This window comes from Aquitalea aquatica (assembly GCF_013911085.1).
Classification (GTDB): Bacteria; Pseudomonadota; Gammaproteobacteria; order Burkholderiales; family Chromobacteriaceae; genus Aquitalea; species Aquitalea aquatica.
In genome coordinates, this window is the sequence record NZ_JACERN010000046.1 from 56,406 (window position 1) to 113,620 (window position 57,215).

50 protein-coding genes (2 of these 50 cut by a window edge) are annotated in these 57,215 nt (G+C 60.7%); 19 read left to right on the forward strand and 31 right to left on the reverse strand.

From position 1 onward, the window contains the following. The 4 genes from murB to H2Z84_RS19895 all read right to left on the reverse strand — a co-directional run. Window positions 1–767, reverse strand: the 5' portion of a protein-coding gene (gene murB, locus H2Z84_RS19880) for a UDP-N-acetylmuramate dehydrogenase (RefSeq protein ID WP_181837526.1). It extends 259 nt beyond the left edge of the window; 767 of the gene's 1,026 nt are visible here — the first part of the coding sequence; the start codon lies at window positions 765–767; the stop codon falls past the left edge of the window. 11 nt (window positions 768–778) lie between these two features. Then, complete coding sequence (locus H2Z84_RS19885; protein ID WP_181837527.1) at window positions 779–2,167, reverse strand: MATE family efflux transporter; 1,389 nt, start codon at window positions 2,165–2,167, stop codon at window positions 779–781. A 136-nt stretch (window positions 2,168–2,303) separates the two neighbouring features. After that, complete coding sequence (locus H2Z84_RS19890) at window positions 2,304–2,603, reverse strand: hypothetical protein (protein ID WP_181837528.1); 300 nt, start codon at window positions 2,601–2,603, stop codon at window positions 2,304–2,306. 350 nt (window positions 2,604–2,953) lie between these two features. After that, window positions 2,954–3,691: a hypothetical protein gene (locus H2Z84_RS19895; protein WP_181837529.1), complete on the reverse strand. Its 738-nt coding sequence runs from the start codon at window positions 3,689–3,691 to the stop codon at window positions 2,954–2,956. Between the two features lie 207 nt (window positions 3,692–3,898). Between H2Z84_RS19895 and pcnB the strand changes: the two genes are divergently transcribed. The 7 genes from pcnB to H2Z84_RS19930 all read left to right on the forward strand — a co-directional run bounded on the left by pcnB (window position 3,899) and on the right by H2Z84_RS19930 (window position 9,104). Beyond that, a complete protein-coding gene (gene pcnB / locus H2Z84_RS19900; RefSeq protein ID WP_181837530.1) occupies window positions 3,899–5,263 on the forward strand; it encodes a polynucleotide adenylyltransferase PcnB in 1,365 nt (454 codons plus the stop codon). Further along, window positions 5,260–5,766, forward strand: coding sequence for a 2-amino-4-hydroxy-6-hydroxymethyldihydropteridine diphosphokinase (gene folK, locus H2Z84_RS19905; RefSeq protein ID WP_181837531.1), 507 nt, complete (start codon window positions 5,260–5,262; stop codon window positions 5,764–5,766). Before pcnB ends, folK begins: the two co-directional genes overlap by 4 nt. Then, window positions 5,763–6,404: a deoxynucleoside kinase gene (locus tag H2Z84_RS19910; RefSeq protein WP_181837532.1), complete on the forward strand. Its 642-nt coding sequence runs from the start codon at window positions 5,763–5,765 to the stop codon at window positions 6,402–6,404. The genes folK and H2Z84_RS19910 overlap by 4 nt, the downstream gene beginning before the upstream one ends. A 48-nt stretch (window positions 6,405–6,452) precedes the next feature. After that, entirely contained in the window at window positions 6,453–7,244 is a 792-nt protein-coding gene (gene panB, locus H2Z84_RS19915) for a 3-methyl-2-oxobutanoate hydroxymethyltransferase (protein WP_103522870.1), read from the forward strand. A 17-nt stretch (window positions 7,245–7,261) separates the two neighbouring features. Next, complete coding sequence (gene panC / locus H2Z84_RS19920) at window positions 7,262–8,095, forward strand: pantoate--beta-alanine ligase (RefSeq protein ID WP_181837533.1); 834 nt, start codon at window positions 7,262–7,264, stop codon at window positions 8,093–8,095. Window positions 8,096–8,119: 24 nt separating this feature from the next. After that, a complete protein-coding gene (gene panD / locus H2Z84_RS19925) occupies window positions 8,120–8,500 on the forward strand; it encodes an aspartate 1-decarboxylase (RefSeq protein ID WP_059286561.1) in 381 nt (126 codons plus the stop codon). Between the two features lie 196 nt (window positions 8,501–8,696). Beyond that, entirely contained in the window at window positions 8,697–9,104 is a 408-nt protein-coding gene (locus H2Z84_RS19930) for a GFA family protein (RefSeq protein WP_258869504.1), read from the forward strand. A 20-nt stretch (window positions 9,105–9,124) separates the two neighbouring features. Here H2Z84_RS19930 and rraA read toward each other — a convergent pair whose 3' ends face one another. The 9 genes from rraA to H2Z84_RS19975 all read right to left on the reverse strand — a co-directional run bounded on the left by rraA (window position 9,125) and on the right by H2Z84_RS19975 (window position 18,593). After that, window positions 9,125–9,604, reverse strand: a complete 480-nt coding sequence (gene rraA, locus H2Z84_RS19935; RefSeq protein WP_103522872.1) for a ribonuclease E activity regulator RraA — start codon at window positions 9,602–9,604, stop codon at window positions 9,125–9,127. A gap of 79 nt (window positions 9,605–9,683) precedes the next feature. Next, a complete protein-coding gene (locus H2Z84_RS19940) occupies window positions 9,684–11,162 on the reverse strand; it encodes a DegQ family serine endoprotease (RefSeq protein ID WP_181837534.1) in 1,479 nt (492 codons plus the stop codon). Window positions 11,163–11,264: 102 nt separating this feature from the next. Continuing rightward, window positions 11,265–11,897 (reverse strand): endonuclease III, encoded by a 633-nt coding sequence (gene nth / locus H2Z84_RS19945; RefSeq protein ID WP_181837535.1) that lies wholly within the window; start codon window positions 11,895–11,897, stop codon window positions 11,265–11,267. A gap of 117 nt (window positions 11,898–12,014) precedes the next feature. Continuing rightward, window positions 12,015–12,794, reverse strand: coding sequence for an RnfABCDGE type electron transport complex subunit D (locus tag H2Z84_RS19950; protein ID WP_181837536.1), 780 nt, complete (start codon window positions 12,792–12,794; stop codon window positions 12,015–12,017). Further along, window positions 12,794–14,617 carry an electron transport complex subunit RsxC gene (rsxC, locus tag H2Z84_RS19955; RefSeq protein WP_181837537.1) on the reverse strand — a complete coding sequence of 608 codons (1,824 nt, stop codon included), beginning with the start codon at window positions 14,615–14,617 and terminating at the stop codon, window positions 12,794–12,796. Before rsxC ends, H2Z84_RS19950 begins: the two co-directional genes overlap by 1 nt. Then, window positions 14,614–15,195, reverse strand: a complete 582-nt coding sequence (gene rsxB / locus H2Z84_RS19960; RefSeq protein WP_181837538.1) for an electron transport complex subunit RsxB — start codon at window positions 15,193–15,195, stop codon at window positions 14,614–14,616. The genes rsxC and rsxB overlap by 4 nt, the downstream gene beginning before the upstream one ends. Further along, a complete protein-coding gene (locus H2Z84_RS19965) occupies window positions 15,192–15,746 on the reverse strand; it encodes a hypothetical protein (protein ID WP_181837539.1) in 555 nt (184 codons plus the stop codon). The genes rsxB and H2Z84_RS19965 overlap by 4 nt, the downstream gene beginning before the upstream one ends. A 99-nt stretch (window positions 15,747–15,845) precedes the next feature. Continuing rightward, window positions 15,846–17,690 (reverse strand): DUF294 nucleotidyltransferase-like domain-containing protein, encoded by a 1,845-nt coding sequence (locus H2Z84_RS19970; RefSeq protein ID WP_181837540.1) that lies wholly within the window; start codon window positions 17,688–17,690, stop codon window positions 15,846–15,848. Window positions 17,691–17,813: 123 nt separating this feature from the next. Beyond that, window positions 17,814–18,593: a substrate-binding periplasmic protein gene (locus H2Z84_RS19975; protein ID WP_181837541.1), complete on the reverse strand. Its 780-nt coding sequence runs from the start codon at window positions 18,591–18,593 to the stop codon at window positions 17,814–17,816. Between the two features lie 91 nt (window positions 18,594–18,684). On the opposite strand from H2Z84_RS19975, the gene H2Z84_RS19980 reads away from it, so the two are divergent. Further along, window positions 18,685–19,602: a bestrophin family protein gene (locus H2Z84_RS19980; protein ID WP_181837542.1), complete on the forward strand. Its 918-nt coding sequence runs from the start codon at window positions 18,685–18,687 to the stop codon at window positions 19,600–19,602. A gap of 128 nt (window positions 19,603–19,730) precedes the next feature. On the opposite strand, the gene acs is transcribed toward H2Z84_RS19980, so the two are convergent. The 3 genes from acs to H2Z84_RS19995 all read right to left on the reverse strand — a co-directional run bounded on the left by acs (window position 19,731) and on the right by H2Z84_RS19995 (window position 23,751). Then, window positions 19,731–21,695, reverse strand: a complete 1,965-nt coding sequence (acs, locus tag H2Z84_RS19985; protein ID WP_181837543.1) for an acetate--CoA ligase — start codon at window positions 21,693–21,695, stop codon at window positions 19,731–19,733. Window positions 21,696–21,763: 68 nt separating this feature from the next. Next, a complete protein-coding gene (locus H2Z84_RS19990) occupies window positions 21,764–23,443 on the reverse strand; it encodes a cation acetate symporter (protein ID WP_181837544.1) in 1,680 nt (559 codons plus the stop codon). Next, on the reverse strand, window positions 23,440–23,751 hold the full coding sequence (locus H2Z84_RS19995) for a DUF485 domain-containing protein (protein ID WP_181837545.1): 312 nt from the start codon (window positions 23,749–23,751) through the stop codon (window positions 23,440–23,442). The genes H2Z84_RS19990 and H2Z84_RS19995 overlap by 4 nt, the downstream gene beginning before the upstream one ends. A gap of 315 nt (window positions 23,752–24,066) precedes the next feature. Between H2Z84_RS19995 and H2Z84_RS20000 the strand changes: the two genes are divergently transcribed. The 3 genes from H2Z84_RS20000 to H2Z84_RS20010 are packed head-to-tail and all read left to right on the forward strand — an operon-like array spanning window position 24,067 to window position 26,964. Further along, window positions 24,067–24,963 carry a LysR family transcriptional regulator gene (locus tag H2Z84_RS20000; RefSeq protein ID WP_181837546.1) on the forward strand — a complete coding sequence of 299 codons (897 nt, stop codon included), beginning with the start codon at window positions 24,067–24,069 and terminating at the stop codon, window positions 24,961–24,963. A 26-nt stretch (window positions 24,964–24,989) separates the two neighbouring features. Further along, window positions 24,990–25,457 carry a hypothetical protein gene (locus tag H2Z84_RS20005; protein ID WP_181837547.1) on the forward strand — a complete coding sequence of 156 codons (468 nt, stop codon included), beginning with the start codon at window positions 24,990–24,992 and terminating at the stop codon, window positions 25,455–25,457. A gap of 46 nt (window positions 25,458–25,503) precedes the next feature. Beyond that, window positions 25,504–26,964, forward strand: coding sequence for a protein adenylyltransferase SelO (locus H2Z84_RS20010; RefSeq protein WP_181837548.1), 1,461 nt, complete (start codon window positions 25,504–25,506; stop codon window positions 26,962–26,964). A gap of 142 nt (window positions 26,965–27,106) precedes the next feature. Here the strand turns inward: H2Z84_RS20010 and H2Z84_RS20015 are convergent, their stop codons facing one another. The 5 genes from H2Z84_RS20015 to ppk2 form a co-directional block, all read right to left on the reverse strand. Beyond that, window positions 27,107–28,771 (reverse strand): L-lactate permease, encoded by a 1,665-nt coding sequence (locus H2Z84_RS20015; RefSeq protein ID WP_220272927.1) that lies wholly within the window; start codon window positions 28,769–28,771, stop codon window positions 27,107–27,109. 363 nt (window positions 28,772–29,134) lie between these two features. Next, complete coding sequence (locus tag H2Z84_RS20020) at window positions 29,135–29,857, reverse strand: UDP-2,3-diacylglucosamine diphosphatase (protein ID WP_181837549.1); 723 nt, start codon at window positions 29,855–29,857, stop codon at window positions 29,135–29,137. 107 nt (window positions 29,858–29,964) lie between these two features. After that, window positions 29,965–30,456, reverse strand: coding sequence for a peptidylprolyl isomerase (locus H2Z84_RS20025; RefSeq protein WP_124643512.1), 492 nt, complete (start codon window positions 30,454–30,456; stop codon window positions 29,965–29,967). A gap of 82 nt (window positions 30,457–30,538) precedes the next feature. Then, window positions 30,539–31,096, reverse strand: a complete 558-nt coding sequence (locus H2Z84_RS20030; protein WP_181837550.1) for a peptidylprolyl isomerase — start codon at window positions 31,094–31,096, stop codon at window positions 30,539–30,541. Between the two features lie 117 nt (window positions 31,097–31,213). Further along, window positions 31,214–32,071 carry a polyphosphate kinase 2 gene (ppk2, locus tag H2Z84_RS20035; RefSeq protein ID WP_199730997.1) on the reverse strand — a complete coding sequence of 286 codons (858 nt, stop codon included), beginning with the start codon at window positions 32,069–32,071 and terminating at the stop codon, window positions 31,214–31,216. A 420-nt stretch (window positions 32,072–32,491) separates the two neighbouring features. Here ppk2 and H2Z84_RS20040 point away from each other — a divergent pair, with 420 nt between their 5' ends. Then, window positions 32,492–34,159, forward strand: a complete 1,668-nt coding sequence (locus H2Z84_RS20040; RefSeq protein WP_181837552.1) for a SulP family inorganic anion transporter — start codon at window positions 32,492–32,494, stop codon at window positions 34,157–34,159. Here the strand turns inward: H2Z84_RS20040 and H2Z84_RS20045 are convergent. Beyond that, entirely contained in the window at window positions 34,156–35,499 is a 1,344-nt protein-coding gene (locus H2Z84_RS20045) for an HD-GYP domain-containing protein (RefSeq protein ID WP_181837553.1), read from the reverse strand. The two genes, H2Z84_RS20040 and H2Z84_RS20045, sit on opposite strands and share 4 nt — an antisense overlap. Window positions 35,500–35,607: 108 nt before the next feature. Continuing rightward, the gene (locus H2Z84_RS20050) at window positions 35,608–37,896 is read right to left on the reverse strand and encodes a YgiQ family radical SAM protein (protein ID WP_181837554.1); all 2,289 of its coding nucleotides are present in this window, start codon (window positions 37,894–37,896) and stop codon (window positions 35,608–35,610) included. A gap of 295 nt (window positions 37,897–38,191) precedes the next feature. Between H2Z84_RS20050 and kdoO the strand changes: the two genes are divergently transcribed. From kdoO to H2Z84_RS20080, 6 genes are all read left to right on the forward strand, one after another. Then, window positions 38,192–39,046 carry a Kdo hydroxylase KdoO gene (kdoO, locus tag H2Z84_RS20055; RefSeq protein WP_181837555.1) on the forward strand — a complete coding sequence of 285 codons (855 nt, stop codon included), beginning with the start codon at window positions 38,192–38,194 and terminating at the stop codon, window positions 39,044–39,046. Window positions 39,047–39,152: 106 nt separating this feature from the next. Further along, window positions 39,153–40,838 carry a glutamine--tRNA ligase/YqeY domain fusion protein gene (locus tag H2Z84_RS20060; protein WP_181837556.1) on the forward strand — a complete coding sequence of 562 codons (1,686 nt, stop codon included), beginning with the start codon at window positions 39,153–39,155 and terminating at the stop codon, window positions 40,836–40,838. Window positions 40,839–41,045: 207 nt separating this feature from the next. Then, entirely contained in the window at window positions 41,046–42,263 is a 1,218-nt protein-coding gene (locus H2Z84_RS20065) for a 6-phosphofructokinase (RefSeq protein WP_181837557.1), read from the forward strand. Window positions 42,264–42,417: 154 nt separating this feature from the next. Continuing rightward, entirely contained in the window at window positions 42,418–43,791 is a 1,374-nt protein-coding gene (cysS, locus tag H2Z84_RS20070) for a cysteine--tRNA ligase (protein ID WP_181837558.1), read from the forward strand. Between the two features lie 202 nt (window positions 43,792–43,993). Next, on the forward strand, window positions 43,994–44,209 hold the full coding sequence (gene rpmE / locus H2Z84_RS20075) for a 50S ribosomal protein L31 (protein WP_124641169.1): 216 nt from the start codon (window positions 43,994–43,996) through the stop codon (window positions 44,207–44,209). Window positions 44,210–44,319: 110 nt separating this feature from the next. Continuing rightward, window positions 44,320–45,975 (forward strand): ArnT family glycosyltransferase, encoded by a 1,656-nt coding sequence (locus H2Z84_RS20080; RefSeq protein ID WP_181837559.1) that lies wholly within the window; start codon window positions 44,320–44,322, stop codon window positions 45,973–45,975. A gap of 52 nt (window positions 45,976–46,027) precedes the next feature. On the opposite strand, the gene H2Z84_RS20085 is transcribed toward H2Z84_RS20080, so the two are convergent. The 8 genes from H2Z84_RS20085 to H2Z84_RS20120 form a co-directional block, all read right to left on the reverse strand. Further along, window positions 46,028–46,441 carry a hemerythrin domain-containing protein gene (locus H2Z84_RS20085; protein WP_181837560.1) on the reverse strand — a complete coding sequence of 138 codons (414 nt, stop codon included), beginning with the start codon at window positions 46,439–46,441 and terminating at the stop codon, window positions 46,028–46,030. Between the two features lie 130 nt (window positions 46,442–46,571). Continuing rightward, on the reverse strand, window positions 46,572–48,533 hold the full coding sequence (locus H2Z84_RS20090) for an acetoacetate--CoA ligase (RefSeq protein WP_181837561.1): 1,962 nt from the start codon (window positions 48,531–48,533) through the stop codon (window positions 46,572–46,574). A 51-nt stretch (window positions 48,534–48,584) separates the two neighbouring features. Continuing rightward, complete coding sequence (locus H2Z84_RS20095; protein ID WP_181837562.1) at window positions 48,585–49,478, reverse strand: hydroxymethylglutaryl-CoA lyase; 894 nt, start codon at window positions 49,476–49,478, stop codon at window positions 48,585–48,587. Window positions 49,479–49,497: 19 nt separating this feature from the next. Next, a complete protein-coding gene (locus tag H2Z84_RS20100; protein WP_181837563.1) occupies window positions 49,498–51,465 on the reverse strand; it encodes an acetyl-CoA carboxylase biotin carboxylase subunit in 1,968 nt (655 codons plus the stop codon). Window positions 51,466–51,596: 131 nt separating this feature from the next. Then, complete coding sequence (locus tag H2Z84_RS20105; protein WP_181837564.1) at window positions 51,597–52,394, reverse strand: enoyl-CoA hydratase/isomerase family protein; 798 nt, start codon at window positions 52,392–52,394, stop codon at window positions 51,597–51,599. Window positions 52,395–52,403: 9 nt separating this feature from the next. Continuing rightward, window positions 52,404–54,002 carry a carboxyl transferase domain-containing protein gene (locus tag H2Z84_RS20110; RefSeq protein ID WP_181837565.1) on the reverse strand — a complete coding sequence of 533 codons (1,599 nt, stop codon included), beginning with the start codon at window positions 54,000–54,002 and terminating at the stop codon, window positions 52,404–52,406. A 146-nt stretch (window positions 54,003–54,148) separates the two neighbouring features. Then, window positions 54,149–55,318: an isovaleryl-CoA dehydrogenase gene (locus tag H2Z84_RS20115; protein ID WP_181837566.1), complete on the reverse strand. Its 1,170-nt coding sequence runs from the start codon at window positions 55,316–55,318 to the stop codon at window positions 54,149–54,151. Between the two features lie 140 nt (window positions 55,319–55,458). After that, entirely contained in the window at window positions 55,459–55,863 is a 405-nt protein-coding gene (locus tag H2Z84_RS20120; RefSeq protein ID WP_103522908.1) for a MerR family transcriptional regulator, read from the reverse strand. A 192-nt stretch (window positions 55,864–56,055) separates the two neighbouring features. Between H2Z84_RS20120 and H2Z84_RS20125 the strand changes: the two genes are divergently transcribed. Next, window positions 56,056–57,215: the 5' portion of an AMP-binding protein gene (locus H2Z84_RS20125; RefSeq protein ID WP_181837567.1), read on the forward strand. Its footprint extends 529 nt past the window's final position; 1,160 of the gene's 1,689 nt are visible here — the first part of the coding sequence; the start codon lies at window positions 56,056–56,058; the stop codon falls past the right edge of the window.

The following is a 57,215-nucleotide window of genomic DNA, read 5'->3' on the forward strand; positions in this document are numbered from 1 at the left end:
AGGGCATCGGCCTGACTCTGCTCAATCACCGGGTTCTTGAAGAAGCTGCCGGCATTGCCCAGCACGGCCGGGTCTGGCAGTTTGCTGGCGCGGATGGCCATCACCACATCGCTGACATCCAGCGGTGTGGGCTGCGGGATGCCGCGTTTTTCCAGCTCTTGCTGGATGTCGCCATAGCCGGTTTTCAATTGCGGCTGACGCGACAGCCGGAAGCGCACTGCCGTCACCAGTAGCCGCCCAGCAGCCTCGTGCTTGAAAACGCTGTCACGGTAGGCAAAGTGGCAGTCGGCATTCTCCAGTAGCAGCGGGTTGCCATCAGCCTGCAGATCGGCACACACCACCTGGGCAATGCGGTCCTTCACTTCCACGCCGTAGGCACCGATGTTCTGCACCGGGCAGGCCCCCACGGTGCCGGGAATCAGGCTGAGGTTTTCCAGCCCGTACCAGCCCTGTTGCAGGCTGTAGCGCACGAAGTCATGCCAGTTCTCGCCTGCTGCGGCCTCCACCAGCACGCTGTCCGCGCTGTCTTCCAGCAAGCGGATGCCGCCTAGTGCCACCTTGATCACCAGGCCGGGGTAGTCGCGCGTCAGCAGCAGATTGCTGCCCCCGCCCAGCCACAAGACCGGGCCGGTCTGGTAGGCAGTGCTGGCGAGCACTGCCGGCAACTGCACCAGCTCATCCAGCTGGCAGAAGTGGGCCGCCTCTACCTCCATGCCAAAGGTATTGTGGGGTTTGAGCGAGATATGCGACTGAATGGCGAATGTCATCTTCAGCTTTCTTATGCGGTTTGATGGTGCAGGCGACGGCGACTTTCGCGTGCCAGATAGCTGACCAGCAGCAGGGCGGCAATGCTCAGGCTGAATACCAGCGCCAGCCAGAAGCCATAGATGCCCATTGGCGCCACCAGCCAGTCGGTCAGCCCCAGTGTGATGCCCAGGCCCAGCCCGATGCCCCAGAAGGCAGTGATGTGAATGATCATCGGCACTGTGGTCAGCTTGTAGCCGCGCAGCGCACCGGAGGCAATGGTCTGGGCGGCATCGGTCAGCTGGAACACCGCCGCGAACAGCAGCAGGGCCGAGCCCATGGCAATCACCTGCGGATCGGGCGAGTAAATCGCCATGATATCCTGGCGCAGCCACAGTACCAGCAACATGGTGCCTACGGCGGTAGCCAGCCCCACCAGCAGGCCCACGCCGGCAACGAAACGGGCACCATGATAATCGCCAGCACCAGCACGCTGGCCCACCCGCACGGTGAGGGCGGTGGAGATGCTCTGCGGCAACATGTAGATGATGCTGGAGAAATTCAGCACCGACTGGTGGCTGGCTACTACCGTCATGCCCAGCTTGGCAATCAGCAGGGCGATGAAGGAAAACAGGCTGACTTCTACAAAGAATGACAGGCCGATGGGCAGGCCCAGCTTGAGGAATGCACCGTAGCGCTTCCAGTCAGGCCAGCTCATCTGCCGGGTCAGACCATAGGGGCGGAAATGACGATGCCAGCAGATATAGGCAAACAGGGTGAGGCAGTTAAACCAGAACACGATGCCGGTGGCCCAGCCACAACCGGCTCCCCCCAGGCGTGGCAGGCCGAACAGGCCGTGGATCAGGGCGTAATTGAGCGGAATGTTCAGCGCCAGCGCAATCAGGCTGACCACCATGATGACGCGTGGTCGGTTCAGGCTGGAGGCATAGGCGTGCAGGGCGCGGTGCATCATGGCCGCCGGCATGCCGACGGCGGTGCCGGTGATGAACAGCATGACCTTGTCTTCCACATCGGTAGGTAATTGCAGCCACAGCCGCAAAGGGTGTTCGGCCAGCAGCATGGCTGCGGCACCCAGCAGGCCGACGAACAGGCCGAACCAGATGCCCTGTCTGCCGGTTTCGCCCAACTGCTCGGTCTGGCCTGCGCCCAGTTGATGGGACAGTACCGGATTGAGTGCAGTCACCACGCCCATCAGCGTGACATAGACGGTGATGAAAATACTGGCACCCAGGGATACAGCGGCCAGGTCGTCAGTGCTGACCCGGCCAGCCATCACGGTATCGACAAAGCCGGTGGCAACCTGGGCGACCTGGGCAATCATCATCGGCAGGGCGAGGCGGCTGATCTGGCGGGCTTCGGTGCTGATGGCACCGGGAGGGGCGCTTTTCAGTTGCTGCAACATGGCGGTGCGTCAATTCGGCGGGGTGGGCAAGCGCTCCATTATAAGGAGCGCCCGGCTACCCTGTCTTGCCCAATGGCGACGCAACGTGACAGCACCGGCGCGCAATGCGGCGCAGCGGCTGTTGCAGTGTGGCGGCTCAGAAGCGTACCGGCGTCTCGCGGCGCAGATCGCAGCTGATGATCAGCTCCTTGCCAAAACGGCTGTTGATGGTCAGTGCGTCCATCAGGCCCACCTCGTGGATGGTCAGCTGCCGGTTGTCCAGCTGGCTGTCATAGCCAAGCTGGCTGGCAAAGTCGATCAGTGCTTGCAGCGGCAGGGTAGTGTCGGCGCACAGGGGGGTGGCAGTCAGGCTGCCTTGTAGGGGGCGTTTTCTTCCCACGGCATCGTATACGGCAAAGGAAAAGTCGCTACAGCTATCTTGCAGGCAATCGTACATGGTGAAACTCCATCGGGTATGAGTGAGCGCTGTTGCGTGCCCGACTCTCCGTCAGGCGACGCTTTAGCAGGATTTTTGGGCGCCCTGCAAGTTGTCGATTAACTCGGCGCCTGTGCTCCGGCCATGGCCGGAGACGGTAAAACCAAAACTAAAACTACTTAAAACAAGCAACATGCCCGATGTCGCATAGCGAGCGCACTATAAGGTGAACAAGCGGAAAAAGAAAAACCCGCCGGCCAGAAGAGCGCAGCGGGTTATCCGACTCACGCTTTAGCTGGCATTTATAGTGCGCCCAGCAAGCTGTATCAAATCGGCGCATGAGAAAAGATTATTCCTGAGCAGATTGCCTGTCAACCCCTGTTGTGTGCGGGCCACTGTTGCAAAAAGTCCTGCCAATGTCCGCCGGTCTGGCTCAGCAGTTGTGCCAGTTTTTGTTCGTGCTGGCTGCGGGTGAGGGCGGAAATCTGCCCTTGCAGCGCGGCCAGGCGCAGCCACATCAGATAATGGCAGGCAGCACGCTGCGCGCTGTGCTCAAGAAGGCTTGGCAGCTGTCCTGCGGCCGCCGCTGCCCAGGATTGCGGTGCATCGTAATCGGCAATGCGCGGCAGGCCGCACAGGCCGGCCATTTCCTGCTGCGGCACACAGCCGGGCTGTGCGCCCTGGCATAGCAGGCGGCTCAGCTCCAGAGTCTGGCCGAACAGGCCGTTGGGGCCGCCCGGAAACGCCACATTGTGCAACATGGCCCGGTGGCGCAATACCGGCAACAGCAACTGGGAACCCTGCCAGCTGACAATTTGCGGCATGTGTTCGTTCAGCAGTGCCGCCAGCGCTTGCAGCATGGCGGCTTCGTCCTGTCCGGCGACCGACTGGTGCAGCGCTACTTCCTGCCGGCTGTGCAGCACGGCATTGATCGCAACCACACGATGCAGGTGGTAGGGCATGAACTCATCGGCCCGGCTGGCCCGGCTGCGCTGCAGGGCAAAGTAGACGACATCAGCGTCGCTGATTTGGGCATCCAGCTGATACAGGGTACGGATGCCGGCGACATCGGGCAGGGTCTGGATATCCAGGGCGAGTAAGGGAATCACGTGGTGTCTTCACACAGAAATGGCGGCAATGGTGTGCGATTCTAGGCCGGCTGCGCACGGCGGGCAATCATGACAAAGCGGCTGCCCTATTGCCAGTCGGGATTAAATGGGTCAGAGCGGTATATCTTGTCAGAAGATTCAGGCTATAATCTGCCGCTTGAATTCCTTTCTTGCGAATCCCTTCATTCCACGTCCTTATTCCTCTAAATGATCCGCAAGCTTATCCGTAAAGTATTGGAGCTGCCGTCAGGCATGGGCAAACGCCGTAGCAAACCACGCGTGATTCCGCTGTCCCAGCATGGCGTACGCCGCGATCAGCTCAGCAATGCTGCGCTCAAGGTGACTTCCCGACTGCAGGAAGCCGGTTTCTCTGCCTTTGTGGTAGGGGGAGCCGTGCGCGACCTGTTGCTGGATGTTTCTCCCAAAGATTTTGACGTCGCCACCAATGCCACGCCGGAGCAGGTGCATCATCTGTTCCGCCGCTCGCGCATCATTGGCCGTCGCTTCCGCATCGTGCACGTGATGGTGGGGCCGGAAACCATCGAGGTCACCACCTTCCGTGGCGGTGGCATCGATGATCAGAATGAGTCGGGCCGCATCATGGCCGACAATACTTTCGGCAGCCAGGAAGAGGACGCACATCGCCGTGACTTTACCGTCAATGCCTTGTTCTTCGATCCTTCCGACGAGTCCATCATCGACTATCACCACGGGGTCAAGGACCTGAAGGCGAAGAGGCTGGTGATGATAGGCCAGCCGGCACGCCGCTATCAGGAAGATCCGGTGCGCATGCTGCGCGCGGTACGTCTGGCGGCCAAGCTGGGTTTCGAGATCGACGACGACACCCGCAAGCCGATTCGTGCCCATGCCCATCTGCTGCGCAAGGAGCCGCCGGCACGGCTGTTTGATGAAATGCTCAAGCTGCTGATGTCCGGCCATGCCTACGCCTGCCTGAAGAAATTGCGCGACGAAGGCTTGTCGCGTGGTGTCTTCCCGCTGCTGGATGCCGTGATGGGCGAGGACGGTGACGACTTGTTCCTGCAATTGGGGCTGCAAAGCACCGATGCGCGCATTCGTGCCGACAAGCCGGTATCGGTGGGTTTCCTGCTGGCCACCTTGCTGTGGCAGCAGGTGAAGCAGCACTGGGAGCAGCATATCGCTGCCGGCGAGAAGCCCTTGCCGGCCTTGCAGCTGGCCATTTCCGATGTGGAAAACGAGCAGGACAACGATTTTGCCATCCCGCGCCGTTTCAGCGTGACCATGCGTGAAATCTGGACGCTGCAAGCCCGCTTCGACAGCCGCAGTGGTGCCCGTCCTTACCGTTTCCTCGAACAGCCGCGTTTCCGTGCTGCTTTCGACTTCATGGCCTTGCGCGCCGAAGCTGGCGAGCTGCCGCTGAGCCTGGTGGAGTGGTGGGAAGCCTTCCAGCGTGGCGATCAGGCAGAACGTGAAGAACTGATTAATGACGCCAAGAACAGCGGCGAGGAAGAACCGGCGAAAAAGCGCCGTCGTCGTCGCCCATCTGGCCGTCGCCGTACCGATCAGGCCGGCGGAGGGGGAGAGGCCGCGTGAGCCTAGCCTACGTCGCTCTGGGGAGTAACCTGGAGCAACCGGCTGATCAGATCAGGGCCGCGCTCGCGGCCCTTGCTGCTCTTGACGGCAGCCAGCTGCTCAGCCACTCCTCGCTCTACCTCACCACGCCGGTGGGGTATCTCGACCAGCCCGACTTCATCAACGCGGTTGCCCTGCTGGATACCACGCTTACCCCTTACCAGCTGCTGGATGCGCTGATGCAGATCGAGGCCGGTTTCGGCCGCGAACGCAGCTTCCGCAACGCACCGCGGGTGCTGGATCTGGACGTTTTGTTGTATCAGGACACCGTGTTGGACGATCCGCAGCTGCTATTGCCGCATCCGCGCATGCACCAGCGGGCCTTTGTCATGGTACCGTTGGCGGAAATTGCCCCCGGCCAGCAGGTGGGGGAACACGGCCTGGCCGCCGATATCGCTGCTGCACTGGATTGTGCCGGCGTGGTGCGGCTGGAGTCGTCAGCTCAGCCAAGGAGACAAGCATGAGTCAGAGTCATTTGCGCTATGTAGTGGTGGAAGGGCCGATCGGCTCCGGCAAGTCGGCGCTGGCACGCCGTCTGGCCAACTACTGGGGTGTGCAACTACTGGCGGAAGACCCGGCATCCAACCCTTTCCTGCCGCGTTTTTACCGCAATGTGGCTTCGCATGGTCTGGCCACCCAGCTGACTTTTCTCATGCAGCGTGCCGACATGGCCCGTGGCATGTTGCTGGGCGATAGCCTGGCCAGCCCGGTGGTATCGGATTTCCTGTTTGAAAAAGACGCCCTGTTTGCCCGGGTGAATCTGGACGAGCAGGAACTGGCCCTGTATCAGCGCCTGGCGCAGCAATTGCTGCCGCAATACCCGGTGCCAGACCTGGTGATTTACCTGCAAGCCTCCGAGCAGGTCTTGCTGGATCGCAGTGCCGCCCGCGCCAGCGAGCTGGAACAGAACTTCCCGGAAGGCTATTTGAAGCGCGTGCATGCCGCTTACAGCGAGTTCTTCCATCAATACGAAGCAGCCCCCTTGCTCATCGTCAATACCGACCACCTCGAGCTGGTTGATGGTAACGAGGATTTCGAGCTATTGTTGCGCTGCATCAGCGAGATGCGCGGACAGCGCAGCTATTTCAACAAGAGCGTCTGAATACAAGTGACGCCTTGCATTTCCCGACCACACCGAGGAAGTACAGGTATGAAAATTACCGTCAACACCCTGCAGAAGATGGCCGCCGAAGGCCAGAAGATCGTCATGCTCACCAGCTATGACGCAAGCTTTTCCACCCTCCTCGATCAGGCGGGTGTGGAGATTCTGCTGGTGGGTGATTCACTGGGCATGGTGATCCAGAACCGCGATTCCACGCTGCCGGTCACCATGGAAGAAATGGTTTACCACACCCGCTGTGTCGCCGCCGGCGCCGGCGATGCCATGGTGCTGAGCGACCTGCCGTTCGGCAGCTATCAGGAAAGCCCGCAGCAGGCTTTCGCCAATGCCGCCCGCCTGATGCAGGCCGGTGCGCACATGGTGAAGCTGGAAGGTGGCCGTTTCATGGCGGAAACCACCCGTTTTCTGGTGGAGCGCGGCATTCCGGTCTGTTCGCACATCGGCCTCACCCCGCAGTTCGTCAACACCTTTGGCGGCTACCGGGTGCAGGGCAAGAGCGAGAGCGACGCCGAACGCCTGCTGGATGACGCCCGCCAACTGGCCGAAGCCGGTGCCAGCCTGGTGTTGATGGAATGTGTGCCGGCCGATCTGGCCCGCCGCGTGACCGAAACGGTTGCCGTACCCACCATCGGCATTGGTGCTGGTGCCGAGGTCAGCGGCCAGGTACTGGTATTGCACGATATCCTCGGCGTCTATCCGGGCAAGAAAGCCCGCTTCGTCAAGAATTTCATGAATGAGGCAGGCAGCATCCAGGGTGCGGTCGAAGCCTATGTCAAGGCAGTCAAGGCCGGCAGCTTCCCCGCTGCCGAGCACACCTTCTAAGCCAAAAGGGTAAGGAAATGGAAATCATCCGCAGCGTGGCAGCCATGCGTGCATGGCGTCGCCAGGCCGGCAAGCTGGCTTTTGTCCCCACCATGGGCAATCTGCACGAGGGCCATCTGGCTCTGGTCGAGGCGGCGCACCAGCACGCCGACAAGGTGGTGGTCAGCATTTTTGTCAATCGCCTGCAATTTGGTCAGGGCGAAGATTTCGACGCGTATCCGCGTACCTTTGAATCCGACTGTGCCAAGCTTGAGGCGGCCGGGGTGGATGCGCTGTTCTTCCCCACCGAGCAGGAGCTGTATCCGCGCGTGAAGCAGGATTTCAATGTCGAGCCGCCGCATATCCAGGACGAGCTGTGCGGTGCTTTCCGCCCCGGTCACTTCCGTGGCGTGGCTACCGTGGTGAGCAAGCTCTTCAATATCGTGCAGCCTGATGTGGCCTGCTTCGGCAAGAAGGACTTCCAGCAGCTGCACGTGATCAAGGCCATGGTGGACGACCTGAATATTCCGGTGGCGGTCATTCCGGTAGATACCGGTCGTGCAGAAGATGGTCTGGCCTTGTCCTCGCGCAATGGCTATCTGACGGCAGAAGAACGTGCCGAAGCGCCGCGCCTGTACCGCAACCTGTCCGCCATGCGTGCAGTCCTGCTGGCTGGTGATAGCGATTACGCCACGCTGGAAGCCAAGGCCAGTGCCGATCTGCAGCAGGCTGGCTGGGTAGTGGATTATGTCGAAGTACGCCAGGCCGATACCCTGGAAGTGGCCCATGCCGGCGAAAAACGCCTGGTGGTACTGGCTGCTGCCCGCCTGGGGCGTACCCGTTTGATCGATAATGTGGAAGTGTCCCGTTAAGCCGGGCAAGGAAAGACCAGTACCATGCAACGCATCATGCTCAAGTCCAAGCTGCACCGTGTTACCACTACGCATGCCGAACTGCATTACATCGGCTCCTGCGCCATCGACGAAAACCTGCTGGAAGCAGCGGATATTCGCGAATACGAAGAAGTGCAGATCTGGAACGTCAACAACGGCGAGCGCTTTGCCACCTATGCCATCAAGGCCGAACGTGGCTCCGGTGTGATTTCGGTGAATGGCTCGGCCGCGCGCCGCGCCGCGCCTGGCGATCTGCTGATCATCGCCTCTTTTGCCCAGTACGAAGATGCCGAGCTGGCCAATCACCAGCCCAAGCTGGTGTTCGTGGACGAGCGCAACCAGATGACCGCGCTGGACAACAAGACCCCGACCCAGCCCGCCTGAGCGCTGGATAAGCAGGCAAATCTGGCAAAAGCGATGCTCCGGCATCGCTTTTTTCATGCATGTTTCAGGAGTGTCAACTGGGCAAAGGCCTGCCGTAGTCCAGGCTTTGCATCGTTGTTTATAACTGTCTATAGTTTCTAATGAATTGCCGCACCAGCCCGGCCGGCTGGTTCGCCTGCCACAACGGGAGCATGACATGAGCAGCATTCTGCATGGCGGCTGTCTGTGTGGTGCCGTGCATTACCGGGTGCATGGCCAGCCCTTTCACGTGACCCACTGCCATTGCGTCAGTTGTCGCAAGGCCAGCGGCGCGGCCTTCGTCACCTGGTTCACCGTGCGGCTGATCGAGCTGGAGTGGCTGGGCGAGAAACCGCTGTTCTACCACTCTTCGACGGCGGCCATGCGCGGATTTTGTCCACACTGTGGTGCCACGCTCAGCTACCAGCACGAATCCGACCCCGACGACATCGACCTTACGGCCGCTTCGCTGGATATGCCGGAGGTGTTGGTGCCGGAATTCCATATCTGGTGGCAGGACCACATCAGTTGGGGCGAACCAGAGCAGCAAGCAGCCTTGCCGGTGCATGCGCGCAGCCGTGACTGAGCACGGCTGCATTGCTGTCTTTACAGCAGCGGTGTGGCAGAGACGATCACACCATCTTCATCGGCATACAGCCATTCGCCCGGCACGAAGGTGACGCCAGCAAAGCTCACCGCCAGGTCACGCTGACCTTCGCCACGTTTTACCGATTTGAGCGGGTGGGTATTCAGTGCGCGAATGCCCAGCGGCAGCTGGTTGAGCGCCACCGAATCGCGGATGCAGCCGTAGATCACCACGCCGTCCCAGTGATTGGCCACCGCCAGATCGCCGATCTGGTCGCCCAGCAGGGCACAGCGCAGCGAGCCGCCGCCATCCACCACCAGTACCTTGCCGTGGCCATCCTGCGCCAGGGTTTCCCGGACCAGGGTGTTGTCTTCAAACAGTTTGAGGGTGACGATCTGACCATAAAAACGCTGATGATTGCCATAGCGCTGGAACAGCGGTTCCAGCACGCGGACACGGCCTTCGTTGGCATCGCACAGATCGGTTGTCAGAAAACTCATGCTCTTTCTCCTTGGCAGTTTATGGTTATGCCGGATGGCGGACGCAAAAAAGCCGCCTCGCGGCGGCTTGTTGCATGCATCAATCCAGGCGTAGCGGTACAAACAATGTACTGTCCTGGCGGCGTACCAGCAGGGCGATATTGCCGCGCGCACTGGCTAGTGCCTTTTCAAAACTCTTCACCGTGGTGATTTCATTCTGGTTCAGGCCCATGATGATATCGCCATGTTGCAGGCCGGAGCGGGATGCAGCACCCTGTGCTTTCTGCACCAGCAGGCCGCCGTTCAGGCCCAGTTCGCTACGCTGCTTCGCGGTCAGCTCGGTGACGGTCAGGCCGAGCTTGCCAAACTGGAAATTCTGCGGGGCGGCTTCATCTTGCTGCTTGGCCTGCGGTGCAGCTTCCGCTGCCAGCTCGCCCAGCGTGGCCTGAATGGTTTTTTCTTCGCCCTTGCGCCATACCGATAGTTTTACCTTGGCACCCGGCTGCAGCGAACCCACCATCATCGGCAGATCCTTGGAGCTTTCGATGGCACGGTCATCCAGCTTGAGGATGATGTCCCCGGTCTGCAGGCCGGCCTTGCCAGCAGGGCCTTGCGGATCCACGCGCACCACCAGTGCGCCACTGGGGCGCGGCAGGCCGAAGGATTGTGCCAGCTCTTGCGACACTTCCTGAATATTGATGCCCAACTGGCCACGGCTGACCTTGCCCTTGGCTTTGATCTGTTCGGCCACGTTCATGGCCAGGTCGATCGGAATGGCAAAGGAAATGCCCATGAAGCCACCCGAGCGGCTGTAGATCTGCGAGTTGATGCCGACCACTTCACCCTTCAGATTGAACAGCGGGCCGCCGGAGTTACCCGGGTTGATGGCGACATCGGTCTGGATGAAGGGCACATAGTTTTCATCCGGCAGGCTACGGCCCTTGGCCGAGACAATGCCCGCAGTGACGGTATTTTCGAAGCCGAAGGGTGCACCGATGGCAGCCACCCATTCGCCAACCTTGAGCTGTGACGGACTACCCACCTTGACTACCGGCAGGCTGGAAGCATCCACTTTCAGCAGCGCCACGTCGGTGCGCTTGTCCAGGCCAACCAGGCGGGCCTTCAGCTCGCGCTTGTCGGTCAGCATGACCTTGATCTGGCTGCCACCATTCACCACGTGCGCGTTGGTCATGATGAAACCGTCATCACTGATAATGAAGCCAGAACCGAAGGAGATGCTTTCCTCCGGGGTCTGGTCCTGCTGATTGGGCTGATTGGGAATAAAGCGTTTGAAGAAGTCGAATAGTGGATCGTCTTCCGGCACCGGGAAGGGCATTTCACTTTGCTGTGGCGCCGCATCGGTGCGATTGGCCTGAATGTTCACCACGGCCGGCCCATCGCGTTCGACCAGCTGGGTGAAGTCAGGCAGCAACATGGCGACGCGACCGTCCGACTGGGCAGGGACCGCGACCGGAGCCGGCTGGTTCTGCTTGTGGAACAGGCTTTCGATCTTGTCGCAACCCGAGAGCAACGACGCAGCCAGAAGGGCGCCGACAATGGTGCGAAGATACGGAGTCACAGAGTTATCCTTTCGGGGAAGCTTTCAGACGGATATAGGGGCGATCCGCTGTATTTCCAGGTCATCCAGCCTGAAGGGTCATCAGGCACAGACTGTTTTCAATCATACCGGTTTTGCCGGATATTCGCAGAGATCGACAATCACACAGTGCTGGCAGTCCGGTTTGCGAGCCTTGCAGACATAGCGTCCATGCAGGATCAGCCAGTGGTGGGCATCGACCTTGAATTCGGCTGGTACATATTTCAGCAGCTTGTCTTCCACCTCGCGTACGTCCTTGCCGGGAGCCAGCCGGGTGCGGTTGGCTACCCGGAAAATATGGGTATCCACGGCGATGGTGGGGTGGCCAAAGGCGGTGTTCAACACCACATTGGCCGTTTTGCGACCAACACCGGGCAGTGCTTCCAGCGCTGCCCTGTCATCCGGTACCGCGCCACCATGCTTTTCCAGCAGCAGGCGACAAGTGGCAATGACGTTTTTGGCCTTGGTGCGGAACAGGCCGATGGTCTTGATGTAATCGGATACGGTCTCTTCCCCGAGCGCCAGCATGGCGGCCGGGGTATTGGCCACGGCATACAAGGGGCGGGTGGCCTTGTTGACGCTGACATCAGTAGCCTGGGCCGACAGCAACACCGCAATCAGCAACTCGAAGGGCGTGCGATATTCCAGCTCGGTGGTCGGCTGGGGAGTGTGCTCGCGCAGGCGGCGGAAAATTTCGTAGCGCTTGGTGGCGTTCATGGCATGTCGGCTTGGGACTGGTTCGGTACAGGGGACGGCAGCGCATAGGCTGTGCAGCAGCGAGCGGCCTGCCTCATTGTAACGCAGGCCACTGCCGACTCGCATGCGCTGCGGTTTCTACGTGCGGCGGCCAGGCGACAGGGTCAGCTTGTCCAGCAAGGGGGCGGTGGCACTGAGCAGCAGCAGGCTGGCCGCCAGCGTCACGCCGGCATCCGGGCTGGTGGTCAAAGTGACCAAGCTGATGCACAGCATGCCGGCAGCCTGGCCATAGATTAGCCGGCCACGGGGCGTGATAGGCGTGCTGCTGCCATCGCTCATCACCCAGCCGGCCAGCAGCCACAGCGCACTCTGCCCAAGCAGCCAGCCACTGCCTACCGGCAGGGCAATCAATACCACCAGCACTAGCCCGAGTGGCGCTTGCCAGCGCAGGAGGCCGCGCCAGAGCAGCCACAGGCCGCCGGCCAGCAAGGCTAGCGTCAGCGGGAGGTTGGCATGGGGCAGGCTGGCTGGCAGCCAGAGGCCAGCCAGCAGCAGGCCGCCAGCCACCGGGTGAAACAGGCTGCTGCCGCTGCCGCCAAACAGCTGGCGTAGCAGCAGAATGGCTGCACCAGTACACATGCACAGCAGCGGCAGTGTTGCGGTGGGCAGCAGCAGGGTTAGCAGTACTGCCGACAGCACTGCGTCGCCCTGGCGCAGGACCGGCCATATGGCCTGTCGGCGCAGAGCCAGACCCAGGCCATCGGCTAGCAGGGCGCTGACCGTGGCCAGCAGCAGCGCCAGCAAGAGCTGTGGCCCCAGCTGCCAAAACAGGATGGCGATGGCCGGCAGCAGCGCCAGCAACTGCTGGCGGTTACGGCTTGCCAGGGTTGGGGCTAGTCGTATCAAGGGTGTGCTCATCATTTTTCCTGCTCTCCGGCATCGCGTGCGGCTTTCTGGGCTGCGGCGCGTGCCATGGCGGCGGCAATCAAGGCTTTCTTGTCTTCATCCATGGCGGCGGGGCTGTTGGCAGTGGCAGCTGTCTTTTGGGCGCTGGCCCGTTGCATGGCCGCTTGAATCAGCGCTTGCTGCTGTTGGTTCAGGCCTGGTGCAGCGCTGTTGTTGGCAGGGGAATCCGCTGCGGCTGCTTTGGCAGCATCTTGTGCGGCCTTGCGTGCGGCGGCGCGTGCCATGGCCGCGTCGATAGTCGCCTGACGGTTGGCGGCAATGGCAGCATCTCGCTCACTGGTGCTGGCAGAGGGCGCGGTATCCGGACGCTGTTGCTGCCGCTCTGCCGCACGCGCCATCGCGGCGGCGATGGCCGCCTGTTTGTCTGCGACTACTGCTGCCGGCTCTGTGCTGCTGGGGGCCGCAGCCTGTTGCTGTGCCAGCTTGGCGGCTTGTTGTGCCGCACGTTCGGCCAGCCGCTGGGCTTTCTCCTGCTTGTCGCGTTCCAGGCGGAACTGGCGGAAGCGATGGCGCTGGCGGGCTGCGTCGGCGGCGCTCTGTTGCTGTTCGGCTAGCAGCAGTTGCTGGCTGGCCTGGCGGAAGGTGTCGAGCAAGGGCAGCTGGCTGGGGCAGACCGCACTGCACAGGCCGCACTGGCTGCAGTCGGCCAGCCGCCAGTGTTGTGCTTGTTCCAGCTGTTGCTGGCTGCAATGCCAGTACAGCTCTTGTGGCTGTAACTGGCTGGGGCAGATGCTGGCGCAATCGCCACAGCGGACGCAGGGCTGGGCAATCAGCTCAGCCTGATCGGCTAGGGCCAGCAGGCAATGGCTGTGCTGGTGTATGCCAATGGCAGTATCGGGCAAGGCAAAGCCGCGCAGGCCGCCGCCATGGACGATGGCATGCCGCTGTGGCGGCAGGCCGGCGCAGGCTAGCAGATCGGCCACCGGGCTGCCGAGCAAGGCGAGGATGTTCTGCGGCTGCTTGACGGCACCGCTGACGGTGACGATGCGGCTGATGCAGGGCTCGCCATGCAGGATGGCCCGTCCGGCCGCATAGACGCCGGCTAGCGGCAGGCACAGGCTGTTGCTGCTTTCTTCGGGCCGTGCCAGTGACTGCAGCAGAGGTGCGTCATCACCAGCGGGGTAGGGGGCTTGTATCACTTCCAGCTGCCAGCTTTGGCTAGCGGCCAGGCTGCGCAGGGCATTGATGGCCGCTCCCTGTTCTTGCTGGATGGCCAGTACCAGCCGCGCTGGCTGCAGTATGCGCCCCAGCATGGCCATGGCGTCGGCTACCGCAGCGGCTTGTTCGCGCAGCAGCGTACTGTCGGCCTGCAGAAAAGGTTCGTTTTCTACAGCATTGATGATGAGCAGTGCCGGCGGTGGCGCGGCTGCGGCCCAGGCCAGCGGCAGTAGCGGGCCGTGCTGGCCCATGACTCCCATGTCTTGCAGCCGGATGGCCAGCGCCAGTGGTGACAGTGCTGGCCAGTCGGTATTGGCTTGCAGGGGCAGTGCTTCGTCCTGCCCGTCTGGCTGCAACTGCAGGCCATCCCGCAGCGGCGCATCGGGCAGGGCCTGCGGCAGCGGGCCGATGGCACGGATATGGCCGGAGGTCGGGGCATGGACGGCCGCGCCAAACTCATTGTCGGCCTGTGCCAGCAACTGGTGCTTCAGTACGCGCTGGCCCACTTCGACACAGCAGCGACTGCCTTGCAGCCACAGGTTTAGCTGGGCTGGCAGCGGCAGGGTGGTGAGTGGATGGCTGCTGGCAGCAGCCGGTAAGCGGGTCTGGCGGCTCATGCAGCAGTACCTGGCTTGACGGCCTTGATGGCAATGACCGGGTAGCCCCAGCGCCAGTCGGCAGGCAGGCTGGTGGCCGGGCGCATGCTGATGCAGTCCACCGGACAGGGGGCCAGACACAATTCGCAGCCGGTGCATTCATCGGCCAGCACGGTATGCATTTGTTTGGCCGAGCCCAGAATGGCATCCACCGGACAGGCCTGGATGCACAGGGTACAGCCGATACAGGTGGCTTCGTCTATCAGTGCCACTGCTTTGGGTTTTTGCGGTGGGGCATCGGCGGCAAAGGGCAGATAGTCAGTGTGTAGTAGTGCGGCCAGCTTGCGTATGCCGTCCTCTCCGCCGGGAGGGCAGCGGTTGATGCTGTCTTCGCCGCGAGCCAGAGCCTGAGCGTAAGGCTGACAGCCGGCGTGGCCGCATTGACCGCACTGGGTTTGCGGCAGCAAGGCATCGATGCGCTCTGCCAGCGGCGGCAGGCTGGCGGCGGCAGGGCGTAGCTTCAGTGCGCTGCTGCGCAGGATTTTTCCCAGCAGCCAGATGGCCAGCCATAGCAGCAGCAAACGGAGAACAAGGGTCATGACAGGCGGGCTCCAAGGCTATGCAAGGCCAGTGCGATGATGAGGGCGCAGGGCAGCAGGGCGCGCTGGCCGTGCAGCCATGCGGGCAGGGCGCAGCGTTGCAGGCGTGCTGGCAGCGTGGCGAACTGGGCCAGCAGCAAGGTGAATAGGGCTGTGCTTAGCACGCAGGCGAACAGGGATGTCAGCGGGCCGCTGGCAGATGGCAAGTAGTACAAGGGCAATCCCGCCGCCAGGCTGTTTAACAATAGCCTGGTCCAGTGCAGTCCCAGCTGCATCGTCGGGCCGGCAGCAAGGCGCTGCAGGGCGCTGGCCAGCAACAGGGCGCTGCCCGTTTGCAGCATGACGGCAAGCAGGGCTAAGGGCAGGACGATGCCCAGGCTGCCGGCGAGGGCCAGCAGGCCGCCACCGAGCAGCAGCATGATGGCGGTGGCCAGCCCCATGGCGATGGCCGCCGGCAGTGCCTGCGCAGCAGCCTGGCTGTCAGCGGGGCGGCGGCAGTGATTGCACAATGCCAGCCCGACAAGCAGCGGCAGATAGAGCCCAAAATTCATGGCCGGATCATCCAGAAAGCAAAACCGCAAAATTATCCGGGTTTCCCGTCCAGACCACAACCTCGCTGCCAAGAGGGCGGGGCGGCTTTGCCTGCTGGATTAAGGCAGATACTGTGCCAGCCAGGCTTGCAGCTTGCGTGCCTGGCGCAGGGTTTCTTTCAGGATGCGCGCATCCAGCGTGCCGAGCTCTGCCGGGTGGATCAAATTGTCCAGCCGGGAGGCCGACTCCTGGCAGGCCAGTTGGTGGCGCAGGCGCAGCTCTTGCAGGAATTGCGCACTGTCGGCAAAGGACTGGCAGGCACTGGCGGACAGGCCGGGTAAGCCGGCTGCGGCAGCAAAGCGTTCGCTGGTGCGGCTGGCGGCCGAGCCGGCGTGCAAGGCCAGGATGCGGGCCGCGTCGACGAAGAAATCGACGGCTGCTTTCAGGTCCAGTTGTTCGTCCTGGTTGGTTTGCAGGCGTCCGCTCCAGCCCAGTGGTGGCTCATAACGGCGGGCACTGCGGCTGAGTGCACTCAGCACTGCCGGCTGATCGGCGGCCTGACGCAATTGCCCGGCCAGTTCCAGTCCCAGTTTGTGCTGCCCCCAGGCTGGGCGCAGGTCCAGATACAGGCCGATATGCCCGGCATCTTGCGTCGCATCCTGCAATTGGTGAATGACCGTATCACTCCAGTCGGCGTAAGACAGGCAATGGCTGGGATTGCCAGCCATCAGTCCGTTGCGACACAGCGGAATGCCACAGGCACTCAGTGCCGAGTTGATGCGCTGGGCGATGGCCGGTAGTTGCTGCGCCAGTTGCTGCTGGCGCAAGGCATCGCTACAGCGGAAAACCAGTGCGCTGTCCTGATCCGAGGTCAGGGTATTTTCCTGACGACCACTGCTGCCCAGTTGCAGCCAGCAGATTTCCACCTCTTCCAGTCCGGCTCCGCTCAGGTGTAACTGACATAGCCGGGTCAGCAACTGGTCATTGAACAGACTGAGCAGGCGGGTGGTGGCATTGGCATCCATGCCTTGCTGAAACAGGGCCAGTACCTGGCGCCGAAAGGTGGCCGCCACGCCGGACAGGGCTGCCGTGCTGTCGCAGCGGCTCAGGCGTTGCAGCATTTCCTTCATGTCCAGCCGTGACAGGCGGTACAGATCATGCTCGGAGACGATGCCCACCAGCGTCATGCCTTCACATACCATGACATGACGTTCGCCACTCTGGGCCAGGGCCAGCATGGCTTCGCTGGCCAGGGCACTGGGTGGCAGCAGGCAGGCGGGCTGGCGCATCAGCTGCTGTACCGGGGTGTCATCAGCATGACCTGCCAGGTGGGCGTCCAGCAAGTCGCGCAGGGTGAACAGGCCCAGCAGGCGCTGCTCGGGACTGGTGATGACCACCGAGCCCACCCCTTCCTGTTGCATCAGTTGCAGCAAGGGGCGCAGGGTGGTTTCCGGTCGGCAGCTGACTGCCGGCCGCTGGATCACGGCGGCAAGCGGGGTGTGCAGGCTCAGCCCCTGCCCGCCCAGCGCAGCCGGGTGTAGTTGGCGGGCGCGCGACAGCAGGTTGGCCAGCCGCTGGGTGCAGAACAGCTGGAAGGCGGCAGACTGCTGGCACAGTGCGACAAAGGCGGTTTGTGGTAGTTGCAATACCATGCAGTCGCTGTCGGCGCGGTAGTGATTGGTGACCGGTCGCTGTGCCAGCAGAGCGCCCAGCGGAAACATTTCACCCTGCCCCAACAGGGCAAAGGCCTGGCCACTGTAGATGTCTTCGGCCAGTACTTGGCCTTCCAGCACGATGAACAGTTGGCTGGCAGGGCCAGCCTGCGGGCTGGTGAGGCTGGCTCCGCGCGGATAGTGCTGGCGGCGCGCCTTCCCGGCCAGCAGCGCAAGCTGCTCCGCTGGCATGGCGGCAAAAGGTTCGTGCTGGAGCAGGGCCTGCCAGTCGGCCGGAAAGGGGGTTGGCATGGTAAGGCTCCGGTGAGGGCTGGGCCGAGATGGCAGCCTTAATATAGTGAGCAGAGCGCATGGCCGGTATTGGGGAAATCCGCCCGTAGAGCAGATCCGCAGGTGCCGTGCCTGGCGACCTGCCTAGCCGTTCTGGTTGAGGATTTTCTGGTAGCGACCATCGTGTTTGATGGCTTCCAGCGCTTTGCGGAAGGCGTCTACCGTGGCGCGCGGTGTGCCTAGACTGAAGGCCATGGACATGCCCTGTGGCAGCTCACGGAATACAAAAGCGGTTTGCAGCAGGCGGCCGGGGTCATCCTGCAGTTGGCGCACCGTAGAAATAGCGGTCAGCTGATTGGCGGCCCACAGATCAATCCGTCCGGCGCGCAGCATCTGGTAGCCCTGGGTATACGACGCAAACGGTTCCAGGGCGGTAAATCCATGTGCCAGCAGGTATTTTTCCTGATAAGAGCCACGCAGCACGCCGATGGTGTAGCGGCGGTAGTCGTCCAGCCGGCCATCATTAGGCAGGTGCTGGCGATTGTCGGCCAGCATCAGCAATACCGGTGGCGAGTGAATGACTTCGCCCACCCACTGAAACAGGTTTTCCCGTTCCGGCGTGCGCGCCATGGCACAGACCAGGGTATTGGGCTGGTTTTGACCCATGGCATAGACCCGGCTCCACGGAAACAGGTGGATGGGATCGTTCAGGCCAAGGTCCTTGGTGATCTGGCGGATGATCTCCACCACGATGCCGTGTTCCTGGCCGCTGGGACCGCTGGAAAAAGGCGGCAGATTGTCTTCGCAGGCGATGGTGATGGCGACCGCCTGTGCCGGGCCGATGTGCAACATCAGTCCCAGGGTGAGGGCCAGCAGGGTAGGGGGCATGGATTCCATCAGTCCACTGTAGATCATGACGGGCATGGTGCAAGCCGGAATACTATTATTTTGCACTGCAACAAAAACGGCGATGTCTTATCATGCCCAGATCTCTGGTTCTGATAGATATTTGCCCATGATTGTCCGCTCCCCAGTGTCCTGGTTTCGTTTGCTGTTTGTGTGGAATGGCTCGGTGTTGCCACGTATTTTGTCACGCTTGCTGCTGGTTCTTCTGATTTCCCTGCTAGCGACGGCTGCGCGGCATTGGTGGCTGAGCAGCCATGCCGATTCGGCCCTCAGCATTCCTACCTTTACCCTGCTCGGCGTATCGCTGGCGATTTTCCTGGGTTTTCGCAACTCGGTCAGCTACGAGCGCTTCTGGGAGGCGCGCAAACTGTGGGGTGCCTTGCTGGTGGTGAACCGTTCCATTGCCCGCCAGTTGCTGGCGGTAGCCCCGCAGCATCCGCTGACAGCACAGGCACTGGACCTGATCTGTGCCTTTGCTTATGCCTTGAAGGCACAGCTGCGGGAGGAGGTGGGGTGCGATCACATGCCGCGGCTGCTGCCGGCCGACCTGCTGGATGAGGTGAATGGTGCGCGCTTCCGTCCGGCCATCATTTTGCGCCGGCTGGGTCAGCTGATCCTGCAGTTGCAGGAGGAGGGTGTCATCAGCGAATGGCAATGGCAGGCGCTGGATCAAAAATTGAATACCATGTCGGAGGTGCTGGGTGGTTGCGAACGCATCGGCAGCACGCCCATTCCCTACACTTACCGGGTATTACTGAACCGCACGGTCACCATCTACAGCCTGTTGTTGCCGATGGGGCTGGTTAGCAGCATAGGCTGGCTGACACCACCGATAGCCGTGTTCATTGCCTATACCTATCTGGCACTGGAGGTGATTGGCGAGGAGCTGGAGGAGCCATTCGGGCGTGAGGGCAATGATCTGCCGCTGGCCGCGCTGTGCCACACCATCGAATCCGCAGTCCGGGACATGCAGGGCCTGCCAATGGCCGTGGAGGCACCGAAGCCACAGGGTGTTTATCTGCATTGAGCGGTTTGAGCCGGATATCGCAGGGAGCGAGGAAGTCGCTGCCGGGCTGCCGGCCACTGTGCAGACAAAAAAAAGCCCGGTGAAATCACCGGGCGCAAGGTCAGTGTGCTCCTGAATCGATAATCGATTTACAGCGGATTCTGCAATTGGCCGAGAATCTGCGGGTTTTCCAGTGTGGAAACATCCTGGGTGATTTCCTCGCCCTTGGCGATCGAGCGCAGCAGGCGGCGCATGATCTTGCCGGAGCGGGTCTTGGGCAGGTTTTCGCCAAAGCGAATGTCATCCGGCTGGGCGATCTTGCCGATTTCATGAGCCACCCAGTTTTTCAACTCGGCAGCAATTTTCTTGGCGTCATCACCTTCCGGACGAGCACCCTTCAGTACCACGAAGGCCACTACGGCTTCGCCCTTCACCTCGTGCGGCTTGCCGACCACGGCAGCTTCAGCTACCAACGGATTGGCTACCAGCGCCGATTCGATTTCCATGGTGCCCAGACGGTGGCCGGATACGTTCAGCACATCGTCGATACGGCCCATGATCCAGAAGTAGCCGTTTTCGTCACGGTTGGCCGAGTCACCCGCCAGGTAGTACTGGCCGTTGAATTCGTCCGGGAAATAGGTTTTCTTGAAGCGGTCCGGGTCATTCCAGATAGTGCGTACCAAGGACGGGAAGGGCTTCTTGATCACCAGGAAGCCACCACGGCCCGGCTCTACCTGAGCGCCGGATTCATCCACGATGTCAGCAATGATGCCCGGCAGCGGCAGGGTGCAAGAACCCGGCTTGGTCGGTACCGCACCCGGAATCGGCGCAATCATGGCCGAACCGGTTTCAGTCTGCCACCAGGTATCCACGATAGGGCAGCGGCCACCGCCGACTACTTCGTAGTACCACATCCAGGCTTCCGGGTTGATCGGTTCGCCCACCGTGCCCAGCAAGCGCAGGCTGGACAGGTCGTATTGCTTGGGCAGGTCGTTGCCCAGCTTGATCAGCGAGCGGATGGCAGTCGGTGCCGTGTAGAAAATGCTGACCTTGTGCTGCTCGATCATGCGCCAGAAGCGGCCGGCATCCGGGTAGGTGGGTACACCTTCGAATACCACCTGGGTGGCACCGATGCCCAGCGGGCCGTAGCAGATATAGGAGTGACCGGTGATCCAGCCCACGTCGGCGGTGCACCAGTACACATCATTCGGTTTGTAGTCGAAGGCCCAGCGGAAACTGTTGATGGCGCCCAAGAGATAGCCGGCGCTGCTGTGCTGGATGCCTTTCGGTTTGCCGGTGGAGCCAGAGGTATACAGAATGAACAGCGGATCGTCCGCCAGCATCCATTCCGGTTCGCAGGCTTCGGCCTGGCCTTCCACCAGCTTGTGCCACCAGATGTCGCGGCCTTCGGTCCACTGTGCGCCGCCATTGGTGCGCTGGTAAACCACTACGTTTTGTACCGATTCGCAGCCTTCCAGTGCCATTGCTTCGTCAACGGTGGCCTTCAGCGGAACGGTCTTGCCGCCGCGCAGGCCTTCATTTGCGGTAATTACCAGCTTGGCACCAGCATCCTGAACGCGGTCACGCACGGCACCGGCGGAGAAGCCGCCGAATACGACTGAGTGGATGGCGCCGATACGGGCACAAGCCTGCATGGCAACGATGGCTTCAATCACCATCGGCATATAGATGACTACACGGTCGCCCTTGGCAATGCCCAGGCTCTTCAGGCCATTGGCAAACTGGCAAACGCGGCGGTGCAGTTCGGAATAGGTGACACGGGTTACTTCGCCATCATCCGCTTCAAAGATCAGGGCGATCTTGTTGGCATTCAGCGGCAGGTGACGGTCGAGACAGTTGTAGGAAACGTTCAGCACACCATCGTCAAACCACTTGAAGAAGGGGGCATTGCTGTCGTCCAGAACCCGGGAAAACGGCTTTTTCCAGGTAATCAGCTCGCGGGCCAGATCACCCCAGAAGGACAGGTAGCTGTCGTCGGCCTGTTCGCACAGTGCGTTGTAGGCCTCCATGCCCGACACGGTCGCCTTGTGGCGGAAGTCGTCGGACGGCGGAAAACTACGGGTTTCCTTCAGAATGGATTCGAGAGTGGACATTACCTTCTCCTTGTAAGTCTTGTAGTGCTGTAGCCGCATCCCGCAGGATGCGGCCCCAGGTGAAACGATTAGTGCTTGGAAGCGCCGGTTGCGCCGATACCGGTCATGGAGCGGACAAACTGGGCATCAAACTTGGCTTTTTCTTCTGCAGCCGATTTGGATTTGTCAGTGACCGAGAACAACCAGGTGCTGACGAAAGCCAGGGTGATGGAGAAGATGGCCGGGTTCTTGTACGGGAACAGGGCAGCCTTGTGCTTCATCACATCAACCCATACCGCCGGTCCCAGAACAATCAGGACTACGGCAGTGGCCAGGCCGACGAAGCCACCGATGACGGCACCACGGGTGGTCAGACCCTTCCAGAACATCGACAGGAAGAGAATCGGGAAGTTGGCGGAAGCCGCGATGGAGAAGGCCAGACCCACCATGAAGGCGATGTTTTGCTTCTCGAACACCAGACCCAATACGATGGCAATGACGCCAAGTACAACGGTGGTGATCTTGGATACGCGAATTTCGTCAGCCTCGTTGGCCTTGCCCTTCATGATGACGGAGGCGTACAGGTCGTGCGAGACAGCAGAGGCACCGGACAGGGCCAGACCTGCTACAACGGCCAGGATAGTAGCGAAGGCAACGGCCGAGATGAAGCCGAGGAACATGTCACCGCCAACTGCGTTGGCCAGGTGAATGGCAGCCATATTGCTACCACCGACCAGCTGGGTGATCTGCTTGCCATCCTTGGTGATGGTTTCCATCATGCCCGGCTGGTTCAGTACCAGCATGATGGCGCCAAAACCGATGATGAAAGTAAGGATGTAGAAGTAGCCGATGAAACCGGTTGCGTAGAACACCGACTTGCGGGCTTCCTTGGCATCAGACACGGTGAAGAAACGCATCAGGATGTGCGGCAGGCCAGCGGTACCAAACATCAGTGCCATGCCCAGTGAGATGGAATCCACCGGATCCGCCTTGCCAGGAGACATAATGGCAGCGTGCTTGGCGTGTGCGGCAACGGCTTTCTCGAACATCAGTTCCGGGCTGAAGCCCACGGTGGACAGCACCATGAAGGCCATGAAGGATGCGCCACACAGCAGCAGGACGGCCTTGATGATTTGCACCCAAGTGGTGGCCAGCATGCCGCCAAACAGCACGTAGCAGACCATCAGGATACCAACCATGACCACAGCGGAAGAGTAGTTCATGCCGAACAAGAGCTGGATCAGCTTGCCAGCACCCACCATCTGCGCGATCAGGTACATGGCGACCACGACCAGGGTGGAGGTGGCGGCAAAGCTACGTACCGGAGTCTGTTGCAGGCGGTAAGAGGCTACGTCGGCAAAGGTGTATTTGCCCAGATTACGCAGGCGTTCAGCCACCAGGAACAGAATCACCGGCCAGCCAACCAGAAAACCCATGGAGTAGATCAGGCCATCGTAGCCCTTGTCGAATACCATGGCGGAAATACCCAGGAAGGACGCTGCCGACATGTAGTCACCGGCAATGGCCAGTCCGTTCTGGAAACCGCTGATGCCGCCACCGGCTGTGTAGAAGTCGGAGGCGGAGCGGGTACGGCGGGCTGCCCAGTAGGTGATGCCCATGGTGAAGGCCACGAACACCACGAACATGATGATGGCGTGCCAGTTGGTGGCCTGTTGCTTCACATCACCTTCGATGGCGCCGGAAGCAAAGGCGAGTACCGGGAAAAGAGACAACGCTGCCAGAGCGAGAGAGCCAGTGCATTTTTTCATTTTTGTGCCTCCTCGACGATCTCGCGGTTGAGCTGGTCAAACTCGCCGTTGGCTTTGCGCACGTACAGGCCGGTTAGCACGAAGGCCGAGAGAATGATCAGAATCCCTACCGGGATGCCTACAGTCATGGTCATACCGGGAGCGAGCGGTGCGCCCAGTGTAGACGGTGAAAATGCCAGAATCATAATGAAGCCATAGTAAATGACCAGCATTGCGATGCTGAGCTGCCAACCCAGGCTTGTCTTCTTGTGAACAAGCTCTTTGAACTTCGGGTTGGACTGTACTTTCTTGAGTACGTCCTCGTTCATTGCATCCTCCTTTGTCGTAACGATCGTCTGACCGCTGTTCGAAACATAAGGGACGACAGGCTGCTCCTGCTAATCGCTTTTTTTGATTAATAAAATTTGTCAGACGGATGTTGCATTGCAAAAAATCATATTAATCATATGGTTGCGGTGGTATTTTTACTCCATTTACCACGGTGGTGGTGCGGTTTTTTTTGCAAAAATACCGTGAAATTCTTGTGGTAAATGCTGTAATGACGCCAAAATGTTGGCAAAGATAAGATCCGGAAAACAGGAAAATGTAGTCACCTTGCTACAGGCAGAGAGAACAGGTCGTACATGGAAATCTATCAGTTAAGGACCTTTGTCACTGTGGCCCAGCAGGGCCACCTGACACAGGCAGCAGAATTGCTGCATTTATCCCAGCCGGCGGTCACGGCACAGATCAAGGCGCTGGAAGAAGAAGTGGGCATGCCCTTGTTCGAACGTACTGCAGGCGGTGTCACCATGACACGCGCCGGACAGGAATTGCTGCCACAAGCGCAGTCCATCCTGGCGTCTGCGCGTGAAATCATCAACCACGCCAAAGGCTTGAAAGGACAGACCGGAGGCAAGGCCTTGATTGGACTGACCCTGACCCCGGCCACTCTGAAAGCCGGCGAATGGGTGGCGGCACTGGTGGAAAAATACCCGCTGCTGGACCTGCGACTGCAACACGGGGTAACCGGAGAGGTACTGAATCTGGTCCGCAAGAAGGAGTTGGACGCCGGTTTTTATCTGGGGAAAAACCCCTATGTCAACGTCAATACCGTGCTGCTCACCAATCTGCCTTTCCGCATCGTACTGCCCAATGGCTGGAAAAACCGGATTGACCTGAACAACACCAAGGAGTTGGGGCGTTTGCCGTGGGTTGGACTGTCGCAATTCTCCAGTCTGTCCAAAATCACCGCCGAACTGTGGCGAGAACTCAATATTTCGCCGAAGAAGGTGACAGAAAGCGACAATCTGGCCGCCGTGCTCGAACTGGTAGCCTGCGGTGTGGGTGTGGCACTGGCTCGCGAGGAGGAAGCGCTGGAGTGGGAAGCCGCTGGGCGATTGACGGTTGTGCCTGGGGTGCGCAAACTGGCCGAACTGCAGTTTGTCTATCCGTCCGACCGGGTGGGCGATCCGATTCTGGAGGCCTTGCTGCAGGAATTGATCCGCGTCTGGGCGCTCAGCCCGGATGTCGCACACTAATCCGCAGCGACCGAAGAGGAATATCCATGGCTTACGAGTGGTTTGCCAGCGCGTTTCAGCGCTACCTGAGTGCCATGGAGCTGAGTCAGCGCCGCCTGCTGGATGCGCAGCAGGATGCCTGTTTGAGCTGGACAGCCGCCTGGCTGCCAGCCTATCCCCTGGCCGAGGGCGAGGTGCAAAGCCGCATTGATGGCAGCCTGCTTAGCGGAGTATCGCTGTTGCAGGCTCAGGCGGATAACCAGCGCGACCTGATGCTGGCAACGGAAAAGTCACTCAATGAGATGCACAAGCATCTGCTACGGCAACTGGAACAATCCGGCCAGCACCCTTCCTACGCTGTGATGAAGCAGGCTCTGCAACTTGGGCAGAGCTCCGGCAGTGCCGTCAGCAAGATGAGCCGGCAAGTCGGGCATTTTGCGGCTACCAGTTTTTCATCCGCCTCACTCAATGCCGCCCGCGATATGCGCCGGGTGTGGAAGCAACAAAAACCCTGATCATCCGCTGGTGTTTATCTGTCGGGCACGCGACTAGAATCGGGCCATGAGCCCATTTTCTTCCCTGACCTTTGGTCAACGCTTGCTGGAACTGCCACCCGTCTTCTACCGGCACATCCAGCCTCAGCCGCTGAGCGAACCCTATCTGGTGGCCGGTAATGCCCAGCTGTGCGCGACATTGGGCATAACAGCCGGTGAGCTGGCCCTGCCCGCCAGTCTGGCCTTGTTGTCCGGCAAGCAGTTTGTCCCAGACGTGTCTGCACTGGCAGCGCTTTACGCTGGCCATCAGTTTGGTGTGTATGTTCCCCAGCTCGGGGATGGTCGTGCCTTGTCGCTGGGCGATACGGTCGATACCGAAGGGCATCGTTGGGAATGGCAGCTCAAGGGGGCTGGTTTGACCCCATTCTCCCGTATGGGCGATGGCCGCGCCGTGCTCCGCTCCACCATTCGCGAATATTTATGTAGTGAAGCCATGCACGGATTGGGTATTCCTACGACACGTGCCCTGGCCATGACCGGCTCGCCCGACCCGGTCTACCGTGAGCGCCCGGAAACGGCAGCAGTGTTGACGCGCCTGGCAGAAAGCTTCATCCGCTTTGGCAGTTTCGAGGTGTTTTATCACCGTGGACAACATGATGAAATCCGGCAGCTGGCCGATTTTGTCATCCGCCACCATTACCCGCACTGCGCCCAGACCGATCAGCCCTATGCGGCACTTTTTGCCGATATTGTCGCCAGAACGGCGCAGTTGATTGCCCACTGGCAAGCCGTGGGCTTCTGTCATGGCGTGATGAATACCGACAATATGTCCATCCTGGGGCTGACGCTGGATTACGGCCCTTTCGGCTTCATGGATGGTTTCAATGCCGCACATGTGTGCAACCACAGCGACCATGCCGGACGCTATGCCTACAATCAGCAACCGCAAGTGGGTCTGTGGAACCTTCATTGTCTGGCATCGGCCTTCTTGCCGCTGGTAAGCGAAGAGCAATTGGTGGAGGCACTCTCCGGTTATCGGGAGCAGTACTCGCAATACTGGTTGATGTTGATGCGCAACAAGCTAGGTCTGGTGGTGGAACAAGAGGGCGATGAGGCATTGATTGAAGCACTGCTGCTGGCCATGCATGCCCACCATACCGATTACACCGTGTTTTTCCGCCGCTTGGCAGACTTTGATATGGCGGGTGAAAACCACGCCTTGCGCGATATGTTCCTGGATCGCAGCCTGTTTGATGGCTGGGCCACACGCTACGCCGCGCGTCTGCAGCTGGAAACAAGGTCTGCGGCAGAGCGCAAGCTGGCCATGCTGGCGGCCAATCCCAAATACATCCTGCGCAATTATCTGGCCGAGCAGGCGATACAAGCTGCACAACAGGGAGATTTTTCCCTGATTGCCAGCCTGCATGATTGCCTGAGCCACCCCTTTGACGAACAGCCGCAATACCAGGCTTTCGCCGGAGAGCCCCCGGGCTGGGCGCAGGAAATCAGCGTCAGTTGTTCCAGCTAAGGCGTCTCAGTTCCGTTTTCTTTGCTGCTTGCCATATCTGGCAGAAGAGTCCTGTCCTCTGCTGCTGAGAAGGTCATGAAAAAGCCCCGCCAGATATACCTGGCGGGGCTTTTTGTCTGGCACCGGCTGGTGCCATCAGGCATTAGTGCAATACCAACAGCGTGAACGGCGGCAGGTAGGCCATGGCGGTGACGACCAAGCCGACCAGGCAGGCCAGGGCCAGCGAATGGAAGAACACATAGCGCAGGATCACGCCTTCCTTGCCGTAGTACTGGGTGGCGGTGGAGGCGACCACGATGGACTGTGCGTCGATCATCTTGCCCATCACGCCACCAGCCGAGTTGGCGGAGGTCATCAGCACCGGCGACAGGCCCAGTTGGGTGGCCGATGCCTTTTGCAGACCACCGAACAGCACGTTGGCCGCGGTATCGGAACCAGTCAGCGCCACGCCCAGCCAGCCCAGCAGGGTGCCGAAGAAGGGGTAGAGCACGCCGGTGTGCGAGAAGGCCAGACCCAGGGTGATGTCCACGCCGGAGTAGCGGGTGAGGTAGCCCAGTGCCAGCATGGCCACGATGGTGATCAGCGAGTAGCGCAGCGACCAGAAAGTCTGGCCGTACACTTTGATCAGCTCGCTGGGGCGATAGCCCATGATCAGGCCGGACAGGATGCCAGCTACCAGGATGCCGGTGCCGGTGGTGGACAGCAGGTTAAGCTTGTAGATAGCAGCTTCAAGGTGCGGTTTGGCGACAACCGGCGGCATCTTCTGTACCAGGTTGTGCAGGCCGGGCCACTGGATATCCAGGGTGAAAATGGAATCCAGCAGCTTTTTCATGCTAGGCGAACCCCAAGCGAAAACCAGGACCGACAGGATCAGCCAGGGCAACCAGGCACGGATCACATCACCAGTGCTGTAGCCATGCTTGGGCTGCAGGCCGGTGTTGCCAGCGGCTTCGGCTGCAGCGCCAGCCATGGTGCCGGCGGTAGAGGTGTAGACCTCTTTCGGATGCCATACCTTGAGGAAGAACACCAGTGCAGCGATAGAGCAGACCGAGGCGATGACAGCTACCAGTTCCGGGCCCATGAGGTTGGACACAAGCAGTTGCGGAATGGCGAAGGACAGACCGGCCACCAGTACGGCCGGCCAGATGCGGATGGTGTTTTTCCAGCCGCAGAAGGCAATCAGCAGCCAGAACGGCACGATGATGGCGAAGATGGTCATCTGACGACCGACCATGGAGGAGATCAGCATCACATCGATGCCGGTGACCTTGGCCAGGGTGGTGATCGGAGTGCCCAGCGCGCCGTAGGCAACCGGTGCGGTATTGGCAATCAGCGACAGGCCGGATGCAGCCAGCGGCGAGAAGCCCAGGCCGATCAGCATGGCACCGGTTACTGCAACAGGCGTACCGAAGCCACCGGCACCTTCGAAGAAGGCACCAAAGCAGAAGGCGATCAGCAGCAGTTGCAGGCGACGGTCTTGCGTGACGCCGGTAATGCTCTCGCGCAGGATGGCAAACTGGCCTTTGCGCTCGGTCAGCTGGTACAGGAAGATCACGTTCAGGATGATCCAGCCAATCGGCAGCAGACCATTGGCTGCGCCCATCAGGGTGGCGCTAAGCGCCATGCTGCCCGGCATGCCGAAGATGCCGATGGCGACGACGAGCGAGGTGATCAAACCCATCATGGCGGCAATATGTGCCTTGATATGGAAAATGCCGAGCGCGCCCAGCAGCACGATGATCGGCAACGCTGCGCACAGCGTAGACAGCCACGGGTTGCCCAGTGGGTCGTAGACGTGGGACCACATAATGATTCTCTCCAATGATTGTTGGCGTTGATCGGGCTGCGCGTCGTGTGACGGGCCCGTTATCGAGCGTTCCGCCTGTTTTTGTGCTGGTGGCGGATGGCGCAACTGTAGTGATTGCGCTGCAAATCGTCATTTAGGGCTTGCCCTTGCGGGTTTACCCTTAACGGAGGCGTGGACTTGAGGGAAATGCTGAGTGGGTGGGGCGAATAGCAGTAAGGCTTGCCGTGGGTTGCTACCCCGATGCTTGGCGCCGCTGACAAAATCGCGTAGTGGCCCTGGGGCTAGGCGCGCCGATGCAGACAGTACAAAAGGGTAATGCCAGCAGGTGCAACGCCGCAGCCGTTTTTTTGTTAATAGTGGCTGTTAGCCTAGTGGCAGAGCGGTAAGGCCGGAGGCATCCAGGCGCAGATAGCCACCCTGCGCACCGTGCCAGTCGCGGATGACCCAGCGTTCGGCCTGGCGGCTGCCTTGCTGGTGGCTGTGGGTGGCCGGGCGGTGGGTATGGCCGTGGATCAGCGTTGGCCAGTCGTACTGCTCCAGCAGTTCCAGCACGGCGCTGTCGGTAACGTCGGTAATGGCGCTCAGGCCTTGTTGCTGCTTGGCGGCCTCACTCTGCATGCGGGCCTGCGCGGCGATGGCGTGGCGCTCGGCCAGCGGTCTGGCCAGCATGGCGGCTTGCCAGGCCGGATTGCGGCTCATGGCACGGAATTGCTGATAGGCGGTATCGGCCGCGCACAGGGCATCGCCATGGCTGAGCAGATAAGGCCGGCCATAGGCTTGCAGCAGGTAAGGGTCTTCCAGCAGTGCGGCGCCGGAGCGTTGGGCAAAGCCATCGCCCAGCAGGAAGTCGCGGTTGCCACGCATCACGTAGAGTGGGGTGTGGCGGGAAAACTGCTGCATCGCACCCAGCATTGCCTCAAGAAAGGCTGAGTCATCGTCATCGCCCACCCAGTATTCGAACAAGTCACCCAGAATGAACAGGCTGTCGATCTGTCCTTGCCATTGCTGCAAGGTGTCTACAAACAGCTGGCAGAGTGCCGGGGTGTCTTCGCTCAGGTGCAGGTCGGAGATGAAGTGATGGCTCATGGTGGGTAGGCAGCGATAAATGAAGGGTGGGTGGCTAAAGCAAAGCCAGCTGCCTTGCGGCGGCTGGCTGGTGTGGCAAAGCCCGGCGCAGGAGCCGGGCCGGCGGATCAGATGATCTCGGCTTTTTCCAGAACGACGGCTTCTGCCGGTACGTCCTGATGGCCGCCGCTGCGACCGGTGCGTACGGTCTTGATGCGGTCAACCACATCCTTGCCTTCCACTACCTGACCGAACACGGCATAGCCCCAGCCCTGGGTGGTTTCGGACTTGAAATCGAGGAAGTCATTGTCGGACACGTTGATGAAGAACTGTGCCGAAGCGGAGTGCGGGTCCATGGTGCGGGCCATGGCAACGGTATAGGTCTTGTTGGAGATGCCGTTGTTGGCTTCGTTCTTGATCGGATCGCGGGTGTCTTTTTGCTTCATGTCGGCATCAAAACCGCCGCCCTGAATCATGAAACCGTTGATGACGCGATGAAAGATGGTGCCATCGTAGTGGCCGCTCTTGACGTATTCTTCAAAGTTGGCTGCGGTAACCGGAGCCTTGTCGCTGAACAGTTCCAGTACGATTTCGCCAAAATTGGTGGTCAGTTTGATCATGAGGGTCATCCTTGTGTCTGAAGCGAATGCTTGCTGATGTGGTGGTGTGCGGTCCGGGCTTGCCGGGCCGACTGCTGGCGGGTCAGGGTTTGACAACCACCTTCTGAATCACGATGGGTTCGAACGGCACGTCGTCCATGCCTTTCATGTTGCCGGTGTGGGTCTTGGCAATGCGATTGACCACGTCCATTCCCTTGCTTACCTTGCCGAATACGGCATAGCCGATACCTTGCGGTGTCGGGTTCTTGTAATCAAGGAATTCATTATTGGCTACGTTGATGAAAAACTGTGCGGTGGCCGAGTTAGGATCCGCTGTGCGTGCCATGGCAATGCTGCCGATGGTGTTTTTCAGGCCATTGGCAGCCTCGTTGGGAATAGGGGCGCGGGCCTGTTTTTGTTCCAGTTTGCCGTCAAAGCCGCCACCCTGGATCATGAAACCGTCGATGATGCGGTGAAACACCGTGCCGTTATAGAAACCGGCCTTGGCGTAACTCACAAAGTTGGCCACCGTTTTGGGAGCCTTGGCCGAGTCAAGGGTGATTTCGATCACGCCTTTGTTGGTGGTCATTTCCACTACCGGTGCGGCTTGTGCCAGCAGCGGCAGCGCGCATAGAGCAAGGCTGGAGAGCAATTTTTTCATGGACGTATCGAGTGCTATCGGCAGGAACAATGCCGAATTCTAGCACAGCAGCCGGCCGTGGATGCGACCGGCTCCACCAGCCGGCCAGCATGCTGGCGGCTGGTTCTGCCCGGGGACTCAGACGCCGAAGCGCATCAGCTTGTCCTCGTCCTCGTTCTGCATGTGCTTGGGTGCGCCGACAATCAGCGGGTCGGCATTGTGTGCCACGCGCGGGTCTTTGTCGGGATAATCCAGGCTGGCCAGGAAGTGGCGGATGCAATTGAGGCGGGCGCGCTTTTTGTCATCCGATTTCACCACCACCCACGGTGCATCGCCGGTATTGGTATGGAAGAACATCGCCTGTTTGGCGGCGGTGTAGTCGTCCCATTTATCCAGCGACTGAATGTCGATGGGTGACAGTTTCCAGTGCTTGAGCGGGTCGTCGCGGCGTGAGATGAAGCGGCGCAGCTGTTCTTCGCGGCTGACCGAGAACCAGAACTTGAACAGATGAATGCCACTGTTGACCAGCATGCGTTCCAGCTGTGGGGTCTGGCGCATGAATTCCAGATATTCATCCGGATTGCAAAAGCCCATGACCCGTTCGACGCCTGCGCGGTTATACCAGGAGCGGTCGAAGAACACGATTTCGCCGGAAGCCGGCAGATGTTCGATATAACGCTGGAAATACCACTGGGTGCGTTCGCGCTCGGACGGTTTCTCCAGTGCCACCACGCGGGCACCGCGTGGGTTGAGGTGTTCCATATAGCGCTTGATGGTGCCACCCTTGCCGGCCGCATCGCGCCCTTCAAACAGGATGACGATTTTCTGCCCGGTTTCCTTTACCCAGTTCTGCACCTTCAACAGCTCGATCTGCAGCTCGAGCTTGATTTTTTCGTACTCGGTGCGACGCAGGCGAGTGCGGTATGGGTAGCTGGCAGGCAGTTCGGCCGTGGTGCTGTCTTCGCTGGTGCCATGCGGCGCTTCGGCTACTTGCAGGGCGACCGGCTGCTGGCTGATGGTTTCGATGGCCTTGATCGATTCCTGGTGTACCCGTTTGACATTACTTTGACGGCTGCTGCCGCTGCGGGCGGGTTTACGCGCCGGTGCAGGGCTGTGGCTGACTACGGTTTCAGGGGCGGCGGCGCTGGCTTCTGGGGTGGCGGCAGGGGTGGCGGGATCAGTATTTTTGTCTTGCGTCATGGTTTTCCCTCATGCTGAAGTGGTCATGAAATCATCCTACGCCTGTTGAATTGGGGTGTCGATATGCCTCCGCCATGGCCAGTGCCACGGCCGGAATGCGACATGCAGTCGTGCATCCCTTGCATGGCAAGGCGCTGGCGTCGATGATGACAAGATAACCCTGCCGGCGGCATGCCCGTGCCTGCCGGCCATCCACAACAATAGAAAGCTGTCGCCATGTTCAGTTTGGGTTTCCGTCCCCGTGTTCTTGATACCCTGCAACACTACAATCGCAATCTGCTGCGCGATGACGTCATGGCGGGCCTGACCGTCGGCATTGTTGCGCTACCCCTGGCGATGGCCTTTGCCATGGCCAGTGGGGTGACGCCACAGGCGGGCATCTTTACCGCCGTGATTGCCGGCTTCCTGGCGGCGGCACTGGGTGGCAGCCGGCTGTCGGTCACCGGGCCGACCGGAGCTTTCATCGTCATCATCTATGGCATTGTCGCCAAGTATGGCGTGGCCAATCTGTTGATCTGCACCTTCATGTCAGGGGTGATGCTGGTATTGATGGGGTTGTTCCGGCTGGGGCAGGTGATCCGCTTTTTCCCGCTGCCGCTGATTACTGGCTTTACCAACGGCATCGCCGTACTGATCTTCCTGACCCAGTTGAAGGATTTCTTCGGCCTGCCGGTGGACAAGATGCCGGCCGGTTTCTTTGCGGTAATGCAGGTCTTGCGCGAACAACTGGGTAATTTCCACTGGCCCACCTTGCTGCTGTCGGCGGCCAGCCTGCTGCTGATCCTGTTGTGGCCGAAGCGGCTTAATCGTGTGTTGCCAGCCCCCTTTGTGGCGCTGGTGCTGGCCACCCTGATTACGGCGCTGTTCGGGCTGCCGGTGGCCACGCTGGGTAGCAAGTTCGGCGGCATTCCACAAGGCCTGCCCAGTTTTGGCGGACTGGATCTGGACCCGACCCATCTGTCCGACCTGCTGGCACCAGCGTTTACCATTGCCCTGCTGGGGTCTATCGAATCACTGCTGTGTGCGGTGGTGGCCGATAGCATGACGGCGGACAAGCACGACTCCAATCAGGAGCTGATTGGCCAGGGTATTGCCAATATGGTGGCTCCGTTCTTTGGTGGCATTCCGGCGACCGGGGCGGTAGCGCGCACCGCCACCAATATCAGCAATGGCGGTAAAACGCCGGTGGCTGCCATGGTGCATGCCTTGCTGTTACTGTTGATTCTGCTGGTGGCTGCGCCCTTGGCAGCGAGTATTCCGCTGGCGGTGTTGGCTGCCATCCTGATTTCGGTGGCATTGAAAATGGGTGACTGGGATATCCGCAAGGCTTTCCAGTTTCCCAAGCGCGATACTGCCGTGCTGATTGTCACCTTTGTGCTGACCGTGGTGTTTGACCTGACGGTTGCCGTGCAGATCGGCCTGCTGATGGCGGCCGTGTTCTTTATCCGCAGCATGGCCAGCCATACTTCAGTCAACCGCCTGTTGCCGGAATACGCCCAGTTGTTCGAGCGTCATACCATTGCCGGCAAGCATGTGCCGGATGGCTGTGCAGCGTTTCGTGTCGAGGGGGCCTTGTTTTTTGGCGCAGCGGATAGTGTGGAAATCATTCACCAGCAGGCTGAGCAGGCAAGGGTGATCATTTTGCAATTGCACCGGCTGGTGTTGCTGGACACCACCGGCCTCTTGGCACTGGACAGCCTCAACGACAAGCTCAGGGCGCAGGGCAAGACACTGATTTTGTGTGGTGCAGCGGATGAAGTGCTGGCTATGCTCAAGGGATCGCGGCTGGCAGATGATCTGGGCGTGGACAATCTGCAGCCGGACCTGGCAGCAGCCTTGTTGCGCGCCGAGCAGTTGCTGACCAGCGGCGTGGTATGGGGTTAGGCCAGCTGTCCTTCCGCTCGCAAGACCTGGCTTAGTGCTTCGAAGCATTGCGGATCGATGGCGCTGTGCAGGTTCTGTCGCATGATGTCCAGGGTTTTGTCCACCGCGGTGGCCGGGTGGTAGGGGCGCTCGGCATTGATGGCATCGAAAATGTCGGCGGTGGTGATGATACGGGTTTCCAGTGTGATGGCATCGCCGGCGAGGCCGCGCGGATAGCCTTTTCCATCCAGCCGTTCGTGATGGGCTGCGGCCACCTCGGCCAGTTCGGCAAAGATGTCCATCCGCCCCAGAATGGCACGGGTATAACTGGCGTGTTTTTGTACCGCTGCCCATTCCTCGGCGTCCAGTTTACCCGGCTTGTCCAGAATGCTGTTGCTGACGCCCAGCTTGCCCACATCGTGTAGCAGCGCACCGCGTTTAAGCCAGCGCCGGCGGGCATCATCCATGCCTAGCATGGCAGCAATACGGTCGGCGTAATGGCCTACACGCTGACTGTGGCCGGCGGTGAAGGGGCTTTTCGAGTCGACCACCTGGCCGAAGCCTTCGGCGATTTCATCCAGATAATCTTCGTCCACCTCGACGTGATGTTGGGCTGGTTCCAGCGCCAGTACCGCCTGATCCACTGCATCGGATTCCAACACCTGCCAGAAGGCGTCGTCGCCGGCCACACTGGCAAAGCAGGCGACCAACTGCGGGTCGAACCAGCCGCCGGCACGGCTGCTGATTTCGGCCAGAGCACCGGCGCGGCCACTGGTGATGTGAAACACATCGATCACCTGCGCCAGTAGTGCAATACGTGCATTGAGCGGAATGGCCTCGCCCTGCAGGCCCAGCGGCCGACCGGAGCCATCCCAGTGTTCGTCCAGCGACTGGATGCCACGTGCCACCTTTTCGTTGAAGCGCAGCTGGCGGGCGATGTCAGCTCCACGGTGGCAGCGGGTGTGGATCAGTTCGTCGGCAATTTCCTTGCCATTGCGCATGATGTTGACGATGGAGGCCAGGCGGTCGGCCCAGCCGGCGTGGCGGCCGGTGTGGCTGAACACAAAGCCCAGCATTTGCGGCAGGCCTTGGCCCACTCGTTTGAAGTCTTGCTTGAACTGGCGGTCGTCGGTGAGGTAGAGCTCGCTGATGCGGGCGGCATTGCTGCTGCAGCCCAGGTCTTTCAGCAGGATGGCGTAGTACAGCTCCCACTGTGACTGGCTGTCCAGGCCGATGGCGCGGCCGATATGCATGCCTATCCAGCAGCTGCGCACGCAATGGCCTTCTGGCTGTCCCTCGGTAATATCCAGCGCATAGCTGAGCGAGCCCAGTAGTTCGGCCAGTTTTAGTGAGGCGCCCATTGTGCGTGTCCTGTTTATAAAGCCTGACTGTACTGTAACTGGCGCTGGCGGATTTGCCCAAGAAAAACGGCATCGTCATGGACGATGCCGTGGGCCGGTGCGCTTGGGTTAGCGTTTGGTTTTGTGGCGGCTATTGCTGCTGCCAGCCGTGCCGGCCGGTTTGCTGCCGGGTTTGGCACCTGGACGGCCAGTAGCTTGCGGGCGGCCGCCGAAGGGCTTGGCCTGCGGGGTGCTGGCTTTGCCTTGGCCAGAGCGCGGCTGGCCGGGTTTGCCGCTGCCCTGGCGTGCGGCCGGCGCGCCCAGGCGGTGGCGAATGGCGGCTGATTTGTCACCCGGCGGGGTGGGCGGAATCAGGCAGTGCTTGCTGTGGCCGATCAGGTCGCTGCGGCCCATATTGATCAGCGCGTCGTGAATGATCTGCCAGTTGTCCGGGTGGTGATAGCGCAGGAAGGCCTTGTGCAGCTTGCGACGGTAACCATCGCGTACCACATCCACTTTTTCCGAGCTGCGCGACAGGCGCTTGAGCGGATTGCGCCGGGTATGCCACATGGTGGTGGCCATGGCCATTGGCGTCGGGGTGAAGGTTTGCACCTGATCCAGGCGGAAGTTGTTCTTCTTCAGCCACAGCGCCAGATTCATCATGTCCTCATCGCTGGTGCCGGGGTGGGCTGCAATGAAGTAGGGGATCAGGTACTGCTCCTTGCCCGCCTGACGGCTGAAGCGTTCGAACAGCTCCTTGAACTTGTCGTAAGCGCCCATGCCCGGCTTCATCATCTTGGACAGCGGGCCGTCTTCGGTGTGTTCTGGGGCGATTTTCAGGTAGCCGCCCACATGGTGCTGTACCAGTTCCTTGATGTATTCGGGCGAGCGCACAGCCAGGTCATAACGCAGACCGGACTGGATGTTGATCTTCTTCACGCCGGGCAGGGCACGCGCCTTGCGATACAGCTGAATCAGATGGCTGTGGTCGGTGCCCAGGTTTTCGCAGATGTCTGGGAATACACAGGACAGCTTGCGACAGGAGCGCTCGATATTCGGGTCCTTGCACGACAGGCGGTACATATTGGCAGTCGGGCCACCCAGATCGGAGATGTGGCCGGTAAAGCCCGGCGTCTTGTCGCGGATTTCCTCGATCTCATGCAGGATGGATTCTTCCGAGCGGCTCTGGATGATGCGGCCCTCGTGCTCGGTAATCGAGCAGAAGGTACAGCCGCCAAAGCAGCCGCGCATGATGTTGACCGAGTACTTGATCATCTCCCAGGCCGGAATGTGCGCATCGCCGTAGGACGGGTGCGGATTGCGGGCGTAGGGCAGGCCGTAGACGAAGTCCATTTCCTCGGTAGTCAGCGGAATGGGCGGCGGGTTCAGCCACACATCGCGGCTGCCATGCAGCTGTACCAGCGCACGGGCATTGCCGGGGTTGGATTCCAGATGCAGGGTGCGGCTGGCGTGGGCGTACAGCACCGGATCATGTGCCACGGCTTCGTATGCCGGGATGCGGATGACGGTTTTGGCGCGTTCGGCACGGCGTTTGGCCAGACGCTCTTCGCGCGACTCGATGCGGATCACCTGCGGTGCGGTCGGGTCGCTGCCCTTGGTTGCTTCGGCAGCCTGTTCCGGTATTTCCTGATAGGGGTTCAGGTGCGGATCGACATGGCCGGGCAGGTCCACCACGCTGGAGTCCATTTCCTGCCATTCTTCATCCGGCCGCCAGCCTTGCTGCACTACAAAGGCCGTGCCGCGTACGTCGCGGATCTCGCTGAGTTTTTCACCCTTGGCGGCACGGTGGGCAATTTCCACCAGCGCGCGCTCGGCATTGCCATACAGCAGGATGTCGGCCTTGGAGGTGATCAGTACCGACTGGCGTACCTTGTCGCTCCAGTAGTCGAAGTGGGCGATGCGGCGCAGGCTGGCCTCGATGGAACCGATCATCACCCCCACCCCCGGGTAGGCTTCGCGGCAGCGCTGGGCATACACGGTAACGGCGCGGTCCGGGCGCTTGTTCGGTTCGGCATTCGGGGTGTAGGCGTCGTCGGAGCGCGGACGACGGTCAGCCGTGTAGCGGTTGATCATCGAGTCCATATTGCCGGCGGTAACGCCAAAGAACAGATTGGGCTTGCCCAGCGCTCGGAAGGGCTCGGCCGATTGCCAGTCCGGCTGCGCGATGATGCCTACCCGGAAGCCCTGCGCTTCCAGCAGCCGGCCTACCAGGGCCATGCCGAAGCTGGGGTGATCGATATAGCAGTCGCCGGAAATCAGGATGATGTCGCAGGAATCCCAGCCCAGCTCGTCCATTTCGGCGCGGCTCATCGGCAGGAAGGGGGCGTTGCCAAAGCGGCTGGCCCAGTACTTGCGGTAAGAGGTGATCGGTTTTGCGGCGGCTGCTAGTGTCGTCATGCTGATGGAATGCGGTAGTGGCGCTGGTGTGCGAGCAACCCGGCATTATGCCGCACTTTTTGGGTTTTATCACTATAAACAGTTGTTTTTTATGATAAATTGTCGTGCTGCAAGTAGGGCTAAGTCTGACAGGGAGTTTTGCTGGGGAATCAGCAGCTTGTCCGCAGCATGCCGACGGGATGTGACCTCGGCCGCAGATTGGCGTAACCTGCTGTTTTGTCGCCCGTGGCAAGCGGCATGTTTTCTGTCTGATAGACGCCGTTGCCAGCAGAACCCCACAGAAAGCCCTAGAGACATGACTAGCCAGATTCTACAGCTAGCGGGTAGGCCGCAGCATTCGCAAGTCGCCGCGCTGGAAAGCGGCAAGGTATTGTTTTTGCCGCAGCTGGATTTTGCCATCCAGCCCGCCGAGCTAGGCTTGCTGAATCCGCAAGTGGCCGACCCCAAGCGCAAGAACATCAGCCTGGACCCGCAAACGGACGGCAAGCTGCATGGTGTGGCCGATCCGGCCAATGAAGCGGCGGTACGGGCGCTGATCAGCCGCTACCGCGAATGCGCCTTTGCCCTGGTCGAGCAGTTGCTGCCGGAATACCGTGGCAAGCTGCGTGCCGCGCCCACCAGCTTGCGTCTGCTGCGGGTGGAAGATCGCCAGACTTCCTGGCGCAAGGACGACAGCCGCCTGCATGTGGATGCCTTCCCCTCCCGTCCCACCTATGGCGAGCGCATCCTGCGTGTGTTTTACAATGCCAATCCCAATGGCGAACCGCGCGTGTGGCGTGTCGGCGAGCCGTTTGCCGACATGGCGCGGCGCATGTTGCCGCGCATTCCCCGCCAGTGGCCGGGCTCGGCTGCGCTGATGGCGGCACTGAAGATTACCAAGCGCAAGCGCAGTGCTTACGATCACCTGATGCTGCATCTGCATGATGCCATGAAAGCCGACATGGACTACCAGCGCACTTGCCCGCAGGAAACCATGCCTTTCCCGCCGGGCTGCGGCTGGGTGTGCTTCTCCGACCATGCCTCGCATGCCGTGATGTCCGGCCAGTTCATGCTGGAGCAGACTTTCTGGCTGCCGGCAGAGGACATGGCCGATCCGGCACGTTCGCCCTTGGCCGAGCTGCAGGCCATCACCGGTCGTCAACTGATCTAGTTAGTCCGGAACGGGCCGGTTTTCGTCATGCCGGGGCTGGCCCTCCCCATCAAGGGCAAATCGGTTACAATCACCGATTGCTTCCATTTAGTCTGCAGCCAGAATCATGAGCACGGAAAACAGCGCGCCAGTAGTCAGCAACTTCATTCGCAACATCATTGACGAGGACCTTGCCAGCGGCAAGCACAGCTCCATCGTCACCCGCTTCCCGCCCGAGCCCAACGGCTACCTGCACGTGGGTCATGCCAAATCCATCTGCCTCAACTTCGGTCTGGCCGAAGATTACCAGGGCAAGTGCAATCTGCGCATGGACGACACCAACCCGGAAAAAGAATCCGACGAGTTTGTGCAAACCATCAAGGACAGTGTGGAATGGCTGGGTTTCCAGTGGGATGGCAATGTCCGTTTCGCCTCGGATTACTTCGACGCGCTGTATGACTACGCCGTTGAGCTGATCAAGTCCGGCAAGGCCTTTGTCTGCGACCTGAACGCCGAAGAAATGCGCGCTTATCGCGGCAGCCTGACCGAGCCGGGCAGGAACAGCCCCTTCCGCGATCGTAGCGTGGAAGAAAACTTCGACCTGTTCACCCGCATGCGTGCCGGCGATTTCCCGGATGGCAGCAAGACCCTGCGCCTGAAAATCGACATGGCCTCCGGCAACGTGAACCTGCGTGACCCGGTGATCTACCGTATCCGCCGTGCCCATCACCACCGTACTGGCGACAAGTGGTGCATCTACCCGATGTACGACTACACCCATTGCATTTCGGATGCACTGGAAGGCATTACCCACAGCCTGTGCACGCTGGAGTTCGAAGACCACCGCCCGCTGTACGACTGGGTGCTGGACAACATCACCATCCCTTGCCACCCGCGCCAGTACGAGTTTTCCCGTCTGGAACTGCTGTACGCGCTCACCTCCAAGCGCAAGCTGCAGGCGCTGGTGACCGACGGCCTGGTGGATGGCTGGAACGACCCGCGCATGCCCACCATCGAAGGCATGCGTCGCCGTGGCTTCAGCCCGGCTGGTATCCGCCTGTTTGCCCAGCGCATTGGCGTGTCCAAGGGTGAAAACATCATCGACATGAGCGTGCTGGAAGGCGCCGTGCGCGAGATGCTGGAAAACGAATCGCCGCGCGTGATGGCCGTGCTGGACCCGATCAAGGTGACCCTCAGCAACTTCGATGCCGCCGTCACTGCCAGCCGCAGCGCGCCTTTCCATCCGCATCACCCGGAATTCGGCGAGCGTGAAGTGCCGATTGCCCGTGAAATCTGGATCGAACGTGAGGACTTTGCCGAAGTGCCACCGCCCAAGTGGCAGCGTCTGACCGCCGGCGGCGAAGTGCGCCTGCGTTACAGCTATGTCATCAAGTGCGAAGAAGTGATCAAGGACGCCGACGGCAAGGTGGTGGAACTCAAGTGCTCCATCGACCACGACACCCTGGGCAAGAACCCGGAAGGCCGCAAGGTCAAGGGCGTGATTCACTGGGTATCGGCCGAACACGCTATCGAGGCTGATGTACGCCTGTACGACCGCCTGTTTACCGAGTCGCGTCCGGATGCCGTGCGTGGCGAAGATGGCGAATATGTTGATTTCCGCCAGTTCCTCAACCCGGAATCGCTGAAAACCGTCACTGCCTATGTAGAAGATGCCGTGCTCAAGGCTGCGCCGGAATCGCGCTTCCAGTTCGAGCGTCTGGGCTACTTTGTCACCGACCGTTACGACCATCAGCAAGGTGTGCGTGCCGTGTTCAACCGCACGGTAGGCCTGCGCGATACCTGGAGCAAGTAAACCTGCCGCCAGCCATATCGTGTACAGAAGCGGGCCATAGGCCCGCTTTTTTCATGTCCGCGGCCCCGGTTACACCGCAGCGCGGACTTTGACAAGCTTCGCCAGCGCAGCATTTGATGCGCGTCGACTTTGGCGTGATGTAATTTGCCTGCTACACAAGCGCTGCTTAGCATCAAAACCATCAGTCTTGCTTCGCGGAGAAATGCCATGAACCAGCCACGCCTGCTGTATCTGCAATCCGGCGGCCCCACCGCCGTGCTCAACGCCTCGGCGCAAGGGGTGATTGAAACCGCGCGTAAGCTGGGCATCTCGGTGTATGCCGCCCGCGACGGTCTGGCTGGCCTGCTGGAAGACCGGCTGGTGAATACCGATGGTGTGTCCGATCACGACATCGCGCGGCTGGGTTTCCTGCCCGGTGGGCATTTTGGGGTCAGCCGCCGCATGATAGGCCGTTTCGACAAATGTCCCGAAGACTGGCTGCGCATGAAAGCGGTGCTGGCGCGTCACGGCATTCATTATTTGCTGATCAATGGGGGTAACGGCTCACTGGGCTGTGCGGCGCGGCTGGCAGATTTTCAGCGCCACACTGGCCACGCCCTGCATGTCATCGGCGTACCCAAAACCATAGACAACGATCTGGTCGGCACCGACAACAGCCCGGGCTATGGCTCGGCGGCCAAGTTTCTGGCCAGCACCATGCTGGAAGTGGGCATGGACATGATCAGCATGGGCCGTGGTCGGGTATTCATCATGGAGGCCATGGGCCGCCATACCGGCTGGCTGGCGGCAGCCCCGGCCGCAGCGCGCATTCATGGCGGGCAGGCACCGCATATCGTGCTGCTGCCGGAGGTGCCGTTTGAGCAAGACAAGTTTCTGGCTGCGGTGGATGCCAGCCTGGCGGCGCACGGCCAGTGTGCCATTTCGGTGGCCGAAGGGTTGGTGGATGCCTCCGGGCGCTTTGTCACCGAAGCCAATGCCTCGGCTGTGTATGGCCATGAGCAACTGGGCGGGGTGGGTAGCTGGCTGGCTGGTCTGCTCAAGCGCGAACGCGGCCTGTCTGCCCATGTGGCACAGGTGGATTATCTGCAACGCGCTGCCGGGCATCTGGTGTCGGCCACCGATGCCGCACAGGCTTACCAGATGGGGCAGAAGGGCGTGGAGTGGCTGCAGGCTGGCCGCAGTGGCGAGATGGCGGGTATCCGTCGCCTGTCCGATCACCCTTACCGCTGGGAAGTGGCGGCGTTTCCGCTCTCTGATGTGGGGGATCTGGAAAAGGCTTTCCCTGCGCACTTCATCTCCGCCGATGGCTATGGCGTGACCCAGGTCTTTCTGGACTACCTGTTGCCGCTGATGGAAGGCGAGCGCATGCCACCTTTCCGCCAGGGCTTGCCGGACTACCGCCGTATTGAATGGCCGCCAGTGTGACCCCATCTGTCAGCTTTCGTTGGTCAAGCCGCCGGGCCATGTGCCCGGTTTTGCATTTTGCGCATCGCTTGTCGGGCAGTGTGCAGGCGCTTCGCGGGGGCTTGACGACTCTGCTACAATTTCCCCTTTTACCCAAGCACAGGTTATCTAGATCATGCTGAACGTGTACAACACCCTGACTCGCCAGAAAGAAGAGTTCCACCCCATCGAACCGGGCAAGGTGCGTATGTATGTGTGTGGCATGACGGTGTACGACCTCTGTCATATCGGCCATGCCCGCATGCTGGCGGCCTTTGACGTGATCTACCGCTGGCTCAAGGCCTCCGGCTACGATGTCAATTACGTGCGCAATATCACCGACATCGAAGACAAGATCATCAAGCGTGCGCTGGAACGCGGCATCACCCCGGACCAGCTGGTAGCCGAAACCATTGCCGACATGCATCAGGACGCCGCCGCGCTGAACCTGCTGCCGCCGACACACGAGCCGCGTGCCACCCACCACGTGGGCGGCATGATTGCGCTGATCGAACAGCTGATTGCCAATGGCAAGGCCTACCCGGCCCCCAATGGCGACGTGTACTACGCGGTGCGCGAGTTTGAAGGCTACGGCAAGCTGTCCGGCCGTACGCTGGACAAACTGCGCGCCGGTGAGCGGGTGGAAATCGACCCCAACAAGCGCGATCCGCTGGACTTCGTGCTGTGGAAAGCGGCCAAGCCGGGCGAACCGTCGTGGGAAAGCCCGTGGGGTGCTGGCCGTCCGGGCTGGCATATCGAATGCTCGGTGATGAGCTGCCACCACCTGGGTGAGCATTTCGACATTCATGGCGGCGGCGAAGACCTGCAATTCCCGCACCACGAAAACGAAATCGCCCAGTCCGAGGGCGCGCACGGCCACAAGTATGTCAACTACTGGCTGCACAATGGCTTTATCAATGTCGATGGCGAAAAGATGTCCAAATCGCTGGGCAATTTCTTCACCATCCGCGACGTGTTGCAGCACTTCGACGGCGAGGTTGTGCGCTTCTTCATCGTGCGCAGCCACTACCGCAGCCCGGTCAACTACACCGACAGCATCCTCAACGATGCCAAGCAGGGTCTGACCCGGCTGTACACTGCCTTGCGCGGCCTGGAGCTGCCGGCGTCCACGGGTATCGACTGGAGCAACCCGTACGCAGCGCGCTTCAAGGCGGCCATGGACGACGACTTCAGCTCCTCCGAAGCCGTGGCTGTGCTGTTTGATCTGGCCGGTGAGGTCAACAAGACGCGCGATGTTCAACTGGCACGCCTGATGAAGGATCTGGCCGGTGTGCTGGGCCTGCTGCAGCGCGAGCCGGAGGAATTCCTCAAGGCAGGAGCAGGTGAGGGCGAATTGACTGCCGAGCAGATCGAAGCGCTGATCCAGGCGCGTCGCGATGCGCGTGCCAGCAAGAACTGGGCCGAATCTGACCGCATCCGTGACGAGCTGATCGCCAAGGGTGTGGTGCTGGAAGACAACGCCCAGGGCACTAGCTGGCGTCGTGCCTGACATGAGGCAAGTCGGCAAGGTCAGGCCAGAGTAAAGGGCTGACCTTGCCGATATGATTGGCCACAGCATCGGACCATGCCGGCAACTTGCCACTGTTTTAATCTTGAGCGACTTGTCAAGCGCAAATAAAGCGCGGATAATGCGTCCTCTTGACCCTGTAGTACAGGCAAAACCCCTGTACCCGTAAACTAAGGAAGCTCTCATGCGCGCTGATATCCACCCGAATTACACCGACGTTGCGGTTACCTGCTCTTGCGGTAACACCTTCACTACCAAGTCGACCATGGCCAAGGACGCCTTCCACATTGAAGTGTGCTCCAGCTGCCACCCGTTCTACACCGGTAAGCAGAAGATTGTTGATACCGCTGGTCGTATCGACAAGTTCAACCAGAAGTTCGGCGGCTTCTTCAAGCGCTAAGCTTGTAAGCTTTGGAAAAAAGGCAGCCATGGCTGCCTTTTTTCATTTCCGCTGCCCGCGCTTGCACATTAAAATAGCGTATTACTTCTACTTGACTGGCGCGCGCCTCGATGCTGACGTACTCCCCGCAAAACGCCACCGTTCCCGTTCCCACTGAAAAACCCTGGGTCTTGCTGCTGCTGTGTTTCGTCTGGCTGTGGCCCGGCATTATCGGCCACGACCCGTGGAAGCCGGACGAACCCTATGTGATGGCGGTGGTAGAGGGCATGCTGCGCAGCGGCAACTGGCTGCTGCCCACCCTGCAGGGGGTGCCCTATCTGGAGTCGCCGCCCTTGTATTACTGGGTGGCCGCTGGTTTTGCCAAGCTGTTTTCGCCCTGGCTGCTACCCGCGCATGATGCCGCTCGCCTGGCCACGCCGTTGTTCATGGCGCTGGGCCTGACGCTGGCCGGCATGACCGGGCGCGATTTGATCGGCCGCCGTTACGGCCGCAGTGTGGTGATGATACTGATAGGCTGCCTGGGCCTGATTGTCACCGGCCACCAGATGACACCCATGGTGGCCAGCTTTACCGGTTTTGCCGCCGCCTTTTATGCCTTGTCGCTGACCCTGCGTTCTCCCGGTCTGGCCGGGGCGATACTGGGGGCGGCCAGCGTCACACTGTTTCTCAGTGCCAGCCTGCTGGAAGTGATGCTGGTGTGGGCCGTGGTGATTTTCCTGCCGGCCTTTACTGCCTGGCGCAACAAGCGTTACGCCATCACCGTGTTCATGGCGCTGCTGGTGGCTTTGCCGGTGGCGCTGATCTGGCCGCTGCAGCTGGAGCGCAGCTATCCGGCACTGTTCCGTCTGTGGTGGGAGCGCCATGCGCTGGGCCCGCTGGATGGCTTTGGCAAAGTCAGCCTGTTCCACGGCTTCGGCTACTACACCTTCAATACCATCTGGTTTGCCTGGCCGGCTTGGCCGCTGGCGGCCTGGACGCTGTTCCGCAATCGCAAGTACGAACTACCCATGTTGCAGCTGCCGCTGATGTTTTTTGGCGTGGTGCTGATCATGCTGACGCTGTCCGAACGTAAGAGCATGGATTACGCCATGCCCTTGCTGCTGCCGCTGTCGCTCTTGGCTGCGGTGGAACTGGACAATCTGCGCCGTGGCGCGGCGGCCTTTCTCAACTGGTTTGGGCTGATGACCTTCGGCGTGTTCGGGCTGTTGATCTGGGCTGGCTGGGCGGCAATGAACTATGGCTGGCCCGAGCGGCTGGCCGGACGCGCGCAGTATTTCAGCCCCTACTATGTGCCGCATGTTTCGGTGCTGGCCGCGGTATTTGCCGTGCTGGCCACCATTACCTGGATCTGGGCGGTAACGCGCAGCCATTTGCGTGGCCGGCAGGCCATTACCAACTGGGCGGCCGGGCTGACCTTGTGCTGGGGACTGGCGCTCAGCCTGTGGCTGCCGTGGCTGGATGCAGCCAAGAGCTACCGTCCGGTGGTGGAGAGCATGGTGCGGGCCATGCCGGCAGCCGGACTGGACAAGGCGCAGTGCATCGCGACCGAAAACCAGAACATGGTGGCGCGTATCAGCTGGCATTACTACGCGGGCATCGATCTGCTGGCTTATCCAGCGGGGGAGAGCAGTCCTTGCGACTACCAGCTGCTGGTGCGCTCGCGCAATGATGGCCTGGCCGAACCAGGCTGGACCTTGCTGTGGCAGGGGGCAAGGCCGCGTGAGAAGTTTGAGCTGTTTGGTTTGTTCCGGCGTGCAAACAACTAGCGCACGTCGTCACCATTCACCAGAGACAGGGCCGGATCGTACCGGCCCTTTTTCATGCGCTATGCGCTTGCAGTGCTGCCATGACAGCCGGCAGGCTTTCTGCCAGGACAAACAGCTCGCGCTCTTCAAAGCGCACATGAGTCGTCATGGCATCGGCAAAAGCCTGCAAGATGGCCGGGCTGGCCAGTTCGGCATGTTGCAATAGGTGGCGCAGGTGGGCGTGCTGCTCCAGCGTCCGTTCCACCAGTTGGCCATGGCCGGCTTGTGCCAGTGCGGGGAGTAAACTGCGCTCTTCCTCGGCAAAGTGGGCTTGCAAGGTTTGTGCTGTCTGCTGGCTGATTTTGTCGGCGGCCTGTTGCCACTGCGCAGGATCAGTTGTGCGGGCGGCCTTGCCGGCCTGAATGGCGAGGGACAGTGCGTGGTGGTGCTCGCGGGATAGAGGGGTAAGGGCTGCGCTGCGTTTCATGCTGTGCTCTATTGCCTGGGGTGATTAGCCTGCATCAAGTGCTGAGGGGCAGCCTTGAGCGCGCTCAAGCATTCGCGGCTTGCCCCGTGTTGCAGTCGGGGCGGTTACCCGCCCCGAACCGTCTGTCGCTTCAGTGTTGCAGCTGTGGCAGATTGGCAAACAGCTTGAGTGCTTCCGGATTGGCTAGCGCGCTCAGATTATTGACTGCTTCTCCATGAATGACATTCTTCACTGCCAGCTCGACAATCTTGCCGCTGATGGTGCGCGGGATATCCGCCACGGCGATGATGCGCGCCGGCACATGGCGTGGGCTGGCTCCACGCTTGATCTGCTCGCGGATGCGCATGATGAGTGCTTCGTCCAGCTGGCAACCCTCGCGCAGCCTGACAAACAGCACCACCCGCTCATCGTCCTGCCAGCGCTGGCCCACCGCCAGGCTTTCCAGTACTTCGACAATGCTCTCCACTTGGCGGTAGATTTCGGCGGTGCCGATACGCACGCCACCGGGGTTGAGTACAGCGTCGGAACGGCCATAGATCACCATGCCATCGTGCTCGGTCAGCTCGGCATAGTCGCCATGGCACCAGATGTTGTCGAAGCGTCCAAAGTAGGCCTGACGGTATTTGCTGCCTTGTTCGTCCTGCCAGAAACCGACGGGCATGGACGGGAAGGGGCGGGTGCAGACCAGTTCGCCCTTTTCCTGGCGCACCGGGCGGCCATGGCTGTTGTAGATGTCCACCGCCATGCCCAGCCCGCGACATTGCAGCTCACCACGGTATACCGGCAGCGTGGCACAACCCAGGGCGAAGCAGGACACGATGTCGGTGCCACCGGAGATGGACGCCAGATTGATGTCCTGCTTGATATTGGCGTACACCCAGTCATAGCTTTCCGCCATCAGCGGCGAACCGGTGGAAAAGATAGCGCGTAGCGTATCCAGTCGGTATTCCTGTGCCGGGTGCAGATCGATCTTGCGCAGTCCATCGAGATACTTGGCCGAAGTGCCGAAATGGCTGAAGCGGCAGGACTCGGCATACTCCCACAGCACCCGCCCCTGTGTAGCAAAGGGCGAACCGTCGTACAGCATCAGCGCTGCGCCGGAGGCCAGCCCGGAAACCAGCCAATTCCACATCATCCAGCCACAGGTGGTGAAGAAGAACAGGTGGTCACCCTGGTGCACATCACCATGTAGCTGGTGTTCTTTCAGGTGTTGCAGCAGGGTGCCACCGGTGCCGTGCACGATGCACTTGGGTTTGCCGGTGGTGCCGCTGGAATACAGGATGAACAGCGGATGGTTGAAGCCTACCCGGGTGTACTGCAAGGGACATGCTGCAAACGGGGCGATGAAGTCGCTCAGAGTAACCGTGCGCGGCAGGCCGGCAGCAAACTCCACGGCATCGCCCAGATAGGGGATGGCGATGAATTGTTCGACCGAGGGCAGGCCGGCAGCCAGTGCCTGCATCTTGTCGTGGATATCGATCTGTTTGCCGTTATACCAGTAGCCATCCGGGCAGAACAGTATTCTGGGTTCGGTCTGGCCAAAGCGGTCGATGGCGCCGTCGATGCCAAAATCCGGCGAGCAACTGGTCCACACCGCGCCCAGGCTGGTGGTGGCCAGCATGGCGGCCACGGTTTCCGGCATATTGGGTAGCAGGCCGGCGACGCGGTCACCCGGCTTGATGCCGGCGGCTAGCAAGGCCTGTTGCAGGCGGGATACCAGCTGACGCAGTTGCTGCCAGCTTAGCTGGCGCTTGAGCTTGTCCTCGCCCCAGAACACCATGGCCAGTCCGTCACCATCGTGGCGCAGCAGGTTTTCTGCATAATTGAGCCGGGCTTCGGGAAAGAAGCGGGCGGCCAGCATGTTGTCGCCGTTTTCCAGTGCCGTATTGCCCTTGTCGCCGATGACGCCGCAGTAGTCCCAGACCAGTGCCCAGAAACGGCCGGGGTCGTCCACGCTGGCCTGCCACAGGCTGTGGTAGTCGGGCAGCGGGCGGTCATAGGCGGCTTCGGCCAGCCGCTGAAAGGCATGCAGATGGGAGCCGGCCACACGGGCGGCGCTAGGGTGCCAGATCGGGGTGGTGGAGTGCTGCATGTTGCTCCTCTTTATTGTTGTCACGGGCGTGGCGGGCCGTGCGCGCAAGCATCAGTGATGGCGGCCCATGGCCAGAGCCACTCGGGATGCCGGTGCGCGGCCCAGCAGGCCGGAAACGAACCATGCCGTTTCCACCAGTCGTGGCAGGGCGATGCCGCAGTCCACGCCCAGCCCGTTCATCAGGTAGACCACATCTTCCGTTGCGACATTGCCGGAAGCTCCACGAGCATACGGGCAGCCGCCCAGCCCGGCAACGGAGGAATCGAAGGTCCTGACTCCCGCCTGAAAAGACGCATGAATATTGCTGATGGCCATGCCGTAAGTATCGTGGAAGTGGCCAGCCAGCTTGTCGATTGGCACAAGCTTGCTAACGGCTGCCAGCATGTCCAGCACGCGGTTGGGCGTGCCCGTGCCTATGGTGTCGCCCAGCGAAATTTCGTAGCAGCCCATGTCCAGCAGGCGGGCGGCGACTTCCGCCACTTTGGCCGGGGCAATGGCCCCTTCATACGGACAATCCACCACACAGGATACATAGCCACGCACGCGGATGTTCTCGCGGCGGGCGCTGGCCAGCACGCTGTCGAAGCGGGCCAGGCTTTCGGCAATGCTGGCATTGATGTTTTTCTGGCTGAAGCTTTCACTGGCCGCGCCGAACACGGCAATTTCGCGCACACCTGCCGCCAGTGCCTGCTCCATGCCCTTGTCGTTAGGTACCAGTACCGGGTAATTCACCGGGCCGGACAGATCCAGCGCTTGCAACACTTGCAGGCTGTCGGCCATTTGTGGCACCCATTTGGGCGAGACAAATGCGCCGGCTTCGATGGTGCTAAGGCCGCTGGCCGCCAGGCGGCGGATCAGTTCCAGCTTGCTGGTGGTGTCCAGTTGCTGCTTTTCATTTTGCAGCCCGTCACGCGGGCCGACTTCGACAATCTTCACACAAGTCATCTTGTCCCCTTGTCGCCGCTCAGGCAGCGTCGAAATCCACCAGCTCGTCGCCGTCGCATACCTGCTCACCAGCGGCAAAGTAAAAGCCGCGCAGCACGCCGTCGGCAGGGGCGTGAATGGTGTGTTCCATCTTCATGGCCTCTAGAATCAGCAAGGGCTCGCCTTGACGGACAGTCTGGCCGGCCTTGGCCAGCAGGGTGACCACGCGGCCTGGCATCGGGGCCTTCAGATGGGTCACACCGTGGACGGTGTCTTCTGTCGCGGCATAGGGATCGACCCATTCCAGCTGCAAGCGTTCTCCCTGTACGAACAGCACGCGCTGCTGTGCCTGTCGTACCACGCTGCCGCTGAGGACCAGGCCATTCAGGGTCGCCTGCAAGTGGTGGCCGTGCAGACGGGCTTGAACCTCGACTTGCTGCCCCGCCACCGTAACGACAAAACCATGCTCAAGATAACGCAGCCCGGCTGTATATACATGCTCGCCCTGACGGAACTGCACGCGCTGTTCCAGTACGCCGTTCAGCCGCCAGCCGGCAGGCGCCGGGTAGGGCGCGGCGGTGTGCAGGGCCTCGGCCACGGCCAGCAAGGCCAGTTGCTGCGCTGTTGGCGCTGCCGGCGCAGGCAGCAGTGCATCCTGATGGCGGGCAATCAGCCCGGTATCGACCTGGCCACTGGCAAAGCTGTCATGCTGCACGATGCGGCGCAGAAAGGCGATATTGGTGCTGACACCGGCAATCTGGTACTGCGCCAGGGCGGCATCCAGCTGTTGCAGTGCGGCTTCCCGGCTTTCTCCCCACACGATCAGCTTGGCAATCATCGGGTCGTAGAAGGGGGTGATGCTGTCGCCTTCGCTGACGCCGGTATCAATGCGCAGCTGGGCGTTTTCCGGTGGGGCTTGCAGATGAATCAGCTGGCCGGTGGCAGGCAAAAAGCCCTTGTCCGGGTCTTCGGCGTAAATGCGTGCCTCGATGGCATGGCCATGGATTTTTAATTCGTCCTGGCGCAGCGGCAGCGGCTGGCCGGCGGCAACATGCAGCTGCCAGGCCACCAGGTCCTGGCCGGTGATCATTTCGGTAACCGGGTGTTCCACTTGCAGCCGGGTATTCATTTCCATGAAATAGAAGGCACCAGGCTGGCCATTGGCTTGCACGTCGACGATGAACTCTACCGTGCCGGCACCGATGTAGCCGACGGCACGGGCGGCGGCGCAGGCGGCTTCGCCCATGGCCTGGCGCATCACTGCGGGCAGGTGCGGGGCGGGGGCTTCTTCCAGCACTTTCTGGTGGCGGCGTTGCACCGAGCAGTCGCGTTCGAACAGGTAGACACACTGGCCATGGCTGTCGGCAAACACCTGGATTTCCACGTGGCGCGGCCGTGTCAGGTATTTCTCCACCAGCACCTTGTCGTCACCAAAGCTGGCACTGGCCTCGCGCTGGCAGGAAGCCAGTGCGGCGGCGAAGTCTTCGCTGCATTCGACTATGCGCATGCCCTTGCCACCACCACCGGCGCTGGCCTTGATCAGCACCGGGTAACCGATATGGTCGGCCTGTTGCTGCAGGAATTCTGCTTGCTGCTCGGCCCCGTGGTAGCCGGGTACCAGTGGCACGCTGGCTTTTTCCATCAGGGTTTTGGCGGCCGACTTGCTGCCCATGGCGGCGATGGCACGGGCCGGTGGGCCGATGAAGGCAATGCCTGCGGCTTCGCAGGCCGCGGCAAAATCGGCGTTTTCCGACAGGAAGCCATAGCCAGGATGGATGGCCTCGGCACCGCTGGCGCGGGCGATGTCCAGGATGGTGTCGGCTTTGAGATAGGATTCGGCAGCGGGTGCCGGGCCCAGTCGCCAGGCTTCATCCGCCAGTTTGACAAAGCGGGCGTCGGCATCGGCGTCGGAATAAACGGCAACGGTGGCAATGCCCAGCTGGCGCGCGGTCTTGATCACCCGGCAGGCTATTTCGCCGCGGTTGGCGATGAGGATTTTCTTAAACATGGCAGTCTCCCGCGGCGAAATCGCCACGGCGCAGGCGCGCCGTCAGGCGATGTTGCTGCGCAGCTGCGCAGCCTTGCGGCTGCTGGTCGCCTCTATTCGCAATAAGTATTTTCTTGAACATGGCAGCGTCCTTATTGTTCTTGTTGCCAGGCGGGCGGGCGTTTGTCGAAGAAGGCAGCCAGGCCTTCGCGAGCTTCCTGCCCGCTGCGAGTGCTGGCAATACGGCTGGCGGTGTCGGCCAGCAGGTCGTCATCCCACGGCGAGCCTTCATGCAGTTCGGCCAGCAGGTCTTTGGCGGCTCCCAGTGCACGTGGTGCGCCTTTGGCCAGTTCGCTGGCGATGTCGGCGATGCGCTGGTCCAGCATGTCAGCAGCGACAACTTCATGCACCAGCCCGATACGGGCGGCGGTGGCGGCGTCAATGCGCTCGGCCGACAGGAAGTAGCGCCGTGCCTGCCGCCAGCCGATGGCATCGGCCACATAGGGGCCGATGGTGGCGGGAATCAGCCCCAGTCGCACTTCGGTCAGGCCGAAGCGGGCGGCTTCGGTGGCAATGGCAATGTCGCACACGGTGGCCAGGCCGGTGCCACCGGCAATGGCCGGGCCGTGAATGCGGGCGATCACTGGCTTATGGCTGCGGTAGATGGTCTTGAGCATGGCGGCCAGCCGTTGGGCATCTGCCAGGTTTTCCGCTTCGCTGTAGCCGGCGGCGCGGCGCATCCAGTCCAGATCGGCCCCGGCGGAAAAGCTTTTGCCGTGACCTGCCAGCACGATGACGCGCACGTTGTCGTCCAGCTGCAGGGCCTTGAAGGCGGCGGTCAGCTCGGCAATCAGCGTTTCGTTCAGCGCATTGTGCAGTTCCGGGCGGTTCATCCACACAGTGGCGGTGCTGCCGTTATGATGGATATCGAGAGTCTGATACTGGCTCATGGCGCTTCCTTACATGCGGAACACGCCAAAGCGTGTTTTTTCAATGGGCGCGGACAGGGCCGCTTCCAGCGCCAGGCTCAGTACATCGCGGGTCTGCGCCGGGTCGATGATGCCATCATCCCACAGTCGTGCGCTGGCGTAATAAGGGTGGCCCTGGCGTTCGTATTGTTCGCGTACCGGGGCTTTCAGCGCTTCTTCCTGCTCAGCGGTAAAGCCCTCGCCCAGTTGTTCTTTCTTGACCTGGGCCAGTACCCCGGCAGCCTGTTCGCCACCCATCACCGAGATACGGCTGTTCGGCCACATCCACAGCATGCGCGGGCTGTAAGCGCGGCCACACATGCCGTAGTTACCTGCCCCAAAGCTGCCACCAATCAGCACGGTGAACTTGGGCACGCTGGCGCAAGCCACGGCGGTAACCAGCTTGGCGCCATCCTTGGCGATGCCACCGTTTTCGTACTTTTTGCCTACCATGAAGCCGGTGATGTTTTGCAGGAAGATCAGCGGAATGCCGCGCTGGCAGCACAGTTCGACAAAGTGTGCTCCCTTGAGGGCTGATTCGGAAAACAGGATGCCGTTATTGGCGATGATGCCGACGCGCCAGCCATTGAGCCGGGCAAAGCCGGTGACCAGCGTGCTGCCGTAGTTCTGCTTGAATTCGTCAAAGTCCGAATCGTCCACCAGCCGGGCGATGATTTCGCGCACGTCGAAGGGCTTTTTCGGGTCGGCCGGAATCACGCCATAGATTTCCTCGGCGGCGTGGCGCGGTGGTTTTGCTTCGACGCGGTCCAGCACGCCCTGTTTGTGCCAGTTGAGGTCGGCCACGATGCGGCGGGCAATGCCCAGTGCATGGGCGTCGTTCTGCGCCAGGTGGTCGGCCACGCCGGAAATACGGGTGTGTACATCGCCGCCGCCCAGTTCTTCTGCCGTCACGACTTCACCGGTGGCGGCCTTCACCAGCGGCGGGCCGCCCAGGAAGATGGTGCCTTGCTCTTTGACGATGATGGTTTCATCCGACATGGCCGGCACATAGGCACCGCCTGCGGTGCAGCTGCCCATCACCACGGCGATTTGCGGAATGCCGGCGGCGGATAATTGGGCCTGGTTGTAGAAGATGCGGCCAAAGTGCTCCTTGTCGGGAAATACTTCGTCTTGCAGCGGCAAAAATGCCCCGCCGGAATCCACCAGATAGACACAGGGCAGGCGGTTTTCTTTGGCGATCTCCTGGGCACGCAGGTGCTTTTTCACCGTCATCGGGTAATAGGTGCCGCCCTTGACCGTGGCATCGTTGGCGATGATCAGGCAGTCCACGCCGGCAATGCGGCCGATGCCGCTGATCAGGCTCGCTCCTGGGGCATCATCGTTATACATGCCGTGGGCGGCCAGTTGGGACAGCTCCAGAAAGGGCGCGCCCGGGTCCAGCAGCAGGTTGATGCGCTCACGCGGCAGCAGCTTGCCACGGGCTACATGCTTGGCGCGCGGGCCTTCGCCGCCGCCCAGTGCTGCCGTGGCGACCTTCTGTTTCAAGTCATCCACCAGCGCGCGCATTTTGTCGGTATTGGCAAGGAAGTCTGGCGCGCGCGGGGAGAGTTTGGATTCGATGATTGGCATGATTTTAGGGAGTGGGGAGTAGGGAGTAGCAGGTGACGGGTGGGGAACTCCCCACTCCCGACTCTCTACTCCTGGTGTTAGTGGTCAGTAGGGTGTGGGGGAGTGAACGGTTTTACTCCCGGCTCCCCACTCTCTACTCCCGGTGTTCAGCGTGTTTCAGCCATCAGTTCACGACCAATCAGCCAGCGGCGGATTTCACTGGTGCCCGCGCCGATTTCATACAGCTTGGCATCGCGCAGCAGGCGGCCGGTAGCATACTCATTGATATAGCCGTTGCCGCCCAGGCACTGGATGGCGTCCAGTGCCATCTGGGTAGCGTTTTCGGCGGCATACAGGATGGCTCCTGCGGCATCCTTGCGTGTCTGGCGGCCGCTCTCGCCACGGTCCAGTGCCTGGCCGACGGCATAGACATAAGCACGGCTGGCGGACAGCTTGACGTACATGTCGGCCAGCTTGCCCTGCATCAGCTGGAAGTCGCCAATGGCTTGGCCAAACTGCTTACGGTCGTTCAGATAGGGGACGACGATATCCATGCAGGCCTGCATGATGCCCAGTGGGCCAGCCGCCAGTACGGCGCGTTCGTAGTCCAGCCCGCTCATCAGCACCTTCACCCCATTGCCTTCGCCGCCCAGCACGTTTTCGGCCGGGATTTCACAGTTGTCGAAGAACAGCGGGTAAGTGTTGGAGCCGCGCATGCCCAGCTTGTCCAGCTTGCTGCCATGTGAGAAACCGGCAAAGCCCTTTTCTACGATAAAAGCCGTGATGCCCTTGGCGCCGGCGTTGACGTCAGTCTTGGCATACACCACCAGCGTGTCAGCATCGCCACCGTTGGTGATCCACATCTTGCTGCCGTTCAGCACGTAGCGGTCACCTTTTTTGTCGGCGCGCAGCTTCATGCTGACCACATCGGAACCAGCATTGGGTTCGGACATGGCCAGCGCGCCCACGTGCTCGCCGGAAATCAGCTTGGGCAGGTAGCGGGCTTTTTGTTCGGCCGTGCCGTTTTTCTGGATCTGGTTCACGCACAGATTGGAGTGCGCACCGTAGGACAGCGCCACCGAGGCCGACGCCCGGCTGAGTTCTTCCATCACCATCATGTGGGCCAGATAGCCCATATTGGCACCGCCGTATTCCTCTTCGGCAGTGATGCCCAGCAAGCCCATCTCGCCAAATTTGCGCCACAGATCGGCCGGGAACAGGTTGTCCTGATCGATTTGCGCGGCACGCGGGGCGATTTCGGCGTCGGCAAAATCCTTCACGCTCTGGCGCAACATGTCGTAGGTGTCGCCGTGGTCAAAACGCAGGCTGCTGTACATGGTGTTTCTCCTCGGGTGCTGGTCTTGGCGGCAAGGCCTGACAGGCTATTGTGAAGGTGATGTTAATGATTTGAATATTGAATTACGCTTACGTTAACGTCAATACGAAATGGTAAAAAAACCTGCCACAGGGCAGGTGTTCAGGCCGGGGTATCAGACTTGGTAGTCATCTGGTCGATCACGCCACGGCAGTGCTGCTCCAAAGCGTCGATTTCCGCCAATACCACATCGATATCGCGGCGTTGCTCTTCCAACTGCTCGCGCCGTGCCACCAGCAAATGCAGCAGCTTGAGCGACTGGCTGGCTTCGTCGCGCGCCAGATCGTACAGGTCGATGATTTCGCGAATTTCCGACAAGGACAGGCCAATGCGCTTGCCGCGCAGGATCAGCCGCAGGCGGGCACGGTCGCGGCGGGTGAACACGCGCTGGCGGCCATCACGCTTGGGTTCGATCAGGCCTTGTTCCTCGTAGAAGCGGATGGTACGCAGGGTGACATCAAAATCACGTGCCAGATCTGAAATGGTGAAGAGTTCTGCTTCTGTCATGGTGTCTGCTTTCAGTATTTGTACGGATTGTAGCGTTTTTCCCACGGCTTCTCATCCTGAATGGCACATTACGTTTACGTAATAGTCAACTTGTGGGATTAATGCAAAAAAGACCTCTGCACCAGGAGGCCACGCGGCCGAACAGGGAAGCGGCTCCACCGGATAAAAGACCACAACAAGGAGACAGTAGCAATGAAGCACGCCAGCTATGTGCACGGTGCCAGCCCGCAAGTGCTGATCGGGCAAACGATAGGCCAGTTGTTTGATGCGGCCTGCCAGCAATATGCCAGCCAGGAAGCACTGGTCGTGCGCCACCAGGGCATACGCTGGAGCTATGCCGAATTGCGTCAGCAGGTGGATAGTCTGGCTTGCAGCCTGATTCGCCTTGGCCTTGCGCCGGGAGACCGCATCGGCATCTGGTCGCAGAATAATGCTGAATGGGTGCTGACCCAGTTCGCCACGGCCAAGGCTGGGCTGGTGCTGGTGAATATCAATCCGGCTTACCGTCGTTCCGAACTGGAATACGCCCTCAACAAAGTGGGCTGTCGCGCTGTGATTGCCTCGCCCAGTTTCAAGAGCAGCAACTACATCGAAATACTGCAGGATCTGCTACCAGAACTGGCCGTATGCCAGCCAGGCCAGCTCAAGGCTGCGCGCATGCCACCGCTGGAGTGGGTCATCCGCATGGGGCAGCAGGCAACGCCCGGCATGCTGGGATTTGCCGATTTGTTGGCCGCACCGACGCCGCAGGAGCTGGCTGCCTTGCAGCAGCTAGGCCAGACCCTGCAATTCGACGATGCCATCAATATCCAGTTTACCTCCGGCACCACCGGTAGCCCCAAGGGGGCCACGCTGTCGCATCACAACATCCTCAACAACGCCTATTTCACCGGCGAAGCCATGCGCTTTGGCGCGAACGACCGGCTGTGTATCCCGGTGCCGCTTTATCACTGTTTCGGCATGGTGCTGGGCACGCTCACCTGCCTGACGCACGGTGCCTGCATGGTATTTCCGGCAGAGAGTTTCGATGTGCTCAGCGTACTGCATACCGTACAGGAAGAGCGCTGTACCGCCCTGCATGGTGTGCCCACCATGTTTATCAGCCTGCTCGATCATCCGCAGTTTGCCGAATTCGACCTGTCCAGCCTGCGTACCGGGGTGATGGCTGGCAGTCCCTGTCCGATTGAGGTGATGAAGCGGGTGACCACCCTGATGCATATGGAGCAGGTAACCATAGGCTACGGCATGACTGAAACCAGCCCGCTCAGCTTCCAGAGCCGCGCCGACACGCCGCTGGACAAGCGCGTGTCCACCGTGGGGCTGGTGCATCCGCATGTGGAGGTGAAGATTGT

What these genes read in the sequence shown, in the direction of transcription:
- H2Z84_RS19910 (WP_181837532.1), top strand. Translation starts at nt 5,763, where the DNA reads ATGAGTCAGAGTCATTTGCGCTATGTAGTGGTGGAAGGGCCGATCGGC.
- H2Z84_RS20030 (WP_181837550.1), bottom strand. Translation starts at nt 31,096, where the DNA reads ATGAAAAAATTGCTCTCCAGCCTTGCTCTATGCGCGCTGCCGCTGCTG.
- H2Z84_RS20000 (WP_181837546.1), top strand. Translation starts at nt 24,067, where the DNA reads ATGGAAATCTATCAGTTAAGGACCTTTGTCACTGTGGCCCAGCAGGGC.
- pcnB (WP_181837530.1), top strand. Translation starts at nt 3,899, where the DNA reads ATGATCCGCAAGCTTATCCGTAAAGTATTGGAGCTGCCGTCAGGCATG.
- H2Z84_RS20110 (WP_181837565.1), bottom strand. Translation starts at nt 54,002, where the DNA reads ATGCCAATCATCGAATCCAAACTCTCCCCGCGCGCGCCAGACTTCCTT.
- rraA (WP_103522872.1), bottom strand. Translation starts at nt 9,604, where the DNA reads ATGAGTTTTCTGACAACCGATCTGTGCGATGCCAACGAAGGCCGTGTC.
- H2Z84_RS20050 (WP_181837554.1), bottom strand. Translation starts at nt 37,896, where the DNA reads ATGACGACACTAGCAGCCGCCGCAAAACCGATCACCTCTTACCGCAAG.
- rsxC (WP_181837537.1), bottom strand. Translation starts at nt 14,617, where the DNA reads ATGAGCCGCCAGACCCGCTTACCGGCTGCTGCCAGCAGCCATCCACTC.
- H2Z84_RS20040 (WP_181837552.1), top strand. Translation starts at nt 32,492, where the DNA reads ATGTTCAGTTTGGGTTTCCGTCCCCGTGTTCTTGATACCCTGCAACAC.
- H2Z84_RS19995 (WP_181837545.1), bottom strand. Translation starts at nt 23,751, where the DNA reads ATGAACGAGGACGTACTCAAGAAAGTACAGTCCAACCCGAAGTTCAAA.
- H2Z84_RS19990 (WP_181837544.1), bottom strand. Translation starts at nt 23,443, where the DNA reads ATGAAAAAATGCACTGGCTCTCTCGCTCTGGCAGCGTTGTCTCTTTTC.
- H2Z84_RS19885 (WP_181837527.1), bottom strand. Translation starts at nt 2,167, where the DNA reads ATGTTGCAGCAACTGAAAAGCGCCCCTCCCGGTGCCATCAGCACCGAA.
- H2Z84_RS20005 (WP_181837547.1), top strand. Translation starts at nt 24,990, where the DNA reads ATGGCTTACGAGTGGTTTGCCAGCGCGTTTCAGCGCTACCTGAGTGCC.
- H2Z84_RS20115 (WP_181837566.1), bottom strand. Translation starts at nt 55,318, where the DNA reads ATGTACAGCAGCCTGCGTTTTGACCACGGCGACACCTACGACATGTTG.
- H2Z84_RS20095 (WP_181837562.1), bottom strand. Translation starts at nt 49,478, where the DNA reads ATGACTTGTGTGAAGATTGTCGAAGTCGGCCCGCGTGACGGGCTGCAA.
- H2Z84_RS19890 (WP_181837528.1), bottom strand. Translation starts at nt 2,603, where the DNA reads ATGTACGATTGCCTGCAAGATAGCTGTAGCGACTTTTCCTTTGCCGTA.
- H2Z84_RS19950 (WP_181837536.1), bottom strand. Translation starts at nt 12,794, where the DNA reads ATGAGCACACCCTTGATACGACTAGCCCCAACCCTGGCAAGCCGTAAC.
- acs (WP_181837543.1), bottom strand. Translation starts at nt 21,695, where the DNA reads ATGTCCACTCTCGAATCCATTCTGAAGGAAACCCGTAGTTTTCCGCCG.
- H2Z84_RS20025 (WP_124643512.1), bottom strand. Translation starts at nt 30,456, where the DNA reads ATGATCAAACTGACCACCAATTTTGGCGAAATCGTACTGGAACTGTTC.
- H2Z84_RS20090 (WP_181837561.1), bottom strand. Translation starts at nt 48,533, where the DNA reads ATGCAGCACTCCACCACCCCGATCTGGCACCCTAGCGCCGCCCGTGTG.
- H2Z84_RS19965 (WP_181837539.1), bottom strand. Translation starts at nt 15,746, where the DNA reads ATGAATTTTGGGCTCTATCTGCCGCTGCTTGTCGGGCTGGCATTGTGC.
- panD (WP_059286561.1), top strand. Translation starts at nt 8,120, where the DNA reads ATGCAACGCATCATGCTCAAGTCCAAGCTGCACCGTGTTACCACTACG.
- H2Z84_RS20010 (WP_181837548.1), top strand. Translation starts at nt 25,504, where the DNA reads ATGAGCCCATTTTCTTCCCTGACCTTTGGTCAACGCTTGCTGGAACTG.
- H2Z84_RS19930 (WP_258869504.1), top strand. Translation starts at nt 8,697, where the DNA reads ATGAGCAGCATTCTGCATGGCGGCTGTCTGTGTGGTGCCGTGCATTAC.
- H2Z84_RS20085 (WP_181837560.1), bottom strand. Translation starts at nt 46,441, where the DNA reads ATGAAACGCAGCGCAGCCCTTACCCCTCTATCCCGCGAGCACCACCAC.
- H2Z84_RS20015 (WP_220272927.1), bottom strand. Translation starts at nt 28,771, where the DNA reads ATGTGGTCCCACGTCTACGACCCACTGGGCAACCCGTGGCTGTCTACG.
- H2Z84_RS19975 (WP_181837541.1), bottom strand. Translation starts at nt 18,593, where the DNA reads ATGCCCGTCATGATCTACAGTGGACTGATGGAATCCATGCCCCCTACC.
- H2Z84_RS20045 (WP_181837553.1), bottom strand. Translation starts at nt 35,499, where the DNA reads ATGGGCGCCTCACTAAAACTGGCCGAACTACTGGGCTCGCTCAGCTAT.
- H2Z84_RS20105 (WP_181837564.1), bottom strand. Translation starts at nt 52,394, where the DNA reads ATGAGCCAGTATCAGACTCTCGATATCCATCATAACGGCAGCACCGCC.
- H2Z84_RS20100 (WP_181837563.1), bottom strand. Translation starts at nt 51,465, where the DNA reads ATGTTTAAGAAAATCCTCATCGCCAACCGCGGCGAAATAGCCTGCCGG.
- kdoO (WP_181837555.1), top strand. Translation starts at nt 38,192, where the DNA reads ATGACTAGCCAGATTCTACAGCTAGCGGGTAGGCCGCAGCATTCGCAA.
- nth (WP_181837535.1), bottom strand. Translation starts at nt 11,897, where the DNA reads ATGAACGCCACCAAGCGCTACGAAATTTTCCGCCGCCTGCGCGAGCAC.
- rsxB (WP_181837538.1), bottom strand. Translation starts at nt 15,195, where the DNA reads ATGACCCTTGTTCTCCGTTTGCTGCTGCTATGGCTGGCCATCTGGCTG.
- H2Z84_RS20020 (WP_181837549.1), bottom strand. Translation starts at nt 29,857, where the DNA reads ATGAGCCATCACTTCATCTCCGACCTGCACCTGAGCGAAGACACCCCG.
- panB (WP_103522870.1), top strand. Translation starts at nt 6,453, where the DNA reads ATGAAAATTACCGTCAACACCCTGCAGAAGATGGCCGCCGAAGGCCAG.
- cysS (WP_181837558.1), top strand. Translation starts at nt 42,418, where the DNA reads ATGCTGAACGTGTACAACACCCTGACTCGCCAGAAAGAAGAGTTCCAC.
- H2Z84_RS20065 (WP_181837557.1), top strand. Translation starts at nt 41,046, where the DNA reads ATGAACCAGCCACGCCTGCTGTATCTGCAATCCGGCGGCCCCACCGCC.
- rpmE (WP_124641169.1), top strand. Translation starts at nt 43,994, where the DNA reads ATGCGCGCTGATATCCACCCGAATTACACCGACGTTGCGGTTACCTGC.
- H2Z84_RS19980 (WP_181837542.1), top strand. Translation starts at nt 18,685, where the DNA reads ATGATTGTCCGCTCCCCAGTGTCCTGGTTTCGTTTGCTGTTTGTGTGG.
- H2Z84_RS20120 (WP_103522908.1), bottom strand. Translation starts at nt 55,863, where the DNA reads ATGACAGAAGCAGAACTCTTCACCATTTCAGATCTGGCACGTGATTTT.
- H2Z84_RS20060 (WP_181837556.1), top strand. Translation starts at nt 39,153, where the DNA reads ATGAGCACGGAAAACAGCGCGCCAGTAGTCAGCAACTTCATTCGCAAC.
- H2Z84_RS19970 (WP_181837540.1), bottom strand. Translation starts at nt 17,690, where the DNA reads ATGCCAACCCCCTTTCCGGCCGACTGGCAGGCCCTGCTCCAGCACGAA.
- panC (WP_181837533.1), top strand. Translation starts at nt 7,262, where the DNA reads ATGGAAATCATCCGCAGCGTGGCAGCCATGCGTGCATGGCGTCGCCAG.
- H2Z84_RS20080 (WP_181837559.1), top strand. Translation starts at nt 44,320, where the DNA reads ATGCTGACGTACTCCCCGCAAAACGCCACCGTTCCCGTTCCCACTGAA.